The sequence below is a fragment of the Rhodovulum sp. HP10 genome (assembly GCF_047553435.1).
GTDB lineage: Bacteria > Pseudomonadota > Alphaproteobacteria > Rhodobacterales > Rhodobacteraceae > Rhodovulum.
Window position 1 is genome coordinate 3,841,213 of sequence record NZ_CP180201.1, and the last position, 55,700, is coordinate 3,896,912.

The following is a 55,700-nucleotide window of genomic DNA, read 5'->3' on the forward strand; positions in this document are numbered from 1 at the left end:
CTGACGAGTACGAGAGGGCAGGCCGACCTGCCGCGCTATTTCACACAGGTCTTCGATATTGCCGGGCGCATGGCCCATGGGCGGCTTGATTTCGTGCTGCCGGACGGGCGGCGCTTTCGCGCCGAGGGCTGCGGCCCCGGCCCGGTGGCCCAGCTCGACATCCATGACGGCGACGTCTTCGCCCGGCTGATCCGCGAGGGCGATCTGGGCTTTTGCGAGGCCTATGTCGAGGGCGGCTGGTCGACCCCCGACCTGATGGCCTTCATGGACCTCGTCCATGCCGATAACGACGATCTCTTCGATGGGTTCCCCGGGCTCGGGCTGATCCGCGCCTATGAGCGGCTGCGCTTCTGGCTGCAAAGCAATTCGAAGACCCAGGCGCGCAAGAACATCTCGCATCATTACGACCTCGGCAACGCCTTCTACGGGCTCTGGCTCGACGAGACGATGACCTATTCCTCGGCGCTGTTCAGCACCGGGCAGGAAAGCCTCGAGGCCGCGCAGGAGCTGAAATATGCCGCCATGGTCGACCAGATGGGCGTCGCGCCGGGCGATCACGTGCTCGAGATCGGCTGCGGCTGGGGCGGTTTTGCCGAATATGCCGCCGGACAGCGGGGCCTCAAGGTCACCGGGCTGACCATCAGCCGCGAGCAGCATGACTATGCCGTGGCGCGGATCGCCAAGGCGGGGCTTGCCGACCGGGTCGAGATCAAGCTGCAGGATTATCGCGACGAGACCGGGCGCTATGACGGCATCGCCTCGATCGAGATGTTCGAGGCGGTGGGTGAGAAATACTGGCCGACCTATTTCCGCCAGGTGACGGACTGTCTCAAGCCCGGCGGGCAGGCCACGCTGCAGGTCATCACCGTGCAGGAGCGTCGCTTCGAGATCTACCGCAAGGGCGTCGATTTCATCCAGAAATACATCTTCCCCGGCGGCATGCTGCCCAGCCCCGGCGTGCTGCGTGCCCAGGCCAGCGCGGCCGGGCTCGAGATCCGGCGCTCGATGGAATTCGGCGACAGCTATGCGCTGACGCTCCGGCGCTGGCACGAGACCTTCAACGAGCACTGGGACGAGATCGCGCGGCTGGGCTTCGATACCCGGTTCCGGCGGATGTGGAACCTCTATCTCGCGTCTTGCGCGGCCACCTTCCAGAGCGGAAACTGCGACGTGACCCAGCTGACTGTCGCACGGCCCGCCTGACCCATGCCCTTTGCCGCCAAGCCTGTCGCATGCCCTCATTGCCGGGGGCCGGCGCGGCGCGCGCGTTCCGGTCATGACGGCGGGCAAGGCCCTGTGCGCAGGGCGCGGGAGCGCATGACCGCGTTGCGGGCCCTCCCCAGGCTCTCGAGCCCTGCCGGGGACGGGGCGGCGGCTTGTGCGCCTGTAGCGGCGCTGAAGGGCCCGGGCGGGTTTGCGGGCGGCCTGCCTGCAGGCCTCGGGACCCTGCCGGTCGGCGGCGGGCTGGCCGGGCTGACGGCCGGGCCCATCTCACATTTCTGGACCTGAAGGACACCGACATGGAACGCATGTTCCTTTACGGCACGCTGTGCCATCTTCCGCTCTTGGCGCGGGTCCTGGACCGCCCTGCCGAGACGCTCGAAACCTGTCCGGCGCGGCTGCCGGATCATGCCCTGCTTCTGGCCCGGGGCGAGGGCTTTCCGCTGATCCTGCCCGCGCCCGGCGCGCAGGCCTCCGGGCTGCTGCTTTCGGAGCTGACGGCCGGGGATCTTGCCCGGCTCGATTATTACGAGGGGGGCCATGGCTTTCGCCGCGACGAGGTGACGGTCGAGACGGGCCAGGGGCCGGTCGCGGCCGGGATCTATGTCCATGACCGCTCGGGGGCGGCGGAGCCCGGCGCGCCCTGGAAGTTCGGGCTCTGGCGCGCGCGCTGGGCCGATCTGGTGACCGAGGCCGCGGGCGAGGTGATGCTGGGCTATCCTGACCGCCCGCCCGAGCTGAATGCCCGGCGTTACCGGATGATGCTGGCTCGCGCCGGCTCGACGCTGCGCGCGCGCGCGCCGGGGCCCGCAAGCCTGAGAAAACCGACCCGACCGGGCGATATCGTCGAGACCGGCCGCACCCAGCCCTATGCGAATTTCTTCGCCGTCGAGGAATACACCTTCCGCCATGCCCGTTTCGACGGGGGCATGAGCGAAGAGATGGTGCGGGCGGCCTTCCTGACCGGGGATGCCGCGACCGTGCTGCCCTACGATCCGGCCCGCGACGCCGTGCTGCTGATCGAGCAGTTCCGTGCCGGGCCCTATGCGCGCGGCGACAGCCAGCTCTGGTCGGTCGAGGCCATTGCCGGGCTGATCGATCCGGGCGAGAGCCCCGAAGAGACGGTGCGCCGCGAGGCGCTCGAGGAGGCGGGGATCGCGCTTGGCGCGCTGCATCGCTGCTATGGCTATTATCCCTCGCCCGGGGCCAAGGCCGAATACATATATTCCTTCGTCGGCGAGGCCGATCTCGGCGCCGAGGCGGGCGGGCTTGGCGGGCTTGCGACCGAGGGCGAGGATATCCGTGCCCATGTCGTGCCCTTCGCCCGGGCGATGGAGCTGGTCGAGACCGGCGAGATCGGCAATGCCCCGCTCATCCTGTCGCTGCTCTGGCTTGCACGTCACCGTGAGACGACGCTGTGCCCGGCTTGAGTTCGCAGCGGGGCGCCAGTAGCAATGGGGCGATCCGAAGCGAGAGGGAGAGCGACATGGCGGCGATACGGAGCGATCTGGCCGATCTGATCGGCAACACGCCGCTGGTGCGCCTGAAGGGGCCGTCCGAGGCGACCGGCTGCGAGATCCTCGGCAAGGCCGAATTCATGAATCCGGGCCAGTCGGTCAAGGACCGCGCCGCCTTGTCGATCATCCGCGATGCGGTGGCGCGCGGCGTGCTGGCCCCCGGCGGCACCATCGTCGAGGGCACTGCGGGCAATACCGGCATTGGGCTGGCGCTGGTCGGGGCGTCGATGGGCTTTCGCACCGTCATCGTGATCCCCGAGACCCAGAGCCGCGAGAAGAAGGACATGCTGCGCCTCGCCGGGGCCGAACTGGTCGAGGTGCCCGCGAAACCCTATCGCGATCCCGACAATTACGTCCGCTATTCCGGTCGTCTGGCCGAGGCGCTGGCGAAGACCGAGCCCAATGGCGCGATCTGGGCCAACCAGTTCGACAACACCGCCAACCGGCAGGCCCATGCCGAGGGCACCGGCCCCGAGATCTGGGAGCAGACCGGCGGCCGGGTCGACGGCTTCATCTGCGCGGTCGGTTCGGGCGGCACGCTGGCGGGCACGGCGATGGCGCTGCAGCCCAGGGGCGTGAAGATCGGGCTGGCCGATCCGCATGGTGCAGCACTTTACAGCCATTACACCAGCGGCGAGATGAAATCCGAGGGCTCCTCGATCACCGAGGGCATCGGGCAGGGCCGGATCACCGCCAATCTCGAGGGGCTGGTGCCCGATTTCTGCTGCCGGATCGGCGATGACGAGGCGCTGCCGGTGCTGTTTGACCTGCTGGCGCGCGAGGGGCTTTGCCTCGGCGGCTCGTCGGGGGTGAATGTGGCGGGGGCGATGCGGATGGCGCGCGAGATGGGCCCCGGCCATACCATCGTCACGGTGCTTTGCGATTATGGCACGCGGTACCAGTCGAAGCTGTTTGACCCGGACTTCCTGCGCGGCAAGGACTTGCCGGTCCCGCCTTGGATGGACCGCTCCGGGGGCACGGGACGCAAGGGCGCGCTGCCGGAGGTGTTTGCCGGATGAATACCCGTTTCCTGGCCGTTCTGCTGCTGGCCATCGCCGCAGCGCTCTTTTCGCATGGCGGCACGGTCCCCGCCTTCGCCGAGACCCAGAGCCAGCAGGAGGAGCTGAACTACGCCCAGTGGGACAAGGCCGCCTCGCGGGCCGAGAAGGTGCTGGCCGAGGGCAAGGCCTCGACCGCCGCCTTCGACACGCTGCGCGGCGAGCTGGTCGACTGGCGGACCCGCTTCCTCGATGCCCAGAACACGAACTCGGCCCGGATCAAGACCCTGCGCGACCAGATCTCGGCCCTGGGCGAGCCGCCCGCCGAGGGCGAGACCGAACCGAGGGAGATCGCCCAGCGCCGGGCCGAGCTGACCAAGCAGCTCAACGAGGCGCAGGCGCCGAGCCTCAAGGCGGTCGAGGCTTACAGCCGGGCCGACGGGCTGATCCGCGAGATCGACCAGATCATTCGCGAGCGTCAGGCCGATCAGCTGCTGCAACTGGGACCCTCGCCGGTGAACCCGGTCAACTGGGGCGAGGGGATTGCCGCGATCCGCGGCACGCTGGTCGAGGTCGGCAACGAGATCGCGGCGAACTGGGACAACCCGAATGCACGCGCCTCCCTGCGCAGTGGCCTTCCGGTCACGCTGCTGTTTCTGACACTGGCCGGGCTTCTGACGGTCCGCGGTCGCCGCTGGATGGAGATGCTGTCGGAGTTCCTGGCCCAGCGCGGCCGGGGCAGGGGGCGGACGCTGTTCTCGGGCATCGCCTCTCTCGGGCAGATCGTGGTGCCGACGCTCGGCGTGGTGCTGCTGGCGGGGGCGCTGAAATCCTCGGCGATGCTGGGCCTGCGCAGCGAGCGGCTGGTGCAGATCCTGCCGATCCTCGGCCTGACGGTCTTCACGGCGGGCTGGCTTGGCGGCCGGGTCTTCGCCCAGATCGGCGTGAGCCGCGAGATCCTGACCCTGCCGCCCGAGCGTCGCTCCGAGGGGCGGCTCAATTCCTGGATCCTCGGGGTGATCCTGGCCCTGGCGATGCTGGCGCGCGAGGTGAGCAAGCTCGACGACTACCCCGCCGAGGCGGTGGCGGTGCTGAGCTTCCCGATCCTGCTTCTGGCCGGGCTGATGCTGTCGCGGATGGGGCAGCTTCTGCTGGTCCATGTCCAGGCGGATGCGGCCGACAGCTCTGAAGAGCGGCCCTATCGCAACCGTGTCGCCGGTTTCTTCGGTCGCGCGGCAATCGTCGCGGGGCTGGTCGGACCCCTGCTGGGGGCGGTGGGCTATGCCGAGGCGGGCGATTTCTGCGTCTATCCCTCGATCATGACGCTTGCGCTGGTCGGCTTCCTGCTGATGCTGCAGCGCTTCGTGACGGATATTTACGCGATCCTGATGGGCCGCGATGTCGAGGATCCCGAGAATGGCGGCGACCTGATCCCGGTGCTGATCGGGATGATGCTGGCACTGCTGGCGATCCCGGTGCTGGCGCTGATCTGGGGCGCGCGGGTGGCCGATCTGACCGAGCTCTGGGCACGCTTCACCACCGGTTTCGCGGTTGGCGGCACCCGGATCTCGCCCGCCAGCTTCCTGACCTTCGCCATCGTCTTCGCGCTGGGCTATGCGGGCACCCGGCTGTTGCAGGGCATGCTGCGCTCGACCGTGCTGCCCAAGACCAAGATCGATCCGGGCGGCCAGACCGCGCTGATCTCGGGCCTGGGCTATATCGGGATCTTCCTGGCCGGGGTGGTCTCGGTGACGGCCGCCGGGATCGATCTAAGCTCGCTGGCCATCGTCGCGGGGGCGCTGTCGGTCGGCATCGGCTTCGGGCTGCAGACCATCGTGCAGAACTTCGTCTCGGGCATCATCCTGCTGATCGAACGCCCGGTCAGCCAGGGCGACTGGATCGAGGTCGGCGGCGTGATGGGGACCGTCAAGGACATCTCGGTCCGCTCGACCCGGATCCAGACCTTCGACCGCACCGACGTGATCGTGCCCAATGCCGATCTCATCTCCGGGCAGGTCACCAACTGGACGCGGCAGAACCTGACCGGGCGGGTGATCCTCAAGGTCGGCGTGGCCTATGGCAGCGACACCCGCAAGGTCGAGAAGATCCTGATGGAAATCGGGGAAAGCCACCCGCTGGTCATGGTCAATCCCGCGCCTTCGGTGGTGTTCCAGGGATTCGGCGCCGATGCGCTGGAATTCGAGCTGAGGGTGATCCTCCGCGACATCAACTACGGGCTGTCGGTGCGTACCGAGCTCAACCACGAGATCGCCCGGCGCTTCGCCGAGGAGGGGCTCGAGATCCCCTTCGCACAGCGCGACATCTGGCTCCGGAACCCCGAAAGCCTGCGCGACCGGCCCGCAGCAGCGCAGGCGCAGGCGCCAGCGCCGTTCCTGCCGCGCCAGAAGGACGATCCCCAGCCCGAACCGCTGGCCGATCTCGATGCCGATGTCGATGGCGCCGACGGCCCCCGATGACCGCCCCGCGCTGCCGCCGCCATCCCTGTCCGGGTGCGTGCGGCTGTCATGGGCACCCATGAGCGGGGCGGCGTGATGCTGTCGCCGCCGCCTGTCTTGCCGCGCGGCGGCGGCCAGCCCGGCCGATAGCGGGCGACTGGTCTGGCTGGGCGGCCGTGACTGATCCATCAAAGACGGGGGCAGGAGGGCCTGGGGCCGAGGGCGCGGTGCTGCCGTCGGTCGATACCGGGCTTGTCCAGCAACTCGGCCGGAACCGCCGCTGCGGGCAACCATATCGCGCTGCTTCTTTCGGTAATCGTTCCGCGTCCGGTCTCCGGCGGTGCCATCTGCGCCGAGATCGGCCGGCTCTATTTCTGCAGGCCCGAGGCGCGCGAAGACAAGGACGCAGCCGAGGCGGCGCCGAATGCGTTGATCGCGCGCGATCTTCCGGTGATTGGGCCCCGAGGCCGAGCGCGACGCCGGAAAGGGGCTCGTCAAGACGACCTCGGTGGCGCCCCCGCGCAGCGCGGGACCATCTCCGCCTTGTCCGTATCCGGGCTGGCGCAGCCCTGGTCTAGCTGCACCCTCCCGGCGGCATCTATTTCGCATGCAGCCGATGGCCAAGGTCGCATGACGCGTTGAACGAAATGCCCTCCGGGCAAGTCGGCGCGGTTCATGTTCTCGGTCGCCGTCCGGTTCCAACCGCTGATCATGGTGGGGGAGATCTTACTTCCTGGCCAACCCGGCCGTCATGAGATCCTCGCGGACCGCCTCGTGGGCCAGCTTCGCCTTGAACTCCGCAGAAAGCGCGTTTCCGTATCGTCATCTCCGGGCAGTCTTCGTCAGGCGTTCAAGCTTGCCACTTGGCCCCAAATCCCGCGACGACCTTTCCGACCGAAGTCCTTCTCCGGCACGGTTCCGGCCTCGCTCTGAGCTCTGGTCTGGCCCGGATTCGTGCCCTATCGGAACGTCACGGGCGAGGTTGCGGGGAACGATCAAACTCCTCTTGCATCGCGCCCCCGCCCGAGGGTAGACAACCGATCACGGAGAGGTGGCCGAGTGGTCGAAGGCGCACGCCTGGAACGCGTGTAGGCGGGTAACCGTCTCCAGGGTTCGAATCCCTGTCTCTCCGCCACTTGCCCCCGCGAAAGCGTTCTCCCGATCCGGCTACGGCCGGATTTTTCCGTTGTTCTCGAGGGTTATGCGGGTGCGGCTGAGCACTGGCCCCTGCGCCGGGAGGCCCGGAAGCGGTCTCTCAGGGCCGATATTCTCTGGACCTGATGACTGCGCCGTTAAGGTGAATTTCTTGCAAGTAATTGAAAGTGTGAAACTTTTTGAGAGCGTCCGCTAAGCAGTTCGACGTGGGTGGCGTTCAGCGAGATGGAACAGAAATCCAACTTGCTACCGCCTTTGAGCGGCCTCACTGCGAGGCGCAGTCTGATATGCCCTGAGAGGCTTCCCAGTCCGCGTAGTTGCGCCCGTCCGGGAGCTTCCACAGGATCCGGCCATTGGCGCTCGCACCGATTACGGCCGCAGCCGCGGCCGAAGCAGACGTGAAGCTGTAGGCGCTTGTGAAGACAAGAAAATCGCCATCCTCGCGGAGGACGCCCTTCTCAACAAGGGTGTTCCGGAGCGTGACCGTCCCCCTCGGTATCGTTCGCGTCGTCCGCACCCTTGCCCTCGAACCTGCTGTGACGACGAAATCCCCGGAGGGCCCAATCTCCATCTCTGCCGCGAAGCCGTCGCCTCGGAAGAAGAACCGAGGGCTTTCATGGATTTCAGCCTCTGGCAGTTCTCGCCCTGCGATCTGCTCCTGCGCACGACCGCGGACTTCTCGGAAGAGATCCCAGCCGAGGGCTCCAACCAGCGTTTTTGTCTGATCCACGAACTCGTCCATGGCTGCGCGGTCGGGGAGTGGTAGCTTGCCCGCGTCGTCGGACGGCGTGCGCGTGTTGGGCAGGGTCCAACGGGGATTGCTAACGACGCCCCGGATCAGGCAGGCTTCGACATAGCGCGCGTGACTCTTGGTCAGGTTCTCGTCCTTGCTGATCAGCACGACCGTGTCGGTCCAGAATCCTTTGGCATCGCGACCGGCCTCATTCGAGTTGTGATACGATAGGCGAGCGCCGACGCCTTCGGACTCTCCGATATATGCAAGCTGCCTGTCTTGCGCGTCTTCATCGGCGCCGATGAGGATGTAGACGCCTGGCCGTTCGATCTCGGGAAATGCTTCCCGCACCCGACGTAGCTGATTGCGTCGAAAGGCAATGGCCTGGATCGTTGACATTGAGATCTGCGCCACCCGAATGCCGTTCGGATCGCCGTCGAGAAGAAAAATGTTGATCGAGCGGGGCTTCATGAAGGTGACCAAACGATTGAATTATTCCGACAATTTAGAAAGGGCGTGAAAGAACACATGATTTAGTGCCAATGTGTTCAAAGCTCACCACCTTTTTGCTTCAGCCAAGCTTTACGACTTTCATAGTCTGGCATGACCGAACCGAGCATTTTCCAGAATTTTTCTGAATGGTTTGGAACCTTGATATGCACCAGCTCGTGCACGACGACATATTCGATGATTCTGGGTGGTAGCTGCATTACCCGCCAGTGGAAGTTCAATGTCCCATCTGCGCTGCATGAGCCCCACCTGTATCCAAGATCCATTACCTGGACGAAGCGCCCGGGCTCAGCGCCAACGATTCTCTTCCACCTCTGAACGGTCTCATTCAGGTAACCAAAGGGTGCCATAAACGCTCCGCGTTCTGCGGCGCACGCCGGTAGCCGAACGCCCTCAGTATCCCAATTGGCTCCCGCAACACTCGTCTCGAAATCGTCATCCTTGGTTTCCGCTACTCGTGGCAGGATCAAGCAGGATGTGTTTCCCCGAGGATTGGCGCAGATCTTACCCGCCCAGCGACTGTCGTGCCATGGTACCCGTACAGAAACGTGCATGGTGGGCAAGCGTCTTGCTCCGGCGATCATTGGCATTCCTTCCTGCAGGGCATTCGCGCGCTGCTTCAAGTATCAAAAAAGCGCCTGCAGAAGTGATAGGCGAGCCGATCTTTGAAATTAATGATGTTGTCTTCAACGGTCATGATCTCACAGTGATTGGTACCGCCGTTCGCCGGTCCTCTGAGGCCTCGGCCAACCATCTGCATGTAGAGTACGGGGCTGAAGACAGGTCTTGAGATCAGGACCATGTCGGCCTTTGGAGCATCGAAGCCGGTAGTCAGGACGCTGTGATTGCAGATTACCCGTAAATCGCCGGCACGGAACCGTCGTGTGAAATGCTGCCTCGCAAGCCGGTCCGTCTGACCGCTGACAGCGGCAGCAGGGCAACCTGCAAGATGTAGTCTCGCCGCAAGGTACTGCGCGTGCGCGACAGAGTTGGCGAACAGGAGGATGGACTCCGCCTTGCTGTTCACGATGGCATCAATGATCAGATCATTCCGGTCGGAATCTTCGCCCATCCGGTCCACGACGCTGTCGGGAAGCTCTCCAAAGGTATCAACGTGCTGCTGTTCGCGCTCGGTCAGTGTAATCGGCCTGTCGTAGCGAAGTGGGCGAGAGCTTCGGTCCGCGAGCACGCCCATCTCGGAGAGCTTGTCGTGAAGGCCAGCCTGGTCGGACGGAAACCAGCGACGGTCAAAGCGCGCCGCAAGCCGTTCCGACTCGTCCTCATTGTACCCGCGCCATGGCGTAGCACTTAGGCCCAGAACGGGCGCTTCACGCTCGCGCGCTCGCTCGCTGCCGACCTGAACATCGAGCCATCGCAAAAGGTCCGTGTAGCTCGAGGTTATCGCGTGATGGCACTCATCGATGATGATGATCCCGGATTGGGCGACCCACGCCAGTTCGGGACGACCACTACGGCTGTTCAAGGTCTGGATGCTCGCAATTACCACGGTTGGTTCATCGCCTTCCGGCGGCGAAGGGTTTCGCTGACCGCCCCATAGCCGCACGATGCGGAGGTCTTCGCCGGGCTCGCCCACATTGACCCAGAGCTGGCGAAAGCACTGGACTGCCTGCTCGCACAGCTCATCGGTCTGAGCTATCCCGATCACGATCAAGAACAGTTACGACGTCGCCGGTCTCTTGACTTCGCAGGACAGCCCGTCGGTGGCGCCGTATCGGGCCGAGGTCGACAACCCGGTGGTCGCTCGGCTGAAACGCGAGGGCGCCATCGTGCTAGGCAAGACCACGATGTCGGAATTCGCGTGGTCCGGCATCAGCCGCAATCCCGTCACCGGCATCACCCACAACCCGTGGGGCAGGGGGCTCAACGCCGGGGCTTCCTCAGCGGGCGCGGCGGCCGCTGCGGCGGCCGGTTTCGGCGCCCTGCACCTTGGCTCGGACGGGGCGGGGTCCATCCGGCTGCCGGCACATTTCTGTGGCGTCTTCGGCATCAAACCAACCTATGGACGCGTTCCACAGGTTCCGGTCTCGAACAATGACTACGCCACCCATGTCGGTCCGATCACCCGCAGCGTGAGGGACGGGGCCCTGATGCTCGATGTCATGACCGGAGCGCATGCGCTCGACAGGACGTCCCTGGAGGGTGGGCCGACAGACCATGCCTCGGCCTTGGCGCTGACGGATGATCCTGGCCCGGTGGCCTTCAGTCCCGATCTTGGCCATGCTCGTGTCGATCCGGATGTTGGAGAGGTTGTCCTCTCCGCCGTCGAGCGCCTGCGCTCCGAGCTCGGCTGGACGGTGCGGGACGTCGCTCCAGACTGGGGCCCTGAGGGCCCCGAGATCGGGCGCTTTTTCTGGGCCGCACTGCAAAGCAAGTTCCTTCCCGAGATCGAACGCTTTGGCGACGACATGAGTCCAGACCTCGTAGCCTGTGCTCGTGAGGGTGCGCATTACTCGGTGTCCGAGTATCACCAGATGCGCGAGTGGAAGAACGCTTATACCGGTCGTATCGAGACCTCGCTTCAGGAGTGGCGGTTCTTGATCACCCCGGTTGCGTCGGTCGCTGCCTTTCCTGTGGAGCGCGTGATGCCGGTGCATTGGCCTGGTCACGAATGGGATTGGCTTTCATGGGCTGAATTCATGTACCCTTTTAACATGTCGGGAAATCCGGCGGCGAGCGTTCCCTGCGGGCTTACACGCAGCGGTCTTCCGGTCGGGCTGCAGATCGTTGGTCGCCGATTCGACGATCTGGGCGTACTGCGGATAGCATGCGCCATCGAGGCTCTGTTCGGGCGGTTCCGCGCGCCGAATTGCAGCGTAACGGGGTGAGCCGTCCGGTGCGCCGCTTACGTCACCTTCTGAGCTTGCCCGCGGATCCCGGACTGGGAGTTCTCGTACTCGCAGAGAAAGGGATCCCACATGAGCAGACACCCCCGCCGTCACCTCACCGCCGGGTTCAAGGAACAGGCCGTCGGCCGCCTGTCGGAGCCCGGCGCCACCCGGACCGGTGTCGCGCACGAGCTCGGCGTGACGTCGTCACAGCTGAAAGGGTGGCGGCTCGAAATGGCCGCCGCTGGCTCGGCCGAGGCGATCCGTCGGCAACAGGTGGAGGCCTCGTAGCTGGCCGAACGTCGCAGGGAGAACCGCCGCCTGAAGGAAGAAGGTGGAGGTTATGCGAAAGGGTGAGCAGGCGAACGCCATGCGTTCGAGTGAGCGAGTGAACGCTTTTTTCGCTCAGTGGGCGGCGAAACAATGAACGCGAAGCTCGAGTTCATTGTCGCCCACGCTGCCGAGCACGCCGTGACCGTCATGTGCCGGGTGCTCTCGGTCAGCACGAGTTGGTTCCACGCCTGGCGCGCCGCTGCCCCCGAACGGGCGGCGCGCCAGACACGGCGGGACGCTCTGCGCCACGGATCCGGGAAATCTCCGATGCGAGCCACCAGCGATACGGCGCGCCACGCAGTTGCCATTGACGCGCCATCGTGCCGGAAGGAGACGCGTACTACGCAACCGATGTCATCGTCGCGCTCGCTCGGACAATGGCAGGTTCTGGATGATGCCGTTTGATGCGATCGTCTCGGTCACCGGGAAGGTCCGGTTCGGGGAAGGCCACGCGATGCACGGCGGCGGCCTGGAAGGTCCGCTGCCCGCCGATATTGTTGAAAAACACCCGCTGCGCCCGAGAAGCCATCTTGGGTTGGAACGTTGTTCTGCACTCGGGCCGCAAATGACTTTTTACAAGTCAGGGTCACGCAAAAGCAGAACCGTTTCCCATGAAATGGCACTCCCCGGATGCTCCAGTGAGTTTTTCAACGGTATCCGCCCAGAGCACCCAGGTGCGCTCGCTGTCGATACTGTTGAAAAACGCGTTTTCGTGGCTGCAGAGTACCGGCTCATTGGAAATCATTCCGATTTTCGGCGATATCGCCTCTTAAGCGGACCTCTTTTTACCCTGTGAAGGATGACGTTCCAAATTCAGGCTGCCTCTTAACCGCTGCCGGAGTTTTTCAACACAATGTGTCTTTAGCGGTCATTGGACACCCTGGCCCCTGCCGACTGCAAAATCACGAAAGCGGCCATTCATCCCCGTTGCAGCATGCACTCTGGCCGCCAAGGTCAGGAGGGCGGACGAAGCGGGCATGCGGGCGCTCAACACGCTGCTCCTGGTGTCACGGATCTCGATCCTGTCTCGTCTTGTGAGTATAGACAGAGAACGGAGACAGCGATGACCCCTCGTATGAATTACTACAAGGCCGCGCCCGACACGATGAAGGCGATGATGGCGGCTGAAGAGACGATAAAGGACCTATCCCTGCCTGAAGCCCTGCGTGAGCTGGTCAAGATGCGCGTGTCGCAGATCAACGGCTGCGCTTTCTGCCTTGACTTGCATGCCCCCGCCGCGCGGCAGGCCGGTCTGTCGCAGCAGAAGCTGGATGTCCTTGCGGCTTGGCGAGAAAGCCCGGTCTTCGACGATCGCGAGCGTGCTGCGCTGGCATGGGCCGAGTCCTTGACGCGCATCGAACAGACTGGCGCACCGGATTCCGACTACAGGCTTCTGGCCGCATCCTTCGATGAGCGTGAACGGGTCGAACTGACCTTCGTGATCACGATGATCAACGCATGGAACCGCTTTGCCGTCGGCTTTCGTCAGCCCCACACGCGGCGCAAGGGAGCAGATGCGGAAACCTGACCCGCATAGTCAGATCTTCGAGGGCGAGCGCCGACGTCTGGCGGGGCTCGCCTACCGCATGACCGGATCGGTGGCCGAGATGGAGGATATCCTGCAGGACGCCGCGCTGAAATTCCGTGACGCCGATTTGTCCGGCATCGACCGCCCGGCCCGGTGGCTCTCGACGGTCGTGATGCGACTGTGCCTCGACCATCTGCGTTCCGCACGAGCGCGCAGGGAAACCTATGTCGGGGCATGGCTGCCCGATCCATTGATCGCCGATCATGCCCCCGGCGCGGAAGAGGAGTGGATCCTGACCGAGGATGTCGGCATCGCTTTGATCCTCACCCTCGACAGCCTGACACCCGAGATGCGGGCGGCGTTCATTCTCCGCGATGCCTTCGACTACAGTTTCGAGGAAATAGGCCTGCTCGTTGACAAGACCCCCACGGCCTGCCGGCAACTCGTCTCCCGGGCGCGGCGCAGGCTGGCTGGTGCGGAACCTGCCGATCCACCGTCGAGCGAAACGGTTCATCCGCTCGTCACCGCCTTCTGGGTGGCGAGCCGGCAGGGCGATATGGATCGTCTGCTTGCCCTGTTTGCCGAGGATATCGAGGTTCACACCGATGGTGGCGGCAGGGTGAAAGCGGCCATCAACGTGCTGAACGGATCTCGCAACGCTGCCCGCCTGTTCGCCGGCCTCGCCAGAAAGCGCAGATTTCCGGCCGGGCCCTGCCCTCCGCTTCGGTGGATCAACGGCTCGCCCGGCTTTGTGTCCGTTGAAGGGGACGTCCTGCAGACCACCGCCCTCTCGATCCGGCGCGGCCGGATCGAAGCGATCTGGATCATGAGGAATCCCGACAAGCTCAAACATGTGCGCCTGCACATGTAGGCGCAGAGGTTCCGACCAACAGGCGTCGCAGCGTTGGCCGATGCGTTCCTAACCAAAGACATTATATGAGCCGGCTTGAGACAGAAACCTATTGGTATGGAATGTGGTCGTGAAGCTCGAAGCCGACCTGGGGCAACCCGACGCGACGCAAGAGCGCCTTTTCGGAGCAATCTGGCGCGGTGTCGGGTGCTGACATGTATCCGGCCTCGTGATACGGCCATCGTCACGCTGCGGGCCCGCATGGTGTTCGTGGGGCGGACGCAAATCAGAGCCGCGTGCTCGAAGGCACTCTGTTGCGCTCTGGTTTTCCGACCCTGTCTCGCGACCGTTGCGCCAAGCTGCTCTCAGCCCTCCTCCGCTCCGACGACCTCGCGACTGCTGACCGACGTTACGCCGCCATGGCCGGAGCTCGGTAACTCTCTCCGCTCTTCATCAACGCCCATGCCTTTCCGCTCATTTACTTAGATTTGCGATGTAGGACGTTTTCTAAACCTTTTGCGCTATGAAGCGTCGCCATGATCAATTGGAGATAGCTCAAATGCCCGCTTTCCTGTACCGGATCCCGTTTCGGATCTACTCCATTGTCGTTGTGGCACTTGCGCTCTCTGCGCTTCTCTCTGTTCTCTTGCTGTCGCGGGCTGTCGAGAACGCCTATGAGATGCGCGAAACAGAGCTTAAGGGCATGACCGATGCGGCGATTTCGCTCCTGTCGGGGCTGCAGGACAGGGTCGCAGCGGGAGAGATCGACAGGGCCACGGCCGAGGCGAGGGGGCGTGAACTGCTGGAGGCGCTTCGTTTCGGAGCCTCGGGCTATGTCTTTGCGCTGACAAAGGATCTGGTCGTCACCGCGCATCCGACGATGCCCGACTGGGTCGGGACCGACAAGACCGACTATGCCGATGTTAATGGGCTGAAGCTCTTTCAGGAAATGCGCGATGTCGCGCAGAGCGATGGCTCGGGATCGGTCGAATACTGGTTCAAGAAGCCCGGCGAGTCCGATCCCGAGATGAAACTGGGCTATGTGCAGGCATTCAAGCCCTGGGGCTGGATCGTCGGAACCGGGGCCTATGTCTCTGATATCAAAGCCGAACTGGCCAGCATGCGGCGGGCCTCGGCGATCACGCTGATCGCGGGCATGCTGATCCTCGTTGCGGTCTCCTATGTTCTGGTGCGCAGCGTAACCCGGCCGATGTCGAGCTTTGTCGGCTCCATGAGCGATGTTGCCGATGGGCGGTATGAAACCGCCATTCCCGAGGCGCGTCGCCGCGACGAGATCGGCGATCTGGGGCGCAATCTGGCCGCCTTCCGCGACAAGCTTGCCGATGCCGAACGCCAGGCTGCGGCGCGCGATGAGGACCGCCGCGAACAGGAGCGGGTGGTCGCCGATCTGGCCTCGGGGCTGCGGTCCTTGTCGGAGGGCGATCTGACCAGCACCATCGATACCAGGTTTGCCGAGGAATACGAACAGCTCCGCCAGGATTTCAACGCGACGGTCGAGACGCTGAACGCGCTGATGGGCGAGATCGTCGAGAACGCGACAGAGATCACCACCCGCGCCGAGGAAATCTCGGGCGCCTCGGACGACTTGTCGCGCCGCACCGAGAACCAGGCCGCGACGCTGGAGCAGACCGCGGCCGCGATGGACGAGATGACGGCCAGCGTCCGCGCGGCGGCCGATGGCGCGGCGAAGGTCGAGGATGTCGTGCGCGAGGCGCGCGGCAATGCCGAGCAGTCTGGCCTCGTGGTCAAGGAGGCCATCGGGGCGATGGCCGAGATCAAGAAATCCTCGGACGGGATCAACCAGATCATCGGTGTGATCGACGATATCGCGTTCCAGACCAACCTGCTGGCGCTGAATGCGGGCGTCGAGGCGGCCCGCGCCGGCGAGGCCGGGCGCGGCTTTGCGGTCGTGGCCTCCGAGGTGCGGGCACTGGCCCAGCGCTCCTCCGAGGCCGCCAAGGAGATCAAGATCCTGATCTCGACCAGTTCCGATCAGGTCGAGACCGGCGTCGGGCTGGTCAACCGCACCGGCGAGGCACTGACCGACATCGTCGAACGGGTGGGCAATATCGCCGCGCTGATCGCCGACATCGCGACCGGCGCGCAGGAGCAATCGGTTGGGTTGGGCGAGATCAATGTCGGGGTGAACGAGCTCGACAAGGTGACCCAGCAGAACGCGGCCATGGTCGAGGAGGCGAATGCCGCCGCAGTGACCATGAAGCAGGAGGCTGGCAATCTGCAGACCCTGGTCGCCCGGTTCCGCCTGAAAGGGCCCGCTGCCGCCGTCTCCGTCCGTCCCCGCACGGCAACCGCCATCCCGGCGGCAGCACCGCCCGCCGCCGCAGAGTTCGAGCCGCCGAAACGCGCCGTCAACGACGCGGGATGGCAGGATTTCTAGCAGGCTGCCGAAAAACATTTTGAAGCCGCGATCCTCGTCGACTTCGTTGCCCCCCAACACAATGAAGATCCTTCAGCGCGACGTAAGAATCCGAAAGCGCGGCATTCAGTTGCCGAGCTACTCAGGCTGAGACTTTTTCAGCGGCCTGCTAGGCCTCCTGTCCCGGGAAATGGGCGCACGGCGCGGAGATGAGCCGCTCCGCCGCCGGCCTTATCATCGGGCAGATGCCGAGATCGGGCCTGCGCGCATCCCGCGTCCGTCCATTGCGCGACAGGCCCCGTGTTTACCACCGCTATCTGCGGTATCGGGGCCTCATCCCCTTTCGGACATGCCCGGACCAGAGATCGCCTGACCTCCCGGCCCGGCTTTGGACAGAGAGCGTCGGGATGGTGGGGCTGGTTGCTTTCGACCAGGGCTGGCTCGACCGAGGCAGCTGTCATGCGCGCTGCCCGCCCTCGCTTTCGGCGACGGGTGTCACTTCTTTGCGGCGGCGGGCCTGCGTCGCCATGTCGAGCCATGCCATTCAGTCAGGCAAGGCGGCACCGGCCATCAGATCGAAGAGGTATAGACCAAATCGGAGAAAACGGTTCTTGAGGTAGTCTGGAGCGGGTAGCGGGAATCGAACCCGCACTTCAGGCTTGGGAAGCCGGCGCGCTACCACTACACCATACCCGCCACGCCGCCCTATTAGTCAGCTCGGGCACGGGGCGCAATAGGAATTGTCGAAACCTGCCTTCGGATTTTTGTCCCGGATGCCGGCTGCCAGACCAGGGGTCGAGGCCTCGGATGCGACTGGGGGGTACCTCCGTTCCGGATGCCCCGGAAGCCTAGGAACAGGGCATGCGCCGGATGCGGCCGCGCTTGCCGACCAGATGGGGACAGGTCAGGCGGGGACAAGCGTGGCGGAGGGGCTCGAACGGGACCGGATTGCGTCCCCAAGACAGGCCCTGGGAAATAGAGCGCAGCGGCTTGCAGCCGGCGCTCTGGCAAGGGCAGTCTGGGACCGGCAGAGGAGGGCAGGGCATGCTGGACGGGCTCATGCGGCGGCTGATCGACCCGCCACTCGACAGGCTGGGGATCCGGCTTGCGGCGCACGGGGTGACGGCGGATGCGGTCACTCTGGCGGGGCTGGGCTTCGGGCTTCTGGCGGCGGTGATGGTTGCGCTCGGCGCGCCCGGGCTTGCGCTGGTGCCGCTGCTGGCGGGGCGGCTGGCCGACGGGCTGGACGGGGCAGTGGCGCGGGCCGGGCGAAGGACGGATTTCGGCGGCTATCTCGATATCGTCGCCGATTTCCTCGTCTACGGCGCGGTGCCGCTTGGTTTCGTGTTGATGGACCCGGCGGCGAACGGACCGGCCGGGGCGTTCCTGCTGACAAGCTTCTATGTCAATGGCGCGACGTTTCTCGGCTTCGCGATCCTGGCCGAACGTCGCAGCATGGAAACCCGCGCGCGCGGCACGAAGTCGCTTTATTTCTCCGGCGGGTTGCTGGAAGGGACCGAGACCATCGCGTTTTTCGTGGCGATCTGTCTGTTCCCGTCCTGGTTCGCGCCGCTGGCCTGGGGCTTCGGCGCGCTTTGTTTCGTGACCGCGCTGTCGCGGGTGCTTCTGGCCCGGCGGGTGTTTCCCGGGGGCTGAGGCTCAGGGCGCTTAGGATCAGGGCGCCCAGCCGAGGAAATTGGCGATCAGCCGGAGCCCGGTCGCCTGGCTTTTCTCGGGGTGGAACTGGGTGCCGATGGTGGTGCCGCGCCCGACGATGGCAGTGACCGGCCCGCCATAGTCGCAATGGGCGATCCGGTGGGCGGGGTCGGCGACGCGGAAATGGTAGGAATGGACGAAATAGGCGTGATCGCCGGTCGAGATGCCCGCGAGCACCGGATGCGGGCTGTCGATCACCAGATCGTTCCAGCCCATATGCGGCACTTTCAGATGCGGGTCTTCGGGCGCGATCCGGACCACCTCGCCGCCGATCCAGTCGAAGCCGGGGGTCTCTTCATATTCGAGCCCGCGGCTGGCCATCATCTGCATGCCGATGCAGATGCCCAGAAACGGTCGCCCGCCCGAGATCACCGCCTCTTCGATGGCCTCAAACACGCCGCGATGATCGAACAGCGCGCGGTGGCAGGCCGGATAGGCGCCGTCGCCGGGCAGCACGATGCGGTCGGCCCGGCGGATGGTCTCGGGGTCCGAGGTGATCGCGACCTCGCCCGCTCCGGTCTCGCGGGCGACGCGTTCGAAGGCCTTGCGGGCGGAATGCAGGTTGCCCGACTCGTAATCGACAATCGCCGTCAGCATCGGTCTAGAGCGCTCCCTTGGTCGAGGGGATGGCATCGGCCTTGCGCGGATCGGTCTCGACCGCGTCGCGGAGTGCGCGGGCCACGGCCTTGAAGGCGGCCTCTGCGATATGGTGGCTGTTGAGCCCGTGCAGGGCGTCGACATGAAGCGTGATCCCGCCATGGGTGGCGAGCGCCTGGAAGAATTCGCGCACCAGCTCGGTATCGAAGCTGCCGATCTTCTGGGTCGGAAAATCGACATTCCAGACCAGATAGGGTCGTCCCGACAGATCGAGCGCCGCGCGCAGCAGCGCATCGTCCATCGGCAACAGGCAGGACCCGTAGCGGCGGATGCCGCGCTTGTCGCCCAGGGCCTCTGCCAGAGCCTGGCCGAGCGCGATGCCCACATCCTCGACGCTGTGATGGTCGTCGATATGGGTATCGCCCTGACAGCGCACGCTCATGTCGATCAGCGAATGGCGTGCGAGCTGGTCGAGCATGTGATCGAAGAAGCCGACCCCGGTGGCCATATCGTAGCGGCCGGTGCCGTCGAGCCCGAGCTCGACCGAGATTTCGGTCTCGGCCGTCTTGCGCGTGATTTTCGCTGTCCGCATGGACGTCTCCGCCAGTTTGTTCCTGCCGCTTATAGGCGCGCCCGGGCGCGGGGCCAAGAGCCAGGCCACGGCTGGGCCCGGGTTGCGGCGAGCCGATTGCGGCTTGAAGGCGGCGGGGGCTCTGGTAGGTTTGGCCCGGATCAGCCGAGAAGGAGCCCCCCATGACCGCCTGCGTCTTCGTGCAACTGCGCTGCCGCCCGGGCAAGACCTATGAGGTGGCCGAGGAGATCGTGCTGCGCGAGTTTCATTCCGAGCTCTATTCCACCAGCGGCGATTTCGACCTGCTGATGAAGCTCTACATTCCGAAGGACCAGGATGTCGGCAAGTTCATCAATGACAATCTGCTCGACATTCCCGGCATCGACCGCTCGCTGACGACGCTGACCTTCAAAGCGTTCTGAACTGGCAAGGCCTTCTGAGCGGGCGTCGCTGCGCCCGCCGCCCGGGGCTCAGCCGGCCTGGATCGGATCGGGCAGGGGGCGCGAGTGGCCGTTCTCGTCGATCGCGACGAAGGTGAAGGTGGCCTGGGTCACCTGCTCGCTCCATTCCTGACAGCGGGGGCGGTGCCAGGCGCGGACCTCGATGGTCATCGAGCTGCGCCCGCGCCGGACCAGATCGGCGTAAAGCGTGACCTCGTCGCCGACCTTCACCGGCTTGAGGAACTGCATCCCCTCGACAGCGATGGTGGCCGCCCGCCCGCGCGAGACACGCGCGGCCACGCTGCCCGCGGCAAGGTCCATCTGCGACATCAGCCAGCCGCCGAAGATGTCGCCCGCGGGGTTGGTATCGGCGGGCATGGCGATGGTGCGGATCACGGGCTCGCCGCGTTCGGGGAATAGCTCGGGCATGGCTGGCGGTCTCCTTGTGCCGGGCGGCTATAACGGGTCGTTGCGGGGCTGAGAAGCATTCACTGCGTACGCTTTGCCGCAGGTCTGCCGGTCGCGGCCCGGTGCCAAATGCCAAGCAAAACCGACTTTTGTGTCAGGTGACTGACCCAGAAGTCGGTTCAGAGAGGCCGTTCGCGCCTTGTGCAGCGAACTACCGGAAAGAGCCCAACGCATGCATCGCCGGGTCACCATCTTAGGTTTTTGATCCCACGGTTTGATGGTGTGATCCTTTCTCAGGAATGGAAGGAAGGATTATGGGCCAGGTTCGTCACGGGAGCGCCACGACCACGCACGCTGTCAGAGCTGCGAGGCCGTCGCATACGCGACGTTGGAATGGGTCGATTGGTTCAACAACCGCCGCCTGCTCGAACCTATCGGGAACATCCCGCCAGCCGAGGTAGAGGCCAACTTTTACGCGGCTCTGGAAACTGAGAACATGGCCGCGTAACTAACGACAATCAGCCTCCGGCAAACCCGGCGCGATTCATCCACCAAATGCCGGGACTGACCACCTAGAGTGCCCTTGCCAGCGACGAACGGGCAGGGGGATTGCGCGAGTTTGGATCGTATTTCTGCCGTTTCGGGGGCAGCTCGGCGGCCTCGGCCATCGTTGCGGGCTTCGTCTCGCTCGGCCGCTCGCTGGGCGAGATCCCGGATTGCGCCGATGGCCCGGCGGCGCGGAACTGGTTGCTGTCGCGCTGTGTGCGGATCGACACCGACGAGGGCAGCTTTCTGTATCCTTCCTGGAGCGGCAAGGTCAGCTTCCCCGACCTCTATGGGCTCTGCGCCCGCCGTGGGCCCGGGCCTGCGGCATGCGCCTGCGCAAGCCCGCTTCGCGCCGTCGAGCCCCTTGCCCCACGGCAGATGCTCGCGTAGAAGGCGCCGGAAGCGTTTCCGGGGGACGAAGCCTGCCGTGCCGAGGCTCGTGGACGCGGAGAAAGCAAGTGGTTGTTTCCGAACGACCGGCGTCGAATTTTGGGGGCTGGCGCCGCAAGGCCCGAGGGGCTTGCCCCGCCGGTTCCAGCTGAAATGGATGAAAAGGACGATACGCAGATGCAGGTCACCGAGACCCTGAAAGACGGCCTGAAGCGGGGCTACACGATCACCGTGACCGCCGCCGAACTGGAGGCGAAGGTCAACGAGAAGCTCGCCGAGGCCCAGCCCCAGATCGAGATGAAGGGCTTCCGCAAGGGCAAGGTGCCGATGCCGCTTCTCAAGAAGCAGTTCGGCGAGCGCCTGATGGGCGAGGCCATGCAGGAAACCATCGACGGCGCCATGAGCAGCCATTTCGAGGAAACCGGTGACCGCCCGGCGATGCAGCCCGAGGTCAAGATGACCAATGAGGACTGGAAGCCCGGCGAGGACGTCACCGTCGAGATGAAGTACGAGGCGCTGCCCGAGATCCCCGAGGCCGATCTCAAGTCGATCAAGCTCGAGAAGCTGGTGGTGGAACCGGCCGAGGCCGAGATCACCGAGGCGCTGGAGAAACTGGCCGGCACCGCCCAGACCTATGCCGATCGCCGCAAGGGCTCGAAGGCCAAGGATGGCGATCAGGTCATCATCGACTTCGTCGGCAAGCTGGGCGACGAGCCCTTCGAGGGCGGCTCGGCCGAGGATTACCCGCTGGTGCTGGGCTCGGAGAGCTTCATTCCCGGTTTCGAGGCGCAGCTGGTCGGGGCCAAGGCCGAGGATGAGGTTACCGTCACCGTCACCTTCCCCGAGAACTACGGCGCCGAGAACCTGAAGGGCAAGGAAGCCACCTTCGACGTCACCGTGAAGGCCGTGAAGGCGCCCAAGCCTGCCGAGATCGACGATGATCTGGCCAAGCAGTTCGGCGCCGAGGATCTCGACGGTCTGAAAGCCCAGGTCGCCGAGCGTCTGAAGACCGAATTCGGCGGGGCCGCCCGCGCGGTGATGAAACGCGCCCTTCTGGATGCGCTCGATACCGCGGTGAGCTTCGAGGTGCCCCCGAGCCTGCTCGAGGCCGAGGCCGGGCAGATCGCCCACCAGCTCTACCATGAAGAGCATCCCGACGATCACGGCCACGACCATGGAGAGATCGAGCCGACCGAAGAGCATCTGAAACTGGCCGAGCGCCGCGTGCGTCTGGGCCTTCTGCTGGCCGAGATCGGCCGCAAGGCCGAGGTGTCGGTCTCGGATAACGAGATGACCCAGGCGGTTCTGGCCCAGGCGCGCCAGTTCCCCGGACAGGAACGTCAGTTCTTCGAATATGTCCGTCAGAACCAGGCGCTGCAGCAGCAGATCCGCGCGCCGCTCTTCGAGGACAAGGTCGTCGACTATGTCTTCGAGCTGGCCGAGGTGACCGAGAAGCCGGTCAGCAAGGACGAGCTGCAGGCGGCGGTCGAGAAGCTCGAGGAAGAATGAGGCACCTCTCCGGCCCCGCGGCCGGAGGCAGGTTCCCGGATGAGGAAGGGCCGCCCCCCGGGGCGGCCTTTTGCATGCCTTCGGACGCGTTCCAGCTTTCCTCCGCTGGCCGGGTCCGGGCGTGCCATGGCGGTGAAGGACGACGTCTTGGGGGCCGTGCCGGGGGCAGTGGCCTTCGGCTTTTTGCGACAAGAGAGACCGCATGGGCCTTGGCTCGCTCTCGCGACCGTCATGCGCGGCAGGGGCGGCGAAACGGCCGGGCAGGGGCGACAAACCCTGTCTGCGAAGGACCCCAGCGGCCTTCGGTGAGTGAGGGGATGGTCTCCGGTCCCGGCCCTGTGCTGCTGATCCGGCTTGTCGCGCTCGGCCGGGTGTGCGCGGGCGTCGCCGTCCCGCAAAGGCGCTTTCGGAGATCGGGAAACCTGTCGGGGAAGTGTCGCTTCGGATCAGGAGGGGGCGAGCCGTCCGCCGATGCGTCAGGGCGCGCCAGGGCCGGAGCCGTCCGCCGAAACGGAAAGCGCCGCCCCCGGGGGCGGGGACGGCGCGATGTCTGTGCCGAATGGCGTCGAGCGGGCGATCAGCGCTGCTCGTCGTCCTCGTCGTCGGAGGCTGCCGATCCGATATCGTCGAACAGTTCCTGGATCTCGAATTCGGCCGCGGCTTCTTCCTCGGCGGCGAGGTCCTGGATCGACTTGCCCGAGGCCTGAAGTTCGGCCTCTTCGGTCGAGCGGGCAACATTGACCGACACGGTCACGTCGACCTCGGGGTGCAGCAGCACATGCACGTCGTGCAGGCCCAGATCCTTGATCGGACCGGCCAGCACGACCTGCTTGCGGTCGACCGAGAAGCCGGCCTCGGTCGCGACATCCGCGATGTCGCGGGGCGTGACCGAGCCATAGAGCGCGCCGCCATCCGAGGCGGAACGAATCACGACGAATTGCTGGCCGTCGAGTTTGCCGGCGAGCGCTTCGGCTTCTTTCTTGGTCTCGAGGTTGCGCGCCTCGAGCTGGGCCTTGTCGGCCTCGAAGCGGGCGATGTTGGTGTCGTTGGCGCGCAGCGCCTTGCCCTGCGGCAGCAGGAAGTTGCGGGCATAGCCGTCCTTGACGTTGACGACCTCGCCCATCTGGCCGAGCTTGGCCACGCGTTCCAGAAGGATCACTTGCATGGGGTCGTTCCTTACTTCACGGCGTAGGGCAGCAGGGCGAGGAAGCGGGCGCGCTTGATCGCGCGGGCCAGTTCACGCTGCTTCTTGGACGAGACGGCGGTGATCCGCGAGGGCACGATCTTGCCGCGCTCGGAGATGTAGCGCTGCAGCAGGCGGGTGTCCTTGTAGTCGATCTTCGGCGAGTTGTCGCCGGAGAAGGGACAGACCTTGCGGCGGCGGAAAAACGGTTTTGCGGCCATGTGTTAGGCTCCTTTGCTCAGGCGACGGGTCAACGGCGATCGCGACGATTGTCGCGTTCTTCGCGCTTTTGCATCTGCACCGAAGGGCCTTCTTCATGCGCGTCGACCTTGATGGTCAGAACCCGCATCACGTCATCGTGCAGCCGCATCAGGCGTTCCATTTCCTGCACTGCCGGCGCGGGCGCATCGGTGCGCAGGTAGGCGTAATGGCCCTTGCGGTTCTTGTTGATCTTGTAGGACATCGTCTTGACGCCCCAGTACTCGCTGTCGACGACCTTGCCGCCGTTATCCGCGAGGACGGTGGAGAAATGTTCGACAAGGCCCTCGGCCTGCGCGTTGGACAGGTCCTGGCGCGCGATGAAGACATGCTCGTAAAGCGGCATGCATACTCCAGTTCTGTTGCGGGTGCACTTCATAGGGCGAGGTCTTTCGACACCTTCCGCCCGCCCACGAGAGGTCGCACCGGATACCATTCGGTTGGAAGGACCCGCGCCTTATACAGGGATTGCCATGCGATGCAAGGCGCGCGCGCCGCCAGGGCGGGGCAGAGGGCGGGGCGGGTCTTTGCCGATGCTCTGTTCGGTGCCGAACAGGGCCTGTGATCCCCTTGGCAATTGCGCACAGGCCGGTTGCAGCCGACCTGTTGACCTGTCCGGTCCACTGACGACCAAAGAAACGGAGTATCCGATGAACCTGATCCCCGCCGCGACCGCTGCCGCCCTCATGGCCGCAACCGTGCTGCCCGCTGCCGCCGAGCCGGTCGATTACAGCCTCGATTCCAGCCATAGCCAGGTGCTGTTCTCCTATGAGCATCTCGGCTTCTCGACCACCTGGAACCTGTTCTCGGGCTGGGAAGGCACAGTGTCCTTCGATGCCGAGGATCCGGCGGCCTCGCGGGTGTCGGTCTCGATCCCGACCGAGGCGCTGTTCACCGGCTGGGAAGCGCGGTTCGAGCATTTCATGTCCGACACCTTCTTCAATGCGGCCGAGAACGATCTGGTGACCTTCACCTCGACCGATATCGACGTGACCGGCGAGGACACCGCGAAGATCACCGGTGAGCTGACCCTGAACGGCATCACCAAGCCGGTGGTCCTGGACGCCCGGTTGACCCAGCATGCCGAGCATCCGATGGAAAAGCGCGACTGGCTGGGGTTCTACGCCACGACCACGCTGAGCCGGTCCGAGTTCGGCATGGACGAATACGTCCCCTATGTCAGCGACGAGGTCGAGGTCCAGATCTCGATCGAGGCGGGCAAGGACGCGGACTGACCTGACGGACGGGCGGGCGGCTGGCATCCCGGCCGCCCGGGCGCTAGTGTCGCGCCGTCCAGCCAGACGGAGCGAGCATGCGCGGGCTTTTCAACCGGCCGATAACCAAACTGTCCTTCGCGCCGCCCGCGCCCCGCCCGGGCCGGCGCGGACTTGCCATCGCGCTGATCGTGAAGAACGAGGCGCGCCATATCGGTGAATGGGCCCGGTTTCACCGGACTGCCGGAGTGGCCCATGTCTATGCCTATGACAATGGCTCGACCGACGGCACCGCGGCCGAGCTGGCGGTGGCACTTGGCGACAGGCTGACGCTGCTGCCCTGGGACCAGAAGCTTCATGACGGCCGCTCGGGGCGCGAGATCCACAATCAGGTGCTGGCCTATGCCCATGCCCTTCGGAATTTCGGCGGCGCCCATCGCTGGATGGCCTGCATCGATGCCGATGAATTCCTGGTGCCGAAACAGGCCGACAGCCTCGAGACGGCGCTGGCCCATCTGGGCGACATCCCCTCCGTCACGCTGCCCTGGCATAACTTCGGCCGCAACGGCCATGACGCGCCGCCCGAGGGCGGGATCGTGGCCAATTACACCCGCCGCGCCGCCGAGCCGCTGAGCGGGGCGCGCGGGGTGACCAATTTCAAGACCGTGGTCGACGCGACCCGGGTCACCGCGCTCAAGGTGCACAGCGTCTGGATCGACGGGCTGGCCGTGACCTGGAACGACCGGGGCGAGCAGAGCGATCACAAGGGCCGCAGCGATCCGGCCTTCTATTCGGCCGATCACCTGCAGCTGAACCACTACTACACCCGCTCGGAGCAGGAGCTTGCCGCAAAGATCGCGCGCGGCTCGAACCAGTCGGTCGAGGCCCGCCGCCATGCCGCGCGGGTGCGCCGGAACGTGGCCAATATCGAGGCCCGTGAAGTCGAGGACCGCTCGGCCCCCGACTTCCTCGCCCGCCACGGTTGATCGGCACGGTTGAGCGGCGCGGCCGATCGGCGCGCGGGCGGTCCCGCGGCCCGGCGCGCTTGTGAAGCCGGGACCAAGCCGTTAGATCGACGCCAGACAAGACAGGGCAAGGGGCACTCGATGCGTGCATTCGTATTTCCGGGCCAGGGGGCCCAGACCATCGGCATGGGCAAGGCGCTGGCCGAGGCCTATCCGCAGGCTCGCGCGGTCTTCGAAGAGGTCGACGACGCGCTGGGCGAAAGCCTTTCGGGGCTGATCTGGGCCGGCGACCAGGCCGAGCTGACGCTGACCCGCAATGCGCAACCGGCGCTGATGGCGACCTCGATGGCGGCGATGGCGGCCCTGGGCGCCGAGGGCGTGTCGGTGACGGCGGCGTCCTTCGTGGCGGGCCATTCGCTGGGCGAATATTCCGCGCTTTGCGCGGCTGGCGCGATCAGCCTCGCGGATACCGCGCGGCTTCTGCGGCTGCGCGGCGAGGCGATGCAGGCGGCGGTGCCGGTCGGCGAGGGCGCGATGGCGGCGTTGCTGGGGCTCGATCTGGCTGCGGTGCGCGAGATCGCGGCCGAGGCGGCCTCGGGGCAGGTGGTTCAGGCCGCCAATGACAACGACCCGGCGCAGGTGGTGATTTCGGGCCATGCCGCGGCGGTCGAACGTGCGGTCGAGCTGGCAAAGGCGCGGGGCGCGAAGCGCGCGGTGATGCTGCCCGTCTCGGCGCCCTTCCATTGCGCGCTGATGGCGCCGGCGGCGCGGGCGATGGCCGAGGCGCTTGACGATGTCGAGATCGAGACCCCGCTGGTGCCGGTCGTGGCCAATGTGCGCGCCTGCGGCGAGACCGATCCGGGCATGATCCGGGCGCTGCTGGTCGAGCAGGTGACCGGCGCCGTGCGCTGGCGCGAATCCGTCGCCTGGATGGCCGGTGAGGGTGTCTCGGAGATCTGGGAAATCGGCGCGGGCAAGGCGCTGTCGGGCATGGTCAGGCGCATCGCGCGCGAGGTCGCGACCCGGCAGGTCGGCACGCCCGAAGAGGTGACCGCAGCCGTCGACGGCATGAACGCGGCGGCATGAATGGAGGAATGACCACATGTTCGATCTGAGCGGAAAGACCGCGCTGGTGACCGGCGCCTCGGGCGGCATCGGCGGCGCCATCGCGCGCGGGCTGCATGCGCAGGGCGCAACCGTCGGCCTGTCGGGGACCCGCGAGGCGCCGCTGGCCGAACTGGCGGCCGAGCTGGGCGAACGCGCCCATGTGCTGCCCTGCAACCTCTCGGACCCCGAGGCGGTCGAGGCGCTGCCCAGGGCCGCGACCGAGGCCATGGGCGGGCTCGACATCCTCGTGAACAATGCCGGGATCACCCGCGACATGCTGTTCATGCGCCTGAAGGACGAGGAATGGCAGTCGGTTCTGGACGTCAACCTGACGGCGGCGATGCGGCTTTGCCGCGGCGCGATGCGCGGCATGATGAAGGCGCGCTGGGGCCGGATCGTCAACATCACCTCGGTCGTCGGCACCACCGGCAATCCGGGGCAGGCGAATTACTGCGCGGCCAAGGCCGGCCTTGTCGGCCTGTCGAAATCGCTGGCCCATGAGCTCGCCTCGCGCGGGGTCACGGTCAACTGCGTCGCACCGGGCTTCATTGCCACCGCGATGACCGACAAGCTGACAGACGACCAGAAGGGTGGCATCCTCGGCGCCGTGCCGATGGGACGCATGGGCACCCCCGAGGAGATCGCCTCTGCCGTGGTCTATCTGGCCAGTCCCGAGGCGGGTTACGTCACCGGGGCGACGCTCCATGTCAATGGCGGGATGGCGATGGTCTGAGCCTGCCACCGCCTGCGACGCGAAAGCGTTTGCGTCGTGTAAACGATGTGTTATAGGCGGCGCAGTTTTTGCCCGGGGGGGACCCCGCGCTTTGCATCTCCCGCGCCCGCGCGGGGAAAAGTGGCCTCTCTCGGCCAACAGCATGAAGACGGGCTCGCTGCCTGAGCAAATGTGAGGAATTGAAATGAGCGACATCGCGGATCGCGTGAAAAAGATCGTCGTCGAGCATCTGGGCGTCGAGGAAGACAAGGTGACCGAGAATGCCTCGTTCATCGATGATCTGGGCGCGGACAGCCTCGATACCGTCGAGCTGGTCATGGCTTTCGAAGAGGAATTCGGGATCGAGATCCCGGACGACGCCGCCGAGACCATCCAGACCTTCGGCGATGCGGTGAAGTTCATTCAGGAAGCTGTCTGAGCGACGGCCTTCCTGCTGGAATTGAAGGGCGGTGTCTCTCCGGAGGCGCCGCCTTTTTCTTTGCCGGTTCGGGCGCTGCTGTCGAACCGGCTCTCTCTGTCGGCCTTGCCCCGGGGCCGCGAAAAGGGGAACATCCGGAGGGTACGGCCGCCGCGTGGCGATCCGTCGACAAGGCCAGGGCCCGTACCATCGTCGCGGATGATGCCATGCCGGTGAAGGAGGCGCAGGCCGGGGTTCGGTTCACGCTCGGGGACCCGGATGGCGATCGGGCCGCCTTCGCCGAGGCTGTCTGAGCCGAAAGCCACCGGGGGCAGGGCGCCCGTTCCGGAGGTCCTGCAATTGTCCCGGCTGCCTTCGTGGCCGCTCTGGTCACGGCGCGCTCCGGCACGCCCCGGCCGCACCGCAGGTTGCAGACCCATCGCTCTCGCCTCGCGATCCACGAGTGAGGCGGCCTCGCCGTCATTCCCATCCGCAAGACGTCACGCCGTTGGCAGGAGGTTCCCCCGTCGCGAGCGCCCGCGATGACCGATATCGGCGCGCCGACGTTTCGGGGCGGCGAAGGCCGCTGCTGCCGATAAGCTGTCCTCATGGACCGCATTCCGCAGGGCCATGCCGGTGTGACGGCAAGATGCCCAACAATCAGGCAGACCCATTGGCCCCCGACCGTGAGGCCACCGGTCGACGCGGAAGTGCCCTTGACCCTGCTGCTTTGCGCATCGCTATATATCCTGGAAATATAGCGAATGCCGGACCGCGCCGTCGAAAAGACGCTCCCGCCCGGACCGGCAGAAAAGATGGCAGGAGAGCGAAGGACGATGACGCCGAAAGAACGTGACGGAACGGGGAGGGGCGTCTCGCGTCCTGCAGGGCCTTCAGACCGCCGGGTCCACGGGGCGGGCCCCCCTGGCACAAGCGGGGCGACGCCCATGACCCTGGCCGCCCCCGATAGCCTGCGTCCGCATGAGGAATGCGTGGCCGTACCCGACGCCTTCGACGCCGGTATGTGGTTCATCGGCCGGATCCGCACGCCCTGTCCCCCATTCTTGCAGACGCCGTCGCGCGGCGGCACCGATTCGCTATATTGTCAACCTATATATCGTTAATGATTGTGGCAGCCCGGAACCGCATGCGGAGGAACGAAACGGGTAGGATGACCGATGCCAGGGCAGATGCACCCCGCATTGCCCATCCGCAGGGCGCCTTGCTCACGACCCCTTCACCATCACCGGGGCGCTGCTGGCCCAGATCGCCGTCTCAGAGCATTCCGAATACATGTCGCTGAACCGGCAGGCCGTGGTGATGGCGCGGCATGGGGTGTCATCGACCGCTCGGTGCTGGCCGACTGGATGGGCCGGACCGGGGCGGATCGCCGCCATGGTCGACCATATGGCCAGGCGGCTGATGACGGACAGCTCCCGACCCTACGTTGACGAAACCATCGCCCCGAGGCTGGATCCGGGCAAAGGAAAGACGAAGACCGGCTATCTCCGGGCCGCGCGGCGCGAGCAGGGAGCCAATGGCCACCGGAGCGACGCGGGCAGCCTTCGCCAGCGGATCGGCGCTTCCGGCTTCCGCAGCGGCCCATGCGGCAATGAAATCCGGGTGTGTTTCCTGCTGGCGGGAAGGCGACTTCCTGTCGCGCGATGATATTTCACGACGCGATCACCACGTTTTTGGCGCCTGCCCCCCTTCAACTGGACGCCCCAAACAGGCTGTCGCATTCCGCATCTCCTGAAAGGTCACCTTCGGTTGGGAGCCCGGAGGCAAATGCGTCAAGGACAAGGCTGTCATATAGGCGCTTCGCGCCAAGCTGGTGGAGCGGGATGTTCAGGCTGCGCAGTGTGCTGGTGCTGACCCCGTCGGTAGCATCGCGCCAGCCGAAGCAGAGGCCAACTTCTTTACGGCGTTGGAAACTGAAGACATGGCCGCGCAATTAACCGCAACCAGCCTCCGCCAAACCCCTGGGGCGGTGCAATCGCCTCACAGCTTCCGTTCGGTAGTCGGGTCATTCAGATCGGCCAGAGAAGACCTGTGGCGGGTAATGGAATTGATGTTGAATTCCGGGACGGCGCATTGATGGGGTTTGTGTGAGCCGCTGCTGCCATGCTCCAAAGGCAGGCTCACGATCATGCTCAGCCCTCCGCCAGGCCGATTGGTCGCCGTGATCTGGCCGCCATGCAGGGCAACGGCCCGGTAAGCTATGGCGAGGCCAAGCCCGACGCCCGCGGTCTCGTTCTGCAGTCCGACGCGAACGAATGGCGTGAACAGGTGGGGAAGATCTTCGTGGGCCACGCCGTGCCCCTCATCCTCGACCCTGATCGTGGCAATGCAGGTCGTGCGGGCCGCCCGGACAACGACACGACTGTCCCTGGGCGAATACTTGATCGCATTACGGATGATGTTCTCGAACGTCCTGTGGAGGAGCTCTGCGTCGCCTCTGAGGGGAAGCGTCTCGGGAGCCTCGAATTCGACGCGCACGTTTCGATCCTGGCCCTCGAAGGCGGCATCGGCAATGATCGGCTCGATCAGCTCCACAAGATCGAGCGCCTCGATCCGCAGCGGAACCTCGGTTCTCTCGTATCGGGCGAGGATCAGTATCTCCTCTATGAGCTGGTCGAGCCGCCGGATGTCGGTTTCCATCTGTCCAAGCATGGAGGAATAGCGGCGCGGATCCGATTCCATGAGCTCCACGGCGGCACGGAGCCGGGCGAGCGGCGAACGTATCTCGTGCGAGATGTCGTGGAACAGCCGCTGCCGTCCGACCGACAGCTCCTGTAGCTGTTCGGCGGCGTGATCGAAGGCGGCCCCGAGTTCGAGAAGTTCCCTGTTGGAAGTGTGCAGGTCCTGACCGAGCCGCGCGCCCAGATCCCCACCGGCGAGCGTCTTGAGGCCACGGCTCACGATGCGGATCGGACGGGCCAGCCATTGCGACAGCAGGATGGCTGCGATGGAGGAGATCACCGCTCCAAGGACGAGCGGGGTCAGCATCGGTTCGAACTTCGCCAGGCCCGTGAAGGTGCGGGAGGCACGTTCGTCGCGGATGAAGAGACAGTCGCCCGCCTCGTCCCGGATGTCCCCGCTGACCAGACAGGACGGATCGGCTGCGACCTTGAAATCCTCGTGCGCCGGTGCCAGCATGGCCCAGATGGCGAGTGCGTTTTCGACCCCGCCGATCTCTGCCAGGTGGGTCATCTGTTGCGAGAGGATGCGCTGTTCGAATTCACGCTGCGCTTCCTCGGGGGGCTGCCAGTCGAGCGTGGCGATGACCAGCCCGAAGAGCACGAGGGTCAGCAGCAGTACCCCCCAGATCGCGGCAAAGAAGCGAAGCGTCACGGGCCTATTCCTCCACGAAAAGGTAGCCGACGCCCCTGACGTTCATGATCGGGGAGCGGCCGTCTTCGAAAGTGCCGAGCTTCTGGCGGATCGAAGAGATATGCACGTCGATGGACCTGTCGTAGCGTGCCAGCGGTCTGCCAAGCCCGCGAAGCGACAGATCTGCGCGCGAGACCGGGCGCCCGTGTTCTCCGGCCAGCACCTCGAGAAGGGTGAACTCGATCCCTGTAAGCTTCAGTTCCTCGCCGCGCCAGGACGCGGTACGGCGCGTCCCGTCCATCTGGAGCGGGCCCCGCGACACCCCGGCTTCAACCTTCGAGCGCGTTCCCCGGGCCCGGCGAAGGATCGCGCGAAGCCGGGCCGCGAGCTCTCGGGGAGAGCAGGGCTTGGCGAGGTAATCATCGGCGCCCAGATCAAGCCCCGAAACCCGGTCGACCTCGTCGCCGCGCGCGGTGAGCATCAGGACCGGGATCGCGCTTTCCTTGCGGATGCGGCGCAGCACCTCGAGGCCGTCGATCTTCGGCATCATGATGTCGAGCACGACGATCTCGGCCCGCGCCCCCACGATGCGCCCGAGCGCCCGCTCGCCGTCATGGGCCACGGAGACCTCGAAGCCCTCCTGCTCCAGATATTGCGCCAGCAGGGCGGTCAGCTCCACGTCGTCATCAATCAAAAGGACCGAAGTCATCTGGGCCTCCAGTGTCTCACTGCTGGAGCCATACCGCCTCCTGCGCCTCATGTGGCGGATTTTACCCTTCTTATCCAAATCTTAACACAACTTTACAAAGCGAAGGCGCAGAAGGAGGCAGCAGCTACCGAGAATTTTCATGCGTTTCACCCTACTCATTCCGACTGTCACGCTCGCGGCCTGCAGCGTGGCGACAATCGAGCCGGATGCGCGGGTTGCGCTGGCCGAGCGCTATGGCACGGCTGCGCCGGAGGCCTCCGAGACGCTCGACCTGGAATGGTGGTCGCAGGTGGGCGATCCGCAATTGACCCGCCTTCTGGCGAAGGCCCGCGACTCGAGCCCCGATCTCAGAACGGCGGCGGCCAACGTGCTGGCGGCGCGGGCGACGGTCGCCCAGACCGGCGCCGACCTCTATCCCGGCGTGACCGGCGAGGTTTCGACGACCGTGAGCGACGGCCAGGGGACGGCGCGCAGCACATCGAACACCGGTCTCGTCGATGCAAGCTGGGAGCTCGATCTGTTCGGCAGGACCCGCGCCGCAACCGGCGCCGACGCCCTGCGCGCCCGGTCCGAGGAAGTGTCCTTCGCGGGGGCCTATGTCTCGCTCGCGGCAGAGATCGCGGACGGCTATGTCCGGTATCGTGCCTGCCGGATGGTCGAGGCGGTGTATCGCGATGCGGTCTCGTCCCAGGCCCAGACGCTCAGGTCGACGGAAGACCTTGTCGCTGCGGGCATCAGCGCCGCAGCGGACATGTCGCTCGCGCGGGCGAATGTCGCCAGTTCGCGGATCTCGCTCGAGACGCAGAAGGCCGACTGCAACGTCATCGCGCAGACCATTGCGACGGCGGCTGGCATGCCGCAATCCGAGGTGCGGTCAATCCTGAGCTCGGGGGGCGGCCTGCCGACGGCACGGGCGTTTAAAGTGTCATCGGTGCCCGCCGACCTGCTGCGGCAGCGCCCGGATGTGGTGGCGGCCGAGCTCGATTTCTCGGCGACGCTTCTCGACGTAGATGTCGCCAAGGCAGATCTTTATCCCTCGCTGACCCTGGGCGGGACGGTGACGGCAACGGACCCCTCGAGCTGGAGCTTCGGGCCAGCCTTGTCGCTGCCGATCTTCGATGGCGGCCGGCGCCGCGCCGCGGTACGAACGGCGAACGCACAGGCACTGGCTTCGGCGGAAAGCTATCGCTCCACGGTATTCACCGCCGTTGGCGAGGTGGAAGAGGCCCTGACCCGGCTCTCCACCGCCTCGAAAAATCTCTCGAATGCCGCCACACTCGTGTCCGAATACCAGGCCTATTTCGACGCGATCGACGACGACTGGGAGGCTGGCGGCGCATCGCTGCTCGACCGGGAGGAGGCGCGGCGGCAAGTGCAATCCGCGATGATCACCCGCATCACCCAGCGCGAAAGCCTGCTTCGGCAGCGGATCGCTCTCTACAAGGCCGTCGGGGGCGGCTGGTCCCGCCGCACACAGACAACGAATGGAGCCTGAGATGCCGAAACCCAGAAAATTCCTTGTCTTCGGCCTCCTCCTTGTCGCCCTGCTGGTGATCGGCGCGGCACTGGCGCTCACGGGCAAGCCGAATGTTGCGTCGTCGGATGGCGATGGCGATGCGATCGCCTCGCCGGAAAGCGCTGGCACCACCGCCCTGACGGTGGAGGTCGTGTCCCCCGAACAGGCCACATGGCCGGTGGAAGTCCAGGCCAGCGGCTGGCTTGCAGCCTGGCGCGAGGCCCTGATCTCGGCCGAGGTCGGTGGCCAGAGGATCAAGGAGGTGACGGTCGATGTCGGCGATACCGTCAGGAAGGGCGATCTGCTGGTCTCGCTGTCCCGCAAGACGCTGGAGAACGACATCGAGCAGCTTGCTGCCTCGCTCGACAGCGCCAAGGCGCAGCTCGAGCAGGCCTCTGCGGATGCCGATCGGGCGCGGCGACTGGAAGGTGGTGGATCGATCTCGCAGCAACAGATCTCGGAATACCTGATCACCGAGCGAAAGGCGAAGGCCGACGTCGCCTCGGCCGAGGCGGCGCTGTCGTCAGCGAGGCTGGACCTCGAACGGACACGGATCGTCGCGGTGAGCGACGGCGTGATATCGCAGGCCGATGCGGCAATCGGCGATGTGGTGTCCGCGGGGCAGGAATTGTTCCGGATGATCCGGGACGGTCGGGTCGAATGGCAGGCCGAGGTTCCGGTAACAAAATTGCGCAAGATTGAGATCGGCGGTCAGGTCCGCATTCCGGCCCCGATCGGCAACATTCACGGCACGGTTCGCCAGATTGCGCCCTCGGCTTCGGAAACCAACGGCCGCGTCATCGTCTATGTGGCCCTGGACACGCCCGAAGGTGGCCCCGAACCTAAGACCGGGATCATGGTCAGCGGCATCTTCGAGACAGGGAAGCGCGAGGCGCTGAGCGTCCCGTCCTCATCCGTCGTGCTGCAGGACGGCTTTTCTTACGTCTTCATCCTCAACGAGGGCGATCCGGCGACCGTGTCGCGGCGGCGGGTCGAGACCGGCCGTCGGCAGGAGGATCGTGTCGAGATCATCGGTCAGTTCCCCACCGACGCCAAGGTCGTCCGCTCGGGGGGCGCCTTCCTGTCCGACGGATCGAAGGTCCGCGTGGTGACGCGGGAAGCGAATAACATCTCAGGCAATTCAGAGGCCGCACAATGAACTTCTCGGCCTGGGCGATCCGAAACCCGGTTCCGCCGATCCTGGCGTTCCTCCTTCTGACCGTGACCGGGCTGATGGCCTTCCAGCGTCTCGATGTGCAGAACTTTCCCGACATGGACCTGCCGACGATTTCGGTCTCGGCGTCCCTCGAAGGGGCCGCGGCGGCGCAGCTCGAGACCGAGGTCGCCCGCAAGATCGAGGATCAACTCACAGGGCTCGACAGGCTCGACTCGGTGACGACCACCATCACCGACGGCTCCGTGGATATCTCGGTCAGTTTCCAGGTCGGCAAGGACGTGCAGGTGGCCCTTGATGAGGTCCAGAACGCGGTCGATCAGGCCGAGAGCGATTTGCCGACCGAAATGGACGCGCCCACCGTGTCCAAGAGCAACATCGGCAGTTCGCCACTTGTCACCTACGTCGTGAGTTCAGACCGGCTCGACGATGCGGAACTATCGTGGTTCATCGACAACGATTTCGAGCGTGCGTTGATGGCGGTCGAGGGCGTCGGCGAAGTCGGCCGGCTCGGCGGCATCGACCGCGAGATCCGCGTCGAACTGAACCCCGATCTGCTGAACGGCCTCGGCCTCAGCGCCTCCGACGTGAACGCGCGCCTGCAAGAGGTCCAGCGCGACCTCTCGGGCGGTCAGGCCGATGTGGGCGCGTCCTCGCAATCCGTTCGCCTGCTCGCCGCCGCCGCCGATGTGGAGGAGCTGCGTGCGATGCCGATCCCCTTGCCGACCGGAAGCTGGGTCCGGCTGGACGAACTCGGCACCGTGACGGACACGCATTCAGACCTGTCCTCGCTTGCCTATCAGAACGGCAAGTCTGTCATCGCGGCGCAAATCAAGCGTCTGAAGGGATATTCCGATCTGGCAGTAACCGAGAACGTGGCCGAAGCGGTCGAAGCGTTCGCCGCCGACAATCCTCAGGTCAAGATCGAACAAGCGTATACCACCATCCTGCCGACCGAGCAGAACTACCACGCGTCAATGGACATGCTTTACGAGGGCGCGGCCATCGCGGTTCTGGTGGTCTTCCTTTTCCTGCTCGACTGGCGCGCGACACTTCTCGCCGCGGTCGCGTTGCCGCTGTCGGTGATCCCGACATTTCTTGTCATGGATCTGGTCGGATACTCGCTGAATACCGTCACGCTGCTCGCCCTGTCGCTGGTGGTCGGCATCCTCGTCGATGACGCAATCGTCGAGGTCGAGAACATCGAGCGTCACATGCACATGGGCAAACCCGCCTATCAGGCATCGATGAAGGCCGCCGACGAAATCGGCCTCGCGGTTATCGCAACAACCTTCACCCTGATTGCGGTGTTCCTGCCGACGGCGTTCATGGGCGGGGTCGTGGGCATCATCTTCAAGCAGTTCGGTATCACCGCCTCGGTCGCGGTGTTCTGCTCGCTGCTCGTGGCGCGTTTCGTAACGCCGATGATGGCGGCCTACATGATGAAGACCAAGGCGCGGGCGAAGCGGAAGGACAGCTGGATCATGCGTCGTTATCTGGGCGTGATCCGGGGGGCCTTGAAACGACGGTGGGTTCCGGTCCTCGGCGTGATCGCGTTCTTCGCCGTTACCATCCTGCTGCTTGGCCAGTTGTCCACCGGTTTCTTCCCGGCCTCGGACGACAGCCAGACGCAAGTCAGCATCACCATGCCACCGGGGACCAAGATCCAGGAAACCGATGCCCTCGCTCGTCAGGTCGCGGCAATGGTCTCAGGGATCGATCACGTTAGTCTTCGCGATTTCCATGTAGTTCTCATCCCGCAACATCCAGTAGAAGGGGCTCTCATAGAGCGTTTCGAAGAGCCGATACTGATTAGGAACGTAAAGGAAATCGCCGATCCGAACGATCGGGCAGATCATGGTCTCGTTGATCGCAAACGGATCCGTGAAGCCGAGGTTGGTCGCAGTCACATCGATCGCGAACAGTCGGTCGAACGCGTCCGCCTTGCCCTTGAACTTTCGCCGAAGGTCCGCGAGCGGGATCATTAGGCTGTTGGTCAGGTCGCCACTATTCAGGGCCGCGCCCGACTTACGGAGGTGACCGACCACTGACATCTGTCGGTTGATCCGATCCGAGATGAACCGGGCGATTTCGATCATCGGGAGGATAGAGATACCCTTATTTTGCAAAAGCCAGTCGCCGTCGCGCCGATATCTTTGCCGGATGAACGGTGGGAACTGATGGAGATAGAAACTTTCTGCGGCGTAATAAATGGTTTCGCGGGCCATTGGACCGACAACATCAAGAGGGTTCTCAACCTCAAGCAAGTTTGCGGGCAGCGCAGACTTGACGTCGATCATGACGCGGTCGTGAAGCTCCCGAAGAAGCCGGTCAGCCTCCGACATGAAAACCGAGGCGTCGCCGAGCACAGTATGTGTTCGATCAGACTCAGACTGGACTGCCAATCCCAGCAGGAGCATCAATTCCGGCTTGTTTAGGCGGGAAGTCGACCAACGGTGCTCCGGATCATCGACAACGGTCCGCTCTTGCGTGTCGATCGTATAGACCCAGTCGCGGAAAATGATCTCTGAGATACCGTGTACTGCTCCGTCTGACGTCGCAAGGCTACGCAAGTCTGCAAAGATCTCCGCAGAAGTACGCGGCTCTGGTTGAAAATCGGTCATTATCCGTTCCGCCATTGTCGGCCCCTGAATATCTCCGATTCTGGATCGGATCAGCACTCGCAACATAGCGAATTATAATATATTTGGCGTGCTCAGCCGCCGCGAAATCACACCATCCGCAAACTGCTTGAATGACAGTTCGTCCAGTTAAGCTGCGGTTGCCGCGTCGCGCTGCCGTCGGACAGCTTTCCTCCATCAGGGCCAGCACGCGTTCATCTGGCCGTGCGCTGCTTAAGATCCGGTTTCTCGGTCTCGCTGTGCCTGCCATGCTGCAGTGCAGTCAGACGGCTTTCCGCCGCTTCGAGCCAGGGCAGAGCATCATGCAGCGCCGGACGTGAGCGGTGACTATGCCCCCTTGAAGCAAACCATTCGCCCCCAAGAGCGATGACGCTTCGTGTCTTCAAATCTGGTGTTAAGCCCAGCTACCCTGGGAAGCCCCCTGACGGCGTCACTCAGGTCTGATCTCGCGCTGATGGCGAGCAAGAAGCGTGACCAGTCTTCTGCCGGAAATAACCTTCTGGCGCTTGAGGTGGATGAGGCCCCGTTCGACCGGGTCGAGGTCAACGTCGTCTCCACAGACGCGAGCAAGGGTATCGGCGTAGACATCTGTTGCCGTGACGGGCACCTGACAATTTCTCCGCCGCTGATATCGGGCTAGGATCGCAGCGACAGCTTGCGTGGGCTTCATGGTCTTCATCGGAGTTCCCACCGCTTCTAAGCGACCTCGTGTCCAGGGTCTCACCACCCACGCCAGCCCCACTGCGCCACTGCGCCATGCTCAGGCTCATACAGGGAGGGCACAACGGCCCTCCGCCGGATCCGCGACTTCATGCCACGAACCGCGCGCGCCCTCCATATGCAAAAGGCGCCGGAGCATCAGCCCCAGCGCCTCTATCACCGCCTTTCAGAGAGCAGCCCAGGGACAACAGGCGGTACGTTTCGCCCTTGACACCCCTTGCGCAGACTTATGCTTCCGTTTGCGCATTCATCTGCTTTCTCTGACTCCTCGCCAAAGCGATCGGCCTCTCAGTCCAGTGGCGTCAACAAGCGCAGGTTGCGCGCCGTCTAAGCGGACCCATCCGAGATCTTATGGCCGGTCCGAGCGCCTCACTGGACCGGCTGCCTGGAGGAATGACTAAAAAGCCGAGTGAAGGTGGGATGCATCCCAGCCCTTCGAAACAGACCTTGGCTGCCCCATGTGTCCTCTTCATCCGAATATTGACCCCGATCGATCCGAGACGGGTGCGATATCGACATATGGAGAAGGCGCCCAGCGGGCGCCCTATATCTTGCTCGATGCTTATCTTCGCGGGATCCTTGCCCCGATTTCGAGACAACTTTGCCCCGATTTACACAAATTCAGTGAGTCCAGGCGCCGCGGCGGGTGACGGAGAAATTCTCGGCATAGCCCATCGGGCGGATGTTCGGGGCGCGTTTCTTCGGGCGCAACACCACCGCGTCGATGCCGTGGCGGCGGGCGTAATCCTCGGCTGCTTCGCGGGTCTCGAACCGCAGCCGCACCTGCGACTGGGTGTCGTCCGAACTGGTCCAGCCCATCAGCGGATCAAGCTCGCGCGCACTTTGCGGGCCGAAATCCAGCACCCAGTGATGGGTCTTGGCCTGTCCCGACTGCATCGCGGTCCTGGCGGGCTGATAGATACGGGCGCGCATGGCTTGTCTCCGTTCCGGGGTCTGGCGTTGGTGATGTTATGGGGGCTTGCGACGCCGCGCGCAAGGGCCGCATACCGCAGGATACCGCCGCGCCCCCTTGAACGCGGCCTGTGGCGGGACAAGTCTGGGGCAGGAAAGCCTTCCGGGAATCGCCACCATGCCCCATACGACCGAGCCCCATGCGCCAGATGCCGCTGGCGCCATCCGCCCGCGCGAGAAGCTGGAAGGCGGCAAGCGCTTCGTGATGCATTCGGATTTCGCCCCTGCGGGCGATCAGCCGACCGCCATCGCCGAGCTGTCCGCCGGGGTCCGGCAGGGCGACCGCGACCAGGTGCTTCTGGGCGCGACCGGCACCGGCAAGACCTTCACCATGGCCAAGGTGATCGAGGAAACCCAGCGCCCGGCGATCATCCTCGCCCCCAACAAGACGCTGGCGGCGCAGCTTTACGGCGAGTTCAAGGGCTTCTTCCCCGAGAATGCCGTCGAGTATTTCGTCAGCTATTACGACTACTACCAGCCCGAGGCCTATGTGCCGCGCTCGGACACCTATATCGAGAAGGAAAGCCAGATCAACGAGCAGATCGACCGGATGCGCCACTCGGCCACCCGGGCGCTTCTGGAGCGCGACGATGTCATCATCGTGGCCTCGGTCTCCTGCATCTACGGTCTCGGCTCGCCCGAGCTCTACATGGCCATGACCCTCAATCTGGAGGCGGGCAAGACCTATGACCAGCGCCAGATCATGTCCGATCTGGTGCAGCAGCAATATCGCCGCAACGATGCCGCCTTCGACCGCGGGTCGTTCCGGGTGCGGGGCGACAGCCTTGAAATCTGGCCCGCCCACCTTGAGGATCGCGCCTGGAAGCTGTCGTTTTTCGGCGAGGAGCTGGAAAGCATCACCGAATTCGACCCGCTGACCGGCAAGAAGACGGACAGCTTCGACAAGGTCCGGGTCTACGCCAATTCCCACTATGTCACGCCCAAGCCGACGATCCGGCAGGCCATCACCGGGATCAGGAAAGAGCTGAAGCAGCGGCTGGCCCAGCTGACCGACGAGGGCAAGCTGCTCGAGGCGCAGCGGCTGGAACAGCGCACGCAGTTCGATCTCGAGATGCTGGAGGCCTCGGGCTTCTGCAACGGGATCGAGAACTATTCGCGTTACCTCACGGGGCGCGCGCCGGGCGAGCCGCCGCCGACGCTGTTCGAGTTCATTCCCGACAATGCCATCGTCTTCGCCGATGAATCCCACGTCTCGGTGCCGCAGATCGGCGGCATGTACCGGGGCGACTACCGGCGCAAGTTCACGCTGGCGGAACATGGCTTCCGGCTGCCTTCCTGCATGGACAACCGCCCGCTGAAATTCGAGGAATGGGACGCGATGCGGCCGCAATCGGTCTTCGTCTCGGCCACGCCCAGCGCCTGGGAGCTGGAACAGACCGGTGGCGTTTTCACCGAACAGGTGATCCGGCCGACCGGGCTTCTGGACCCCGTGGTCGAGATCCGGCCCGTCGAGATGCAGGTCGACGATCTGCTGGACGAGGTCAGGCGGGTCGCGGCCAAGGGCTTCCGCACGCTCTGCACCACGCTGACCAAGCGGATGGCCGAGGATCTGACCGAATACCTGCACGAACAGGGCATCCGGGTGCGCTACATGCATTCCGACATCGACACCATCGAGCGGATCGAGATCCTGCGCGACCTGCGCCTTGGCGCCTTCGACGTGCTGGTCGGCATCAACCTTCTGCGCGAGGGGCTCGATATTCCCGAATGCGGCCTCGTCGCGATCCTTGATGCCGACAAGGAAGGCTTCCTGCGCTCCGAGACCTCGCTGATCCAGACCATCGGCCGGGCGGCGCGGAATGCCGAGGGCCGGGTCATCATGTATGCCGACCGCATCACCGGCTCGATGGAACGGGCGCTGCGCGAGACCGAGCGGCGGCGCGAGAAGCAGATCGCCTATAACGAGGAACACGGCATCACGCCCGAGACGGTGAAGAAGAATGTCGAGGACATTCTGGCCGGGCTCTATCAGGGCGATACCGACATGTCCCGCGTCACCGCGACGGTCGAAAAGCCGATGCATGGCGGCAATCTCGAGGCCCATCTGGACGGGCTTCGGGCCAGCATGCGCAAGGCGGCCGAGAACCTCGAATTCGAGGAGGCGGCGCGGCTGCGCGACGAGATCAAGCGGCTCGAGGCGGTCGATCTGGCCATTGCCGACGACCCGCTGGCGCGGCAATCGGCCGTCGAAGAGGCGGTCGAGGCCTCGGCCCGGTCCAAGGGCCGCTCGACCGCGGGGCGCCCGGGGCAGCGGGGCGGAACGCGTCGCCGGCATTCGTGAGGTCCGGCACGCCGGGACGGCAGGCTCCAGAGGGCACCTGATGATCATGTATCAGGTCGATGCCTTCGCCGACGAGGTCTTGTCCGGAAAACCCGGCGGCCGTGCTGTTCTTGCCGGACTGGTTGGACGAGGCGCTGATGCAGGCGATCGCGCGCGAGAACAATCTGGCCGAGACCGCCTTTGCGGTCGGCCGCGCCGAAGGCGGCTGGGAGCTGAGATGGTTCACACCAACGCAGGCGGTCGATTTCTGCGGCCATGCCACGCTTGCGACCGCGCATGTGCTGATCGCCCATGAGGGCCAGGCGCCGCCCCCGAGCTTTCACACCCGGAGCGGCGTTCTGCATGTAAGCGCGGACCCGTCCGGCTATCGCCTCGATCTGCCCCGTCTCGATCCGGAGCCGCTGGAGGCATTGCCCGCAGAGATCGCGCCACAGCTCGCCGACGGGGCGATTGCGGTCTTCCGGACTTTCGAGAACATCTTCGTGGAGCTCGAGGGGGCGGACCGGGTTCGCGACTTCGTTCCCGATCTGGCGGCGATTGCCGGGCTCGGGCCGGTCGGTCTGGTGATCACCGCGCGCGAAAGGTCGGGAGGCCGCGCCGATTTCGTGTCGCGCTGTTTCGTTCCGGGGGCCGGTATTCCCGAAGATCCGGTTACCGGCTCCATTCATGCCACCCTAATGCCCTATTGGGCGGACTGGCTGGGCCGAACCAGACTGACGGCCTGTCAGGCCTCGGCGCGTGGCGGATGGCTGGGTTGCGAACTGGCCGGGAGCCGCGTGATGGCAGGCGGGGCCTGCCGTCACCTTCATGAAGGCCGAGATCTCCCTTCCCGGGGCCGAGCGCTTCGGCGCGTGACCGGGGCGGGCAGGGCGGGCGTCTTTCTGCCGGGGGCGTTTCCTTGTGGCAAGGCGCAAACACGTTCCGTTCGCCCGGCGAGGGTCGGATCACAGGCTCCTGACGCGCACGATCACCCCCGCCCGGCCTGTAGAGGTTGGTCGGGCCGGGCCCGGACCGGTCCGTGCCTCTACAGCCGAACCGCCGGAGCCGGTCGTCCGCGCCCCGTCCGCGCCTTCCCCGCCCGGCGGAACGCCTGAAGGCCGCCTCAGATGGCAGGCGGCCGGTGATCGGACCAGAGCGCATGGAAGTGATGCACCGGCCCGTGGCCATGGCCGACATCGAGGGCCTCGCTCGCCGCCAGCGCGTCGTGAAGATATGTCTTGGCCGTGCCCACGGCCTCGACCATGTCGCGGCCGGGCAAGAGCGCGGCAATCGCCGAGGACAGCGTGCAGCCGGTGCCATGGTCATTCGTCGTGACCAGGCGCGGGGCGGCGAAGCGGGTGATGCCCTCGGGGCCCGCCAGCAGGTCGGTGCTTTCGGTGCTGTCTGCGAGATGGCCGCCCTTGAGCAGCACCCATTCCGGCCCCATGGCCAGCAGGTCGGGCAGGGCGGCCTGCATGGCCTCTGCCGTCCAGTCGTCTTCGCGTCCGAGCAGCACCGCCGCCTCGGGCAGGTTCGGGGTCACGATCCTGGCCAGCGGCAGGAGCCGCTCGCGCACCGCCGCGACCGCCTCGGGCGCAAGCAGCGCGTGACCGCTCTTGGCCACCATGACCGGGTCGAGCACGATATTCCCGACCGCGTGATGGCTCAGCCGGTCCGCCACGGCTTCGGCGATCGCGGCATTCGCGATCATGCCGATCTTGACCGCGTCGATGCGTACATCGTCGAGCACGGCGTCGATCTGCTCGGCCACGAAGCCCGGATCGAGCGCGACGAAGGATCTCACGCCCTGGGTGTTCTGCGCGACGACGGCAGTGATGGCAGAGCAGGAATAGGCGCCAAGTGCCGAGAAAGTCTTGATATCTGCCTGGATGCCGGCGCCTCCGGACGGATCGGTGCCGGCGATTGTGAGGATATTGGCGATCATGATTGCATCTCCTGCATCAACATGGCGGCCTGCGCCGCGACCTCGGCGACATCGAGGCTCAGCGCAAGCTCGGTATCGGCAAATGTGTCCAGGTCGACCCAGCGCGCCTCGAGCGCATCGTCGCCCGCGACAGGCTCGCCGGCCGTCCAGCGGCACAACAGGGCGATCAGGATGAAATGGCTGCGCAGGGCGCCCGAGGCGTCGCGATCGAAGGCATCCAGCGCGGTGAGGACGCGCAGCGGTTCGGCACGAATGCCGGTCTCTTCGGCCAGCTCCCGCAGGGCCGCCTCCGTCACGGTCTCGCCGCGGTCGATTTTTCCGCCGGGAAAGCCCCAGCGGCCGGCATCGGGCGGATTGGCCCGGCGGACCAGAAGGACCTGCCTGGCGCGGATCACCACCGCGATGGCCGCGGGGATGGGGCGTTCGGGGATGCTGTGGAAGGGCAAGGCCGCCTCATATGCTGCGGCCGGCAAGGGCAAGAGAGCGTTTCTGTCCTGTCCCTTCGCCGGCATGATCCGGATCAGGTTCGAAGGGTCACTGCGCTGCGCCGGGCCATGGCCGTGCCTGCAGACTCTCAGCCCCATGCCGGGGCTCCCCTAGGTGTCGGCGAGACTATCAGGATAAGCGGCGAGTTCAACGCGTCTGTTGCGATGCGCGCGCCGTTCCCGGGCCTTTTCTCTCGGCGGGGCCTTCGCCGACAGAGGGCTGCGCAACGGGCCCGCGTGGTCAGGTACGGATCACATTCAGTGAATTATAAATATTAAATATCAGATATATGTAGTCGCATATTAATGTCTTGAGTTAACATGATGCCGGTCGGTGTGTCCGGGCGGGATGGAGCCGTTTTTGCCGGGACTGCCGACCGATGGGGCTGTCCTGCGACTGTCCTGTGACTGGCCGGCGAGCCTCCGTGCAATTCGTTTCGCCGCCATGCGATCAGGCGGTCCATGGCGGCGTAAGTCGAGCCTCTGGTTCCGCTCAAGACGGAAATCTCATCGGTCCTGTCGACCGTGAGGCCGCAGGCGGGCGTCGGCTCGGTATCGTCGATCAGGCTGCTGAGCGTTCTTTTCCAGCCGAGCGCGCGGCGTGCCGACGACCCTGCAGCGCGGTCTCGACGCGCTGTTGCCGGTGATCGCCCTGCCTTTTCTGGAAGGAGCCTCCATGTGCTCGTCGCGGTCATTCCCCGGTGCCACCGCCGGGATGGATGGGGGCCGATCTCGAGGGCGTTGAGCCTCGCCCCCGCGCGCGTCCGGGCGGAAGGGGCGCATCCGGCGGTGCCTCCTTGGCTGGGGCGGGGTGGGGCCGGGATGTCTGATGTCGGTCCGGCCGGGGTTGGACGCGCGCGGCAGGGCCCTGCTGACGGGGCTGTTCGACAAAGATACCGTGTCTTCGCCCTGGCCCCATGCGTCTTGGTGCCGGACGTGCCGCCCAATCTCGTTGACCTTCCGGGCCTCGTCCCACACGGCTGCGGCGCGCTTTTCGCGTCGCGACGACCGCCCGGTTCTGCCGGTGATGCGCGGGCGCCGCGCCGCGCCGCGCTCTGCCCCGGCGCCTTTGAAGGCCAGAGGTGTGTGAAAGGCATGAGAGGAAAGGCCAGGGGCGGTTTTGCGGGTCGGCCTGCCTGTCATGACCGCCGGGGGCGGGAGTGGCGGTGCCCCGGCAAGGGACGCGGTCAGTTCCGGCGCCGCTCGGCAATCGCCATGCCCGCCGCCCGGCCCGAGGACCAGGCCCATTGGAAATTGTAGCCGCCAAGCCAGCCGGTGACATCGACCGCCTCGCCGATCACATGCAGGCCGGGCACGGCCTTCGCTTCCATCGTGCGCGAGGACAGCGCTTCGGTCGAGATCCCGCCCGCCGTGACCTCTGCCTTGGCATAGCCCTCGGTGCCGGTGGGGTGGAATGTCAGCCGGGTAAGCGGGGCTGCCGCGCGCTCCAGATCGGCGTCCGAACAGTTCGCAAGCTGTTTCTCCAGGCCGATCTGAGTGGCCAGAAGCTCGGCCAGACGGTTCGGAAGCTGCTCGCTCAGGGCGGCGCGCAGCCGGGCACGCGGCATCTGCCGCCGCGCCTCGCGCAGCATGTCGAGGGCGTTCTCGATCAGCGTCAGTTCGACCGCTGCGCCGGGGGTCCAGTAGGACGAGACCTGCAGGATCGCGGGACCCGACAGCCCGCGATGGGTGAACAGCGCGGCTTCTCGGAAGCTGGCCGACCCGACCCGCGCGATCACCGGGCAGGACAGGCCGGCAATGGCCCGGAAGGCCGCGTCGTGCGGGCCCAGCGTCAGCGGAACCAGCGCGGGGCGCGGCGGCACGACGGCAAGCCCGAAGCGCTCGGCGATCTGGTAGGCAAGGCCGGTCGCGCCCATCTTCGGGATCGAGGGGCCGCCGGTCGCGATGACGAGGTTCGCGGCGCTGGCGCCAGCCGCCCGGTAGCGTCCGTCGCCATGGCCGATCTCGCCGATCTTCGTCCCGAGCCGGATATCGACACCGCCCCGGGCGCATTCGTCGAGCAACATGGCCAGGATCTGCCGGGAGGAGCCGTCGCAGAACAGCTGTCCCAGCGTCTTTTCATGCCAGGCGATGCCATGGCGTTCGACCAAAGCGAGGAAATCCCACTGGGTATAGCGGGCGAGGGCGGATTTCGGGAAATGCGGGTTCCCGGACAGAAAGCACGCCGCCTCGGCGCCGGTATTTGTGAAGTTGCAGCGGCCGCCGCCGGAAATCAGGATCTTTTTCCCGGCCTTGTCGGCATGGTCGAGTACAAGCACCCGCGCTCCGGCCTGTCCGGCCGTTGCCGCGGCCATCAGCCCGGCCGCTCCGGCGCCCAGCACGATCGCATCATAATCCATGCACGCCCTCTACGCCGACGGACATCCCGGCAAAAGGGGCCATCGCATCTGCCGAAGGTTTCGGGAGAGCTCGGAGCTTGGCGGAAAGGCCCTTTTCCTCACCGGGGAGGGGCCGTCTGCCAGAGCCCGCGCCTTTCGGCGGCTCTGGCGGGAAACGGGGCGCGGCCTGAGCAGGCCAGGTCGCGCCCGCGCGCGTTCAGGGTTTCTTGCGGACGGTTTTCCGGCCGGTGATCATCGGCTTGACGAGGTTCTCGCCCTTCCACTTGCTGTAGAAGAGGATGGCCGCGACATGCAGCCCGACCAGCCCCAGCACCACCCAGCCAAGCTGGACATGGAAACTGAGCGCCGCGCGGGTGGTCTCGGAGCCCACATATTTCGCCAGCGGCCCGACATTGATGTAATCGTCGGGGTCGACGAACAGGCCCGATCCTGCCTGAAGCAGCAGCACCGCCAGCAGCACGAAGACGAAAAGCCCGCCCAGCGGGTTATGCCCGGGCCAGTAGGACGGCTTCCTGCTGAACATCCCGAAGACGTATTTCACGATTGCGACCGGGCCATAGGCGAAGCTTGCGAACCGGGCATGCTCGGGGCCCCAGAGGCCCCAGAGCAGCCGGAAGGCCAGAAGGCCGAGCACCGTGTAACCGAACCAGAAATGCAGGGTCATGACATCGGGCCCGAACATGCCCAGCCCCCAGGCCGCCACGACCGAAATCGTCAGCGCCCATTTGAACAGGCGCAGGAACGGGTCCCAGATCGGAACGGTCTGCAGCGTCTCGGCACCCGGACGGGCGCCGCCGGCCTCCTCGATGCGCGTATCCTTCATCGCTCCATCCTCGCTTTTGCTCAGTGCTTGGCGCGGTAGTTGTCGTGGCAGCCCTTGCACGAGCCGCCGACCTGCTGGATGCCCTTGGCCAGCTCGCCCTTGTCGAGCCCGGCGACCTCCTGCAGGTTTTCGACCGCCTTCACGAAGGCCATGCCTTTTTCCTGCACGCCGCCCATGTCGCTCCAGATCTTGGGCAGGGCAGCGGTCTTGCCGGGCATGTCCTCGGACGAGGTTCCGGGCATGTACAGATGGCCGATATTGTATTTGGTGAGGGTCAGAAGGTTGTCGGCCGCGGTTTGCGCCTTGGCCCCGTCATACTCGGTTTCGCCTTTGACCATCGACACGAGGGTGCCCATGTTGGCGCCGAGCAGGGAATAGTAGCCTTGGCGGGCCTCGACGACGTCATCCTTCACGTCGGCAGCCGAAGCCGCCAGCGGCAGCGCGGCGAGAGCGGCGGTCAGAAGAACTTTACGCATTACAGGTCTCCGTCCTGGGTTTGCAGGTTTTGGCTCAGGTTCGCGCGTGTTTCCGTAACGTGGGGGTCGCGGTTTTCCGTCGCCAAGTCCATGGCATTTTTCACAGAGGACCTGTGCCCCGATCGGGGGTTGCGCTGCGTTCTTCTGAACATATCTTAAAGAGTCGTCTTTTCCAGCATGGCGTCGATGGCGCGCAGCTGTCCATGCGCGCGCCGCCCGGCGGCTGCGGCGGCGACCAGCGCGGCGAAGATCGCGCGCTGGCGCCGGGCATAGAACAGATGCTCGGGATGCCATTGCACCCCCAGCGCAAAGGGATCGCGGCGACGCTCGACCGCCTGCACCATACCGCCCCGGTCGCGGGCGGCAACCTCGAGATCGGAACCGAGCCGGGCCACCGCCTGGGAATGCAGCGCATTGACCCGCATCGGATCCGGACCGGCGATCTCGGCCAGCCGGGTGCCGGGGCAGACCGTCACCGCCTTGCGCGGCAGGATGGTCCAGACCCGTTTCGAGGCGGTATAGGTGCCATAGGCGTCCTGATCGAGCGTGCCGCCAAGCGCCACGTTCAGCATCTGCGCACCGCGGCAGATGCCCAGCACCGGCTTGCCGCGGGCGATGGCGGCCTCGACGAGGCGGCGCTCCAGCGCGTCGCGCGCGGGATCGAGCCGGGCCGAGGTCACCAGCTGCATGCCGTAGAGATCGGGCGAGATGTCGTCGCCGCCGCCGATGATCAGCCCGTCGACCCCGTCGATATCGGCGCTGCGCCCGGTGCCCCAGCGCACGCCGCGCCCGCCCGCAAGCCAGAGGCTGAACGCCACCAGCGGAAAGACCCGCCAGCCCGAGCGGGCCGAGGTCGTCACCGCGATCAGGGGCCGGTCTTGCCGTCTTTGCCACATGAGCCGTCCCAGAGTTCCAGTTTGCACAGAACCCGGTCGAGATGCGCGAACCAGTCCGACCGGGTGGTGGTCAGCGCGGCGCGGTACTCGAGCCAGTCCGCGGCCAGCTCTTCCAGCGCGGCGGTATCGGCGGCTAGCCGCTCGACCATGACCCAGCGGTTCCATTCATAGGCCAGCCGCCAGCCCGGTTCGTCGATGCGGCAGTCGGGCAGGCGGTAATGGAAGGTGGGCCTGGCGCCGATCGCGGCCGCGCCCGGCCCGAGCGCCTGCGCCACCCGGTCCTGCGCCAGATGCGCAAGGCAGGGCAGCATGTCGAGCCCGCGATTGCGGGTCGGGGTCTCGCCCAGATAGGCGTCGAGCAAGGCCTCCAGTGTCCAGTCTCCCCCGGCGGCGGCCAGCCGGTCGACGAAGCTGCGCGGATAGGGATCGACGAAGGGCAGGACCCGCCGCGACGGATCGATGGGATCGGCCTTCCGGAGCCAGTCCTCGATCAGCGCGAAGGCGCGGATCACGGGCAGCAGATCGGCCGCGTCCTGCCCCGGGATCTCGGGGTTGAGATGCAGCCCGAAGCCCAGAAAGACGCCTTCGCGGCTGCCCCGGGCCCCGGCGGCGCGCAGCGCCCCGCGCAGGCGCTCGGCCTCGGGCAGTTGATCGGGACGCAGCGGCGGGGTTACCACCTCGACCGGCACCACGGCGCGGCCGAGCTGCAGTCCCAGATCGGTCAGGGCGCTGCCGGCCTTGTCGCGGAAGGAGGTGTCGAGGCAGATCGAGACCCGGCCGAGACCGGGCGTCTCGACCTCGAAATCATGGGCGGCGATCTCGCGGGGCGTACCGCCCAGCGTCCGGGCCACGACATCGGCGGCCTCTGCCTCCGTCAGCTCGCCGAATTCGATCTCTATCCCCGCGCGGCGCCTCTCGCCCGCGCGGGTTTCACGTGGGCAGAGCGGCAGGAACCGGTCGCGCGGCACGAGCTGGGTGATGCCGTCCATATCCGCCTTTCGGGGCCTCCGGCGCGGCCGGAGGTCAGATCGAGAACGAGGTGCCGCAGCCGCAGGAGCTGGTGGCGTTCGGATTGTCTATAACGAATTTGGCGCCGATCAGTTCCTTGCTGAAGTCGATGGTCGCGTTTTGCAGGAAGGGCAGCGAGACCGAATCGACCACCACCTTCTCGCCCGCGCCTTCCAGCACGAGATCGTCCTCGGCGGGGTCGTCCAGCGTGATCGCGTACTGAAATCCCGAACAGCCGCCCCCCTCGACGGCGACCCTGAGCGCCTTGCCCTGTTTCGCGGCGCCGATTTCGGACAGGCGCGCATAGGCGCGCTCGGTGACTCTGGGCGGAAGCGTCAGGTCCATCTTAAGCGAAATCCCTCATGTCAATTCCGGTCCCCCTTGAATATATGGGCAGATGTGACGGGAACAAGCGACGGAGCGGCAATGCTGGCGCCTTATGCATGCAAACCTTCGGAAAGCCGCGGGCGGCTCTACCCCGAGCAGGAAAGCGCCTTCCGGTCCTGTTTCCAGCGCGACCGCGACCGGATCATCCATTGTTCCGCCTTCCGGCGGCTGATGCACAAGACCCAGGTCTTCGTCGTCCATGAGGGCGACAGCTTCCGCACCCGGCTGACCCATACGATCGAGGTCGGGCAGGTGGCGCGGACCATGGCCAATGCGCTGGGGCTGAACGTGGAACTGGCCGAGGCGGTGGCGCTCGCGCATGATCTGGGCCATACGCCTTTCGGCCATACCGGCGAGGATGCGCTGGCCGAGCTGATGGCGCCTTTCGGCGGCTTCGATCACAATGCCCAGGCGATCCGGATCGTCACCCGGCTGGAGCGGCATTACGCCGATTTCGACGGGCTGAACCTGACCTGGGAGACGCTGGAGGGCATCGCCAAGCATAACGGCCCGGTGCCGCGCCCGCTGCCCTATGCGCTGGCCGAGTACGATGCCCGCCACGATCTGGAACTGCACACCCATGCCGGCGCCGAGGCCCAGGTCGCGGCCATTGCCGACGATGTTGCCTACAACAATCACGACCTGCATGACGGGCTTCGGGCCGGGCTCTTCACCGAGGCCGAGCTGGCCGAACTGCCGCTGCTGGGCGCCTGCTTTGCCGAGGTCGATGCGGTCGCGCCCGGGATCGACGCCAAGCGCCGCCGCCACGAGGCGCTCCGGCGTTTCTTCGGGGTGATGGTCAGCGATGTCATCGACGGCGCCCGCGTCGCGCTGGCCGAGGCGGCCCCGTCGAGCGCGGCCGGGATCCGCGCGCTGGGCCGCCCGGTGATCGGTTTCTCGCCCGCGCTTTACGACGGCCTGCGCGAGATCCGCTCTTTCCTGTTCCATCGCATGTATCGCGCGCCCTCGGTGGTGAAGATGCGCACCGAGGTGACGGAAATCGTGCGCGAGCTCTTCCCGCTCTATCTGGCTCATCCCGAATACCTGCCCGCGAAGTGGCGCGAGGATGTCGCCGCGGCCGAGGGCGAGACCGCGCTGGCCAGGATCGTGGCCGATTACATCGCGGGCATGACCGACCGCTTCGCGATGGAGGAACATGCCCGGCTGACCGGTGCCGCCCTGCCTGCACGCCGGGTCTGATCGCGGGCGGCCCCACGCCCGTTGACCCCGCGCGCCGCCATGATAAACCGCAGGCCAGCCGAAAGGGACCGACCATGAACCTCTTCAACGATCTGCGCGCGCTGGTGATCGACTGTCTCGACGCGATGGTGGCCGAGGGCGCGCTGCCTGCGGGCCTCGATCTCTCGAATGTCGCCGTCGAGCCGCCGCGCGATGCCGCCCATGGCGACATGGCCACCAATGCCGCGATGGTGCTGGCCAGGCCTGCCGGGCGGAAGCCGCGCGACATCGCCGAGGCGCTGGCCGCCCGGCTGGCCGCCGATCCGCGCATCGCCAGTGCCGAAGTGGCGGGCCCCGGTTTCCTGAACCTGCGGCTTGCGCCCGCGGTCTGGCAGGGGCTGGTGGCGAAGGTGCTGGGGCAGGGGGCCGATTTCGGCCGCTCGGCCCTCGGCGCCGGGCAGAAGGTCAATATCGAATTCGTCTCGGCCAACCCGACGGGGCCGATGCATGTGGGCCATGTCCGCGGTGCGGTGGTGGGCGATGCGCTGGCCAGCCTGCTGGATTTTGCCGGCTGGGACGTGACGCGCGAATATTACATCAACGATGGGGGCGCGCAGGTCGATGTGCTGGCGCGCTCGGCCTATGAGCGCTACCGCGAGGCCAACGGGCTCGAGCCCGAGATCCGCGAGGGGCTTTACCCGGGCGATTACCTGATCCCCGTCGGCGCGGCGCTGAAGGAGAAATACGGCGACAGCCTTCTGGACAAGGGCGAAGAGGACTGGCTGGCCGATATCCGCGTTTTTGCCACCGAGATGATGATGCAGATGATCCGCGAGGATCTGGCGGCGCTTGGCGTCACGATGGACGTCTTCTCGTCGGAAAAGGCGCTTTACGGCACCGGCAAGATCGAGGCGGCGCTGGACCGGCTGAAAGGCATGGGGCTGATCTACGAGGGCGTGCTCGAACCGCCGAAGGGCAAGACCCCGGACGACTGGGAACCGCGCGAGCAGACCCTGTTCCGCTCGACCGCGCATGGCGACGACGTCGACCGGCCGGTGATGAAGTCGGACGGGTCCTGGACCTATTTCGCCCCCGACATCGCCTATCACTATGACAAGGTGGGGCGCGGCTTCGACCAGCTGATCGATATTCTCGGCGCCGATCATGGCGGCTATGTCAAGCGGATGAAGGCCGCCGTCGCGGCGCTGTCCGAGGGCCGGGTGCCGCTCGACATCAAGCTGATCCAGCTGGTGAAGCTCTGGAAGAACGGCGAGCCCTTCAAGATGTCGAAACGCGCGGGAACCTATGTGACGCTGCGCGACGTGGTCGAGCAGGTCGGCCGCGACGTGACCCGTTTTGTCATGCTGACCCGCAAGAATGACGCGCCTCTGGATTTCGATTTCGACAAGGTTCTGGAGCAGTCGAAGGACAACCCGGTCTTCTATGTGCAATATGCCCATGCCCGCGTCTGTTCGGTGCTGCGCAAGGCCGCCGAGGCGGGCATTGCCGCCGATGATGCGACGCTGGCTGCGGCCGATCTGACGAAGCTCGACCACGAGGCCGAGATCGCGGTGGCGAAGAAGCTCGCGGAATGGCCGCGCCTGATCGAGATCGCGGCCCGCACCAACGAGCCGCACCGGGTCGCCTTCTATCTTTACGAACTGGCCTCCGAGCTGCACGCGCTCTGGAACCGCGGCAACGAATTGCCCGAATTGCGCTTCCTGCAGGAGGGCGACACGGCCACAAGTCAGGCCAAAATCGCCCTGGCCCGGTCCGTGGCCGTTGTCATTTCCGCCGGTCTTGGTATTCTCGGCGTCACTCCGGTCGATGAAATGCGCTGAAAAACAAGGCGCAATCAGGCCAGAGCGGCACAGGCAAGAACCATACCGGGCGATTTCGCACGCCCGGAAACGAGGCGGCAATGGCAGAAATCGATTTCGACGCGATGCGCGGGGCGGGCGGGCATGACCCCGCGCCGTCCCTCAGGACGATGGTGAACTGGGCCGGTGGCCTGGTCTCGCTGGCCCTCGTGGCCGGGCTGTTCGTCTGGGGCTATCAGATCGTGGTCCGCGATGTCAGCGGTGTGCCGGTGATCCGCGCGCTCGAAGGGCCGATGCGGATCGCGCCCGACGATCCCGGCGGGCGTCAGGCCGAGCATCAGGGGCTTGCGGTCAACCGCGTGGCCGCCGAGGGCGAGGCCGCACCGCCGCCCGACATGCTGCGCCTCGCGCCCGCGCCGGTCGATCTGGCCGGGGATGACCGGCCGGTGATCGTGCCGCAGCCCGCTGCCGCCCTGTCCTCGGATCGGGCCGCAGATCGGGCCGCAGATCCGGGTGCGGATGCGTCCGAGCCGGTTCTGGCCGCGCTCAACCTTTCCGATACGCCCCTATCCGATGCCGCTGGCGGGGCGGTGTTCGATGCCGCCGATGCCGATCTGGCCGTTGGCGCGGCAGAGGCAGAGGCGGAACCGGGCACGGCCGAAGCCGAGGCCCTGCCGCTGCCTCAGGGTGGGCTGCGCCAGTCGCCGCGCCCGGCGGCCCGGCCGCAGGAAGACCTGGCGACCCGCGCCGCCATTGCCTCGGCCCGTGCCGCGATGGATGCCCCCGCGCCCACCGAGGTCGCGGCCGCCAGCATCCCGCCCGGGACCGCGCTTGTGCAGCTTGGCGCCTTCGACAGCGGCGACGAGGCCCGCGGGGTCTGGGACAGCCTGTCGGGTCAGCGCAGCTTTGCCGGTTTCTTCTCTGACAAGACCCGTGTGATCCAGACCGTCGACCGCGGCGGCAGGACCTTCTTCCGGCTGCGTGCCTCGGGCTTTGCCGACATGGCGGCGGCGCGGCGGTTCTGCGCGGCGGTCTCGGCCGAGGGTGCGGACTGCATTCCGGTGGTGGCGCGGTGAGCGACGGTCTCGGGGCTTTCATCGCCGGTTGTTCCGGTCTGGCCCTGACACCGGCCGAACAGGCCTTCTTCGCCGAGACCCGACCCTTCGGCTTCATCCTCTTCGCCCGCAATGTCGCCGATCCCGACCAGCTTCGCCGCCTGACCCGGGATCTGCGGCAGACCGTGGGCCGCGACGCGCCGATCCTGATCGATCAGGAGGGCGGCCGCGTCCAGCGCCTGCGCCCGCCGCATTGGCGCAGCTGGGCGCCTGCGTTCGACCAGATCGCGGCCGCGGGGCCGGAGCCGGAGGGCGCCGCGCGCTCGATGTATCTGCGCGCCCGGCTGATCGCCTGCGAACTGTCGGCGCTCGGCATCGATGTCGATTGCGCGCCGGTGGCCGATATCGCGCGCCCCGAGACCCATGAGATCCTGAAGAACCGCTGTTACGGGACCGATCCCTCCCTGGTGATCGCCTGTGCCCGGGCCACGGCCGAGGGGCTGCTTGCGGGCGGCGTTCTGCCGGTGATCAAGCATATCCCGGGCCATGGCCGGGCCAGCGCCGACAGCCATCTGCATCTGCCCCGGGTCAAGACCGGAGCGCAGGAGTTGCAGGCCACCGATTTTTCGGTCTTCCGCGCGCTCGCGGACCAGCCGATGGCGATGACGGCCCATGTCGTCTATGACGCGCTCGATCCCGACCGCCCTGCCACCGTCTCGCCTGCGGCCATCTCGGCGATCCGCGACGAGATCGGGTTCGGCGGCTTCCTGATGTCGGATGATGTCTCGATGCAGGCGCTGAGCGGCAGCATCGCCGAACGCAGCCGGGCTTCGATCGCTGCGGGCTGCGACGCGGTTCTGCATTGCAATGGCGATATGGATGAGATGGCCGAGGTTGCCGGGGCCTGCGGCACGCTGACCGGGCCGGCCGCAGAGCGCGCCGCCCGGGCGCTGGCCTGCCGTCGTCCGCCAGAGCCGTTCGATCCGGCCGCTGCCCTGGCCGAGCTTCACGGGCTGCTGGGGACGGCCGCCCATGGCTGAGCCTCCCGTCGGTCCGACGGATGGTGCCGCCGAGGCCGAGAATGTCGCCGCGCGGCAGGCGGCCGAGGCGCTGATTGTCGATGTCGACGGTTTCGAGGGGCCGCTCGACATGCTGCTGACGCTGGCCCGGACCCAGAAGGTCGATCTGCGCAGGATCTCGGTTCTGCATCTGGCCGAGCAGTATCTGGCCTTCGTCGAGACCGCCAAGAGCCTCCGGATCGAGCTGGCCGCCGATTACCTGGTGATGGCGGCCTGGCTGGCCTTCCTGAAATCGCGGCTGCTGCTGCCGCCCGACCCGAC

Annotated in this window: 51 protein-coding genes, 2 tRNA genes, 1 pseudogene and 1 riboswitch (2 of these 55 only partly in view); of the genes and pseudogenes, 32 read left to right on the forward strand and 22 right to left on the reverse strand. The window is 65.8% G+C overall.

Annotated elements, in window-relative coordinates; genetic code table 11:
- From ACK8CO_RS18005 to ACK8CO_RS18025, 5 genes are all read left to right on the forward strand, one after another.
- Positions 1–1,203, forward strand: partial view of a class I SAM-dependent methyltransferase gene (locus ACK8CO_RS18005; RefSeq protein WP_414897531.1) — the 3' portion only. Its footprint begins 9 nt before the window's first position; 1,203 of the gene's 1,212 nt are visible here — the last part of the coding sequence; its start codon lies off the left edge, out of view; its stop codon occupies positions 1,201–1,203.
- A 317-nt stretch (positions 1,204–1,520) separates the two neighbouring features.
- Positions 1,521–2,651, forward strand: coding sequence for an NUDIX domain-containing protein (locus tag ACK8CO_RS18010; RefSeq protein ID WP_414897532.1), 1,131 nt, complete (start codon positions 1,521–1,523; stop codon positions 2,649–2,651).
- Between the two features lie 56 nt (positions 2,652–2,707).
- The gene (locus ACK8CO_RS18015) at positions 2,708–3,757 is read left to right on the forward strand and encodes a cysteine synthase A (protein ID WP_414897533.1); all 1,050 of its coding nucleotides are present in this window, start codon (positions 2,708–2,710) and stop codon (positions 3,755–3,757) included.
- Positions 3,754–6,213 (forward strand): DUF3772 domain-containing protein, encoded by a 2,460-nt coding sequence (locus ACK8CO_RS18020; protein WP_414897534.1) that lies wholly within the window; start codon positions 3,754–3,756, stop codon positions 6,211–6,213. Before ACK8CO_RS18015 ends, ACK8CO_RS18020 begins: the two co-directional genes overlap by 4 nt.
- A 1,024-nt stretch (positions 6,214–7,237) precedes the next feature.
- Positions 7,238–7,327: transfer RNA gene (locus ACK8CO_RS18025), tRNA-Ser, on the forward strand.
- Between the two features lie 285 nt (positions 7,328–7,612).
- On the opposite strand, the gene ACK8CO_RS18030 is transcribed toward ACK8CO_RS18025, so the two are convergent.
- The 3 genes from ACK8CO_RS18030 to ACK8CO_RS18040 form a co-directional block, all read right to left on the reverse strand.
- Positions 7,613–8,563, reverse strand: coding sequence for a GIY-YIG nuclease family protein (locus tag ACK8CO_RS18030; RefSeq protein WP_414897535.1), 951 nt, complete (start codon positions 8,561–8,563; stop codon positions 7,613–7,615).
- Positions 8,564–8,628: 65 nt separating this feature from the next.
- Positions 8,629–9,174, reverse strand: a complete 546-nt coding sequence (locus ACK8CO_RS18035) for a M48 family metallopeptidase (protein ID WP_414897536.1) — start codon at positions 9,172–9,174, stop codon at positions 8,629–8,631.
- Between the two features lie 35 nt (positions 9,175–9,209).
- A complete protein-coding gene (locus ACK8CO_RS18040) occupies positions 9,210–10,256 on the reverse strand; it encodes a DEAD/DEAH box helicase (protein WP_414899043.1) in 1,047 nt (348 codons plus the stop codon).
- Between the two features lie 31 nt (positions 10,257–10,287).
- On the opposite strand from ACK8CO_RS18040, the gene ACK8CO_RS18045 reads away from it, so the two are divergent.
- The 6 genes from ACK8CO_RS18045 to ACK8CO_RS18070 all read left to right on the forward strand — a co-directional run bounded on the left by ACK8CO_RS18045 (position 10,288) and on the right by ACK8CO_RS18070 (position 16,566).
- A complete protein-coding gene (locus ACK8CO_RS18045) occupies positions 10,288–11,436 on the forward strand; it encodes an amidase (RefSeq protein WP_414897537.1) in 1,149 nt (382 codons plus the stop codon).
- Positions 11,437–11,526: 90 nt separating this feature from the next.
- A complete protein-coding gene (locus ACK8CO_RS18050) occupies positions 11,527–11,727 on the forward strand; it encodes a transposase (RefSeq protein ID WP_414897538.1) in 201 nt (66 codons plus the stop codon).
- A gap of 433 nt (positions 11,728–12,160) precedes the next feature.
- Positions 12,161–12,565 (forward strand): hypothetical protein, encoded by a 405-nt coding sequence (locus ACK8CO_RS18055; protein ID WP_414897539.1) that lies wholly within the window; start codon positions 12,161–12,163, stop codon positions 12,563–12,565.
- A 279-nt stretch (positions 12,566–12,844) separates the two neighbouring features.
- A complete protein-coding gene (locus ACK8CO_RS18060; RefSeq protein ID WP_414897540.1) occupies positions 12,845–13,297 on the forward strand; it encodes a carboxymuconolactone decarboxylase family protein in 453 nt (150 codons plus the stop codon).
- Positions 13,284–14,168 carry an RNA polymerase sigma factor SigJ gene (gene sigJ, locus ACK8CO_RS18065; protein WP_414897541.1) on the forward strand — a complete coding sequence of 295 codons (885 nt, stop codon included), beginning with the start codon at positions 13,284–13,286 and terminating at the stop codon, positions 14,166–14,168. The genes ACK8CO_RS18060 and sigJ overlap by 14 nt, the downstream gene beginning before the upstream one ends.
- Before the next feature lie 538 nt (positions 14,169–14,706).
- Positions 14,707–16,566 (forward strand): methyl-accepting chemotaxis protein, encoded by a 1,860-nt coding sequence (locus tag ACK8CO_RS18070; protein ID WP_414897542.1) that lies wholly within the window; start codon positions 14,707–14,709, stop codon positions 16,564–16,566.
- 601 nt (positions 16,567–17,167) lie between these two features.
- Here the strand turns inward: ACK8CO_RS18070 and ACK8CO_RS18075 are convergent.
- Positions 17,168–17,241 (reverse strand) — tRNA-Gly (locus ACK8CO_RS18075).
- A gap of 348 nt (positions 17,242–17,589) precedes the next feature.
- Here ACK8CO_RS18075 and ACK8CO_RS18080 point away from each other — a divergent pair.
- The gene (locus ACK8CO_RS18080) at positions 17,590–18,201 is read left to right on the forward strand and encodes a CDP-alcohol phosphatidyltransferase family protein (protein WP_414897543.1); all 612 of its coding nucleotides are present in this window, start codon (positions 17,590–17,592) and stop codon (positions 18,199–18,201) included.
- A gap of 18 nt (positions 18,202–18,219) precedes the next feature.
- On the opposite strand, the gene hisH is transcribed toward ACK8CO_RS18080, so the two are convergent.
- Positions 18,220–18,858, reverse strand: coding sequence for an imidazole glycerol phosphate synthase subunit HisH (gene hisH / locus ACK8CO_RS18085; RefSeq protein ID WP_414897544.1), 639 nt, complete (start codon positions 18,856–18,858; stop codon positions 18,220–18,222).
- Between the two features lie 4 nt (positions 18,859–18,862).
- Positions 18,863–19,450, reverse strand: coding sequence for an imidazoleglycerol-phosphate dehydratase HisB (hisB, locus tag ACK8CO_RS18090; RefSeq protein WP_080616568.1), 588 nt, complete (start codon positions 19,448–19,450; stop codon positions 18,863–18,865).
- A gap of 161 nt (positions 19,451–19,611) precedes the next feature.
- Here hisB and ACK8CO_RS18095 point away from each other — a divergent pair, with 161 nt between their 5' ends.
- Positions 19,612–19,851, forward strand: a complete 240-nt coding sequence (locus tag ACK8CO_RS18095; protein ID WP_414897545.1) for an Lrp/AsnC ligand binding domain-containing protein — start codon at positions 19,612–19,614, stop codon at positions 19,849–19,851.
- A 48-nt stretch (positions 19,852–19,899) separates the two neighbouring features.
- On the opposite strand, the gene ACK8CO_RS18100 is transcribed toward ACK8CO_RS18095, so the two are convergent.
- Positions 19,900–20,298 carry an acyl-CoA thioesterase gene (locus ACK8CO_RS18100; RefSeq protein WP_080616566.1) on the reverse strand — a complete coding sequence of 133 codons (399 nt, stop codon included), beginning with the start codon at positions 20,296–20,298 and terminating at the stop codon, positions 19,900–19,902.
- A 337-nt stretch (positions 20,299–20,635) separates the two neighbouring features.
- Here ACK8CO_RS18100 and ACK8CO_RS18105 point away from each other — a divergent pair.
- The 3 genes and pseudogenes from ACK8CO_RS18105 to tig form a co-directional block, all read left to right on the forward strand.
- Positions 20,636–20,785, forward strand: a pseudogene (locus tag ACK8CO_RS18105) (IS3 family transposase); the annotation flags it as partial.
- Positions 20,786–20,886: 101 nt separating this feature from the next.
- On the forward strand, positions 20,887–21,213 hold the full coding sequence (locus ACK8CO_RS18110) for a hypothetical protein (protein ID WP_414897546.1): 327 nt from the start codon (positions 20,887–20,889) through the stop codon (positions 21,211–21,213).
- Positions 21,214–21,390: 177 nt separating this feature from the next.
- Positions 21,391–22,722 (forward strand): trigger factor, encoded by a 1,332-nt coding sequence (gene tig / locus ACK8CO_RS18115; protein ID WP_080618017.1) that lies wholly within the window; start codon positions 21,391–21,393, stop codon positions 22,720–22,722.
- Between the two features lie 577 nt (positions 22,723–23,299).
- On the opposite strand, the gene rplI is transcribed toward tig, so the two are convergent.
- From rplI to rpsF, 3 genes are read right to left on the reverse strand one after another with little or no spacing between them, the layout of a single operon-like run.
- On the reverse strand, positions 23,300–23,887 hold the full coding sequence (gene rplI / locus ACK8CO_RS18120) for a 50S ribosomal protein L9 (protein WP_080616564.1): 588 nt from the start codon (positions 23,885–23,887) through the stop codon (positions 23,300–23,302).
- An 11-nt stretch (positions 23,888–23,898) separates the two neighbouring features.
- Positions 23,899–24,126 carry a 30S ribosomal protein S18 gene (rpsR, locus tag ACK8CO_RS18125; protein WP_042461615.1) on the reverse strand — a complete coding sequence of 76 codons (228 nt, stop codon included), beginning with the start codon at positions 24,124–24,126 and terminating at the stop codon, positions 23,899–23,901.
- Between the two features lie 29 nt (positions 24,127–24,155).
- Entirely contained in the window at positions 24,156–24,509 is a 354-nt protein-coding gene (gene rpsF, locus ACK8CO_RS18130; RefSeq protein ID WP_080616563.1) for a 30S ribosomal protein S6, read from the reverse strand.
- Positions 24,510–24,813: 304 nt separating this feature from the next.
- On the opposite strand from rpsF, the gene ACK8CO_RS18135 reads away from it, so the two are divergent.
- The 6 genes from ACK8CO_RS18135 (at position 24,814) to ACK8CO_RS18160 (ending at position 30,247) form a co-directional block, all read left to right on the forward strand.
- Complete coding sequence (locus ACK8CO_RS18135; RefSeq protein ID WP_080616562.1) at positions 24,814–25,398, forward strand: YceI family protein; 585 nt, start codon at positions 24,814–24,816, stop codon at positions 25,396–25,398.
- Positions 25,399–25,475: 77 nt separating this feature from the next.
- Positions 25,476–26,363 (forward strand): glycosyltransferase family 92 protein, encoded by an 888-nt coding sequence (locus tag ACK8CO_RS18140; protein ID WP_414897547.1) that lies wholly within the window; start codon positions 25,476–25,478, stop codon positions 26,361–26,363.
- 120 nt (positions 26,364–26,483) lie between these two features.
- Positions 26,484–27,428 (forward strand): ACP S-malonyltransferase, encoded by a 945-nt coding sequence (gene fabD / locus ACK8CO_RS18145; RefSeq protein WP_080616560.1) that lies wholly within the window; start codon positions 26,484–26,486, stop codon positions 27,426–27,428.
- A 16-nt stretch (positions 27,429–27,444) separates the two neighbouring features.
- The gene (gene fabG / locus ACK8CO_RS18150; protein ID WP_414897548.1) at positions 27,445–28,182 is read left to right on the forward strand and encodes a 3-oxoacyl-[acyl-carrier-protein] reductase; all 738 of its coding nucleotides are present in this window, start codon (positions 27,445–27,447) and stop codon (positions 28,180–28,182) included.
- 184 nt (positions 28,183–28,366) lie between these two features.
- The gene (locus ACK8CO_RS18155; protein ID WP_042461627.1) at positions 28,367–28,600 is read left to right on the forward strand and encodes an acyl carrier protein; all 234 of its coding nucleotides are present in this window, start codon (positions 28,367–28,369) and stop codon (positions 28,598–28,600) included.
- Positions 28,601–29,872: 1,272 nt separating this feature from the next.
- Complete coding sequence (locus ACK8CO_RS18160; RefSeq protein WP_414897549.1) at positions 29,873–30,247, forward strand: IS66 family transposase; 375 nt, start codon at positions 29,873–29,875, stop codon at positions 30,245–30,247.
- A 333-nt stretch (positions 30,248–30,580) separates the two neighbouring features.
- On the opposite strand, the gene ACK8CO_RS18165 is transcribed toward ACK8CO_RS18160, so the two are convergent.
- Positions 30,581–31,933 (reverse strand): ATP-binding protein, encoded by a 1,353-nt coding sequence (locus ACK8CO_RS18165; protein ID WP_414897550.1) that lies wholly within the window; start codon positions 31,931–31,933, stop codon positions 30,581–30,583.
- Between the two features lie 4 nt (positions 31,934–31,937).
- Positions 31,938–32,621: a response regulator transcription factor gene (locus ACK8CO_RS18170; RefSeq protein WP_080616554.1), complete on the reverse strand. Its 684-nt coding sequence runs from the start codon at positions 32,619–32,621 to the stop codon at positions 31,938–31,940.
- Positions 32,622–32,760: 139 nt separating this feature from the next.
- Here ACK8CO_RS18170 and ACK8CO_RS18175 point away from each other — a divergent pair, with 139 nt between their 5' ends.
- The 3 genes from ACK8CO_RS18175 to ACK8CO_RS18185 are packed head-to-tail and all read left to right on the forward strand — an operon-like array spanning position 32,761 to position 37,299.
- On the forward strand, positions 32,761–34,116 hold the full coding sequence (locus ACK8CO_RS18175) for an efflux transporter outer membrane subunit (protein ID WP_414897551.1): 1,356 nt from the start codon (positions 32,761–32,763) through the stop codon (positions 34,114–34,116).
- 1 nt (position 34,117) lies between these two features.
- Positions 34,118–35,296 (forward strand): efflux RND transporter periplasmic adaptor subunit, encoded by a 1,179-nt coding sequence (locus tag ACK8CO_RS18180; protein WP_414897552.1) that lies wholly within the window; start codon positions 34,118–34,120, stop codon positions 35,294–35,296.
- On the forward strand, positions 35,293–37,299 hold the full coding sequence (locus ACK8CO_RS18185) for an efflux RND transporter permease subunit (protein WP_414897553.1): 2,007 nt from the start codon (positions 35,293–35,295) through the stop codon (positions 37,297–37,299). The genes ACK8CO_RS18180 and ACK8CO_RS18185 overlap by 4 nt, the downstream gene beginning before the upstream one ends.
- 1,084 nt (positions 37,300–38,383) lie before the next feature.
- Here the strand turns inward: ACK8CO_RS18185 and ACK8CO_RS18190 are convergent.
- Positions 38,384–38,632 (reverse strand): hypothetical protein, encoded by a 249-nt coding sequence (locus ACK8CO_RS18190; protein ID WP_414897554.1) that lies wholly within the window; start codon positions 38,630–38,632, stop codon positions 38,384–38,386.
- A 662-nt stretch (positions 38,633–39,294) separates the two neighbouring features.
- The gene (locus ACK8CO_RS18195; RefSeq protein WP_080616550.1) at positions 39,295–39,606 is read right to left on the reverse strand and encodes an ETC complex I subunit; all 312 of its coding nucleotides are present in this window, start codon (positions 39,604–39,606) and stop codon (positions 39,295–39,297) included.
- A 157-nt stretch (positions 39,607–39,763) separates the two neighbouring features.
- Between ACK8CO_RS18195 and uvrB the strand changes: the two genes are divergently transcribed.
- Together uvrB and ACK8CO_RS18205 are read left to right on the forward strand one after the other, a co-directional pair.
- Complete coding sequence (gene uvrB, locus ACK8CO_RS18200) at positions 39,764–41,947, forward strand: excinuclease ABC subunit UvrB (RefSeq protein ID WP_414897555.1); 2,184 nt, start codon at positions 39,764–39,766, stop codon at positions 41,945–41,947.
- A gap of 101 nt (positions 41,948–42,048) precedes the next feature.
- Positions 42,049–43,041, forward strand: coding sequence for a PhzF family phenazine biosynthesis protein (locus ACK8CO_RS18205; protein WP_414897556.1), 993 nt, complete (start codon positions 42,049–42,051; stop codon positions 43,039–43,041).
- A gap of 8 nt (positions 43,042–43,049) precedes the next feature.
- Here the strand turns inward: ACK8CO_RS18205 and thiD are convergent, their stop codons facing one another.
- The 8 genes from thiD to ACK8CO_RS18245 all read right to left on the reverse strand — a co-directional run bounded on the left by thiD (position 43,050) and on the right by ACK8CO_RS18245 (position 50,258).
- Complete coding sequence (thiD, locus tag ACK8CO_RS18210) at positions 43,050–43,871, reverse strand: bifunctional hydroxymethylpyrimidine kinase/phosphomethylpyrimidine kinase (protein ID WP_414897557.1); 822 nt, start codon at positions 43,869–43,871, stop codon at positions 43,050–43,052.
- A complete protein-coding gene (locus ACK8CO_RS18215) occupies positions 43,868–44,317 on the reverse strand; it encodes an NUDIX hydrolase (protein ID WP_414897558.1) in 450 nt (149 codons plus the stop codon). Before ACK8CO_RS18215 ends, thiD begins: the two co-directional genes overlap by 4 nt.
- A 33-nt stretch (positions 44,318–44,350) precedes the next feature.
- Positions 44,351–44,479, reverse strand: a riboswitch (TPP riboswitch).
- A gap of 1,064 nt (positions 44,480–45,543) precedes the next feature.
- On the reverse strand, positions 45,544–46,716 hold the full coding sequence (locus ACK8CO_RS18220; protein ID WP_414897559.1) for an NAD(P)/FAD-dependent oxidoreductase: 1,173 nt from the start codon (positions 46,714–46,716) through the stop codon (positions 45,544–45,546).
- A gap of 196 nt (positions 46,717–46,912) precedes the next feature.
- Positions 46,913–47,539 carry a cytochrome b/b6 domain-containing protein gene (locus ACK8CO_RS18225; RefSeq protein ID WP_414897560.1) on the reverse strand — a complete coding sequence of 209 codons (627 nt, stop codon included), beginning with the start codon at positions 47,537–47,539 and terminating at the stop codon, positions 46,913–46,915.
- 20 nt (positions 47,540–47,559) lie between these two features.
- A complete protein-coding gene (locus ACK8CO_RS18230) occupies positions 47,560–48,015 on the reverse strand; it encodes a c-type cytochrome (RefSeq protein ID WP_080616545.1) in 456 nt (151 codons plus the stop codon).
- A 155-nt stretch (positions 48,016–48,170) separates the two neighbouring features.
- Positions 48,171–48,911, reverse strand: a complete 741-nt coding sequence (locus tag ACK8CO_RS18235; protein ID WP_080616544.1) for a gamma-glutamyl-gamma-aminobutyrate hydrolase family protein — start codon at positions 48,909–48,911, stop codon at positions 48,171–48,173.
- Positions 48,881–49,900 carry an amidoligase family protein gene (locus tag ACK8CO_RS18240; protein ID WP_414897561.1) on the reverse strand — a complete coding sequence of 340 codons (1,020 nt, stop codon included), beginning with the start codon at positions 49,898–49,900 and terminating at the stop codon, positions 48,881–48,883. Before ACK8CO_RS18240 ends, ACK8CO_RS18235 begins: the two co-directional genes overlap by 31 nt.
- Before the next feature lie 34 nt (positions 49,901–49,934).
- Entirely contained in the window at positions 49,935–50,258 is a 324-nt protein-coding gene (locus ACK8CO_RS18245; protein ID WP_080618015.1) for a HesB/IscA family protein, read from the reverse strand.
- Between the two features lie 87 nt (positions 50,259–50,345).
- Between ACK8CO_RS18245 and ACK8CO_RS18250 the strand changes: the two genes are divergently transcribed.
- From ACK8CO_RS18250 to ACK8CO_RS18270, 5 genes are all read left to right on the forward strand, one after another.
- Positions 50,346–51,506 carry a deoxyguanosinetriphosphate triphosphohydrolase gene (locus ACK8CO_RS18250; RefSeq protein WP_414897562.1) on the forward strand — a complete coding sequence of 387 codons (1,161 nt, stop codon included), beginning with the start codon at positions 50,346–50,348 and terminating at the stop codon, positions 51,504–51,506.
- A gap of 74 nt (positions 51,507–51,580) precedes the next feature.
- Complete coding sequence (gene argS, locus ACK8CO_RS18255; RefSeq protein ID WP_414897563.1) at positions 51,581–53,326, forward strand: arginine--tRNA ligase; 1,746 nt, start codon at positions 51,581–51,583, stop codon at positions 53,324–53,326.
- 80 nt (positions 53,327–53,406) lie between these two features.
- Positions 53,407–54,381 (forward strand): SPOR domain-containing protein, encoded by a 975-nt coding sequence (locus ACK8CO_RS18260; protein ID WP_414897564.1) that lies wholly within the window; start codon positions 53,407–53,409, stop codon positions 54,379–54,381.
- Positions 54,378–55,400, forward strand: coding sequence for a beta-N-acetylhexosaminidase (gene nagZ / locus ACK8CO_RS18265; RefSeq protein WP_414897565.1), 1,023 nt, complete (start codon positions 54,378–54,380; stop codon positions 55,398–55,400). Before ACK8CO_RS18260 ends, nagZ begins: the two co-directional genes overlap by 4 nt.
- Positions 55,393–55,700: the 5' end (the start) of a segregation and condensation protein A gene (locus tag ACK8CO_RS18270; RefSeq protein ID WP_414897566.1), read on the forward strand. It continues 493 nt past the right edge of the window; the window shows 308 of its 801 coding nt (coding positions 1–308); its start codon is at positions 55,393–55,395; the stop codon falls past the right edge of the window. Before nagZ ends, ACK8CO_RS18270 begins: the two co-directional genes overlap by 8 nt.

What these genes read in the sequence shown, in the direction of transcription:
- ACK8CO_RS18010 (WP_414897532.1), top strand. Translation starts at nt 1,521, where the DNA reads ATGGAACGCATGTTCCTTTACGGCACGCTGTGCCATCTTCCGCTCTTG.
- ACK8CO_RS18015 (WP_414897533.1), top strand. Translation starts at nt 2,708, where the DNA reads ATGGCGGCGATACGGAGCGATCTGGCCGATCTGATCGGCAACACGCCG.
- ACK8CO_RS18020 (WP_414897534.1), top strand. Translation starts at nt 3,754, where the DNA reads ATGAATACCCGTTTCCTGGCCGTTCTGCTGCTGGCCATCGCCGCAGCG.
- ACK8CO_RS18035 (WP_414897536.1), bottom strand. Translation starts at nt 9,174, where the DNA reads ATGATCGCCGGAGCAAGACGCTTGCCCACCATGCACGTTTCTGTACGG.
- ACK8CO_RS18050 (WP_414897538.1), top strand. Translation starts at nt 11,527, where the DNA reads ATGAGCAGACACCCCCGCCGTCACCTCACCGCCGGGTTCAAGGAACAG.
- ACK8CO_RS18055 (WP_414897539.1), top strand. Translation starts at nt 12,161, where the DNA reads ATGATGCCGTTTGATGCGATCGTCTCGGTCACCGGGAAGGTCCGGTTC.
- ACK8CO_RS18060 (WP_414897540.1), top strand. Translation starts at nt 12,845, where the DNA reads ATGAATTACTACAAGGCCGCGCCCGACACGATGAAGGCGATGATGGCG.
- sigJ (WP_414897541.1), top strand. Translation starts at nt 13,284, where the DNA reads ATGCGGAAACCTGACCCGCATAGTCAGATCTTCGAGGGCGAGCGCCGA.
- ACK8CO_RS18070 (WP_414897542.1), top strand. Translation starts at nt 14,707, where the DNA reads ATGCCCGCTTTCCTGTACCGGATCCCGTTTCGGATCTACTCCATTGTC.
- ACK8CO_RS18080 (WP_414897543.1), top strand. Translation starts at nt 17,590, where the DNA reads ATGCTGGACGGGCTCATGCGGCGGCTGATCGACCCGCCACTCGACAGG.
- hisH (WP_414897544.1), bottom strand. Translation starts at nt 18,858, where the DNA reads ATGCTGACGGCGATTGTCGATTACGAGTCGGGCAACCTGCATTCCGCC.
- hisB (WP_080616568.1), bottom strand. Translation starts at nt 19,450, where the DNA reads ATGCGGACAGCGAAAATCACGCGCAAGACGGCCGAGACCGAAATCTCG.
- ACK8CO_RS18095 (WP_414897545.1), top strand. Translation starts at nt 19,612, where the DNA reads ATGACCGCCTGCGTCTTCGTGCAACTGCGCTGCCGCCCGGGCAAGACC.
- ACK8CO_RS18100 (WP_080616566.1), bottom strand. Translation starts at nt 20,298, where the DNA reads ATGCCCGAGCTATTCCCCGAACGCGGCGAGCCCGTGATCCGCACCATC.
- tig (WP_080618017.1), top strand. Translation starts at nt 21,391, where the DNA reads ATGCAGGTCACCGAGACCCTGAAAGACGGCCTGAAGCGGGGCTACACG.
- rplI (WP_080616564.1), bottom strand. Translation starts at nt 23,887, where the DNA reads ATGCAAGTGATCCTTCTGGAACGCGTGGCCAAGCTCGGCCAGATGGGC.
- rpsR (WP_042461615.1), bottom strand. Translation starts at nt 24,126, where the DNA reads ATGGCCGCAAAACCGTTTTTCCGCCGCCGCAAGGTCTGTCCCTTCTCC.
- rpsF (WP_080616563.1), bottom strand. Translation starts at nt 24,509, where the DNA reads ATGCCGCTTTACGAGCATGTCTTCATCGCGCGCCAGGACCTGTCCAAC.
- ACK8CO_RS18135 (WP_080616562.1), top strand. Translation starts at nt 24,814, where the DNA reads ATGAACCTGATCCCCGCCGCGACCGCTGCCGCCCTCATGGCCGCAACC.
- ACK8CO_RS18140 (WP_414897547.1), top strand. Translation starts at nt 25,476, where the DNA reads ATGCGCGGGCTTTTCAACCGGCCGATAACCAAACTGTCCTTCGCGCCG.
- fabD (WP_080616560.1), top strand. Translation starts at nt 26,484, where the DNA reads ATGCGTGCATTCGTATTTCCGGGCCAGGGGGCCCAGACCATCGGCATG.
- fabG (WP_414897548.1), top strand. Translation starts at nt 27,445, where the DNA reads ATGTTCGATCTGAGCGGAAAGACCGCGCTGGTGACCGGCGCCTCGGGC.
- ACK8CO_RS18155 (WP_042461627.1), top strand. Translation starts at nt 28,367, where the DNA reads ATGAGCGACATCGCGGATCGCGTGAAAAAGATCGTCGTCGAGCATCTG.
- ACK8CO_RS18160 (WP_414897549.1), top strand. Translation starts at nt 29,873, where the DNA reads ATGTCGCTGAACCGGCAGGCCGTGGTGATGGCGCGGCATGGGGTGTCA.
- ACK8CO_RS18170 (WP_080616554.1), bottom strand. Translation starts at nt 32,621, where the DNA reads ATGACTTCGGTCCTTTTGATTGATGACGACGTGGAGCTGACCGCCCTG.
- ACK8CO_RS18175 (WP_414897551.1), top strand. Translation starts at nt 32,761, where the DNA reads ATGCGTTTCACCCTACTCATTCCGACTGTCACGCTCGCGGCCTGCAGC.
- ACK8CO_RS18180 (WP_414897552.1), top strand. Translation starts at nt 34,118, where the DNA reads ATGCCGAAACCCAGAAAATTCCTTGTCTTCGGCCTCCTCCTTGTCGCC.
- ACK8CO_RS18185 (WP_414897553.1), top strand. Translation starts at nt 35,293, where the DNA reads ATGAACTTCTCGGCCTGGGCGATCCGAAACCCGGTTCCGCCGATCCTG.
- ACK8CO_RS18190 (WP_414897554.1), bottom strand. Translation starts at nt 38,632, where the DNA reads ATGAAGACCATGAAGCCCACGCAAGCTGTCGCTGCGATCCTAGCCCGA.
- ACK8CO_RS18195 (WP_080616550.1), bottom strand. Translation starts at nt 39,606, where the DNA reads ATGCGCGCCCGTATCTATCAGCCCGCCAGGACCGCGATGCAGTCGGGA.
- uvrB (WP_414897555.1), top strand. Translation starts at nt 39,764, where the DNA reads ATGCCCCATACGACCGAGCCCCATGCGCCAGATGCCGCTGGCGCCATC.
- thiD (WP_414897557.1), bottom strand. Translation starts at nt 43,871, where the DNA reads ATGATCGCCAATATCCTCACAATCGCCGGCACCGATCCGTCCGGAGGC.
- ACK8CO_RS18220 (WP_414897559.1), bottom strand. Translation starts at nt 46,716, where the DNA reads ATGGATTATGATGCGATCGTGCTGGGCGCCGGAGCGGCCGGGCTGATG.
- ACK8CO_RS18225 (WP_414897560.1), bottom strand. Translation starts at nt 47,539, where the DNA reads ATGAAGGATACGCGCATCGAGGAGGCCGGCGGCGCCCGTCCGGGTGCC.
- ACK8CO_RS18230 (WP_080616545.1), bottom strand. Translation starts at nt 48,015, where the DNA reads ATGCGTAAAGTTCTTCTGACCGCCGCTCTCGCCGCGCTGCCGCTGGCG.
- ACK8CO_RS18235 (WP_080616544.1), bottom strand. Translation starts at nt 48,911, where the DNA reads ATGTGGCAAAGACGGCAAGACCGGCCCCTGATCGCGGTGACGACCTCG.
- ACK8CO_RS18240 (WP_414897561.1), bottom strand. Translation starts at nt 49,900, where the DNA reads ATGGACGGCATCACCCAGCTCGTGCCGCGCGACCGGTTCCTGCCGCTC.
- ACK8CO_RS18250 (WP_414897562.1), top strand. Translation starts at nt 50,346, where the DNA reads ATGCTGGCGCCTTATGCATGCAAACCTTCGGAAAGCCGCGGGCGGCTC.
- argS (WP_414897563.1), top strand. Translation starts at nt 51,581, where the DNA reads ATGAACCTCTTCAACGATCTGCGCGCGCTGGTGATCGACTGTCTCGAC.
- ACK8CO_RS18260 (WP_414897564.1), top strand. Translation starts at nt 53,407, where the DNA reads ATGGCAGAAATCGATTTCGACGCGATGCGCGGGGCGGGCGGGCATGAC.